We start from the raw sequence: 54,226 nt of genomic DNA, 5'->3' as shown, positions 1-54,226 counted from the left end.
CCAGGGCGGCCGCGACGGTCGCCGCGACCTCGCCGGCCAGAGAGGTACGCACCACGCCGAGCAGGCTCAGCGAGAGCACCGTGGCTGCTCCGAGAACGACCGCGACGACGGCGTGGAACAGCTCCAGCCGTCTCGTCTCCGGGAGGTGGCCCAGTTCGGCGGTGACGCCCAGCCCGAACGAGGACACGTCCCAGACGACCATCGCGACCACGGCCGTCGCGACGACGAGCGGCGTCGGCACCCCGGTGAGGGCCGCCCCGATCGTAGCGAGGACCATCCCGCCGGCCGCGAGCGCCGGGCCGCCGGCCCGTTCGGGGACGATCGAGAGGTACTGCGCGGCGACGACCGTCCAGCCGAGCAGGTAGAGCGCGATCGGCCCCAGCACCAGGAACGCCACGAGGACGATGGGCGGTGCGCTGCCGGGCACCGGGATCAGCGACAGGGCGAAGGGGAGGAACCCGATCACGAGCACCAGTCCCGCCGCGACGGGCGCGAGCAGGCGGTTCGCCGTCGTGTCGACCGGGCGGGTCAGCCGGCGCAGCGTGAGCGCGACCAGTCCGATCGCGAGCGTCACCACGCCGACGCCGAGGACGGCGACGACCGGGATCGGCGTCGCGAGCACGGGAAAGAGCACGCGAGCGGGCGGGAAGAGCGCGTACACCGCGTCGAACCACCCCAGGAACCAGGCGGGGAGGACACAGAGCACGGCGACGAGAGTCCCGATCAGGACCACGGTGGTCGCGAGCCTGAGCTGTCCGAGTCGTCTGTCGACGGCCTCACGGCGATTTCGGGGGGTGAGCTGTCGGATCGGCAGCCAGCGCAGCCCCAGTCGGAAAGAGAGCACGCCGACGAAGACGACGACGAGGAACGTCGAGAGCGCCGCGGTCGGACCGGGGCCGCTCCCGGCCGGGCCGACCACGGTGCGAACGAGCAGGGCGGCTCCGCCGAGCACGACCACGACGATCCCCCAGCCGACCATCGAGAGGTAGGTCAGCCCCTCCTGGAACAGCGCCGGACGGACGGCCGACCCGCTGGTCGTGTCCGTCCACGTGCTCCCGAGCGCGACCAGTGCCACGGCGAAGCCGCCGAAGAAGATGCCGTAGGCCGGGTTGGTGACCACCAGCCCCGTGAGACCGGCCACCAGCGCCGCACCGGCCGGCAGGAAGCAGATCTGTCCGACGAACAGCGACACGAACCGCTCGCGGGTCAGCAGCGCGAGCCCGGCGGTCAGTAGCCCCGTGACGGTGCCGAAAGCGAGTGTTAGCCGACCCAGCCGGGCGCAGGTGGGGACGATCAGCGACGGCACCAGCCCGTCGCCGAACCGGAGACTGTAATTCCACGGACAGGTCGTCGCGACGACGAACAGCCCGAAGACCAGCAGGGACGCGATAGTCAGGCTCGTCGCCCGCGGCCGCCCCTCGTCGCCGAGGGCGCTGGGCCGATCGAGACGGGGACCGAACAGCGCCATCTACGGGACCCCCCCAGCGCCGGTCGGGCGCTGACTCGGTAGCCGTGCGTCGGCCGCGAACGCGAAGGCCAGCGCCATCGGGAGCGGCGTCCCCCGTCGCCAGTCCGTCGCTCGCGCGCCGGTGGCCTGGCAGCGAGCCAGTCGCGTGTACCGCTGGACCTGTTCGAACTGCCCGCCGACGGTGTTGTCGGTCACTACGTCCGGCGAGAGGACGACGGCGGGGTACCCCTGCGAGCGCCACGCCTGGACGGCCTCGACGGGCAGATCGTCGAGCAGCGGCGAGAACAGTGCCAGCTGCGCTCCCGGCGGCACCAGGTCGAGCAACTCGGCCAGCTGGCGGTCGGTGTCGGGCGCGCCGCCGGTCACCTCCGTCGCCGTCCGGAAGTAGTCGATCGCTCGGGACCGCTGCCCGTCGCCGCTCTCTGGAGCCAGCCAGTGGAGCCCGGCCGGCCCCGGACCGTCGGCCCCGATCACCGCGACGCCGATGTCGTGACCGCTGGCGACGAAGTCGGTGACCGCGTGGGTCGCCGCGTAGGCGGACAGTTCGACGGCAGTGGGTCGCCCGGGACCCGCCGAGACGCGACTGATGCGGCGAGCGTCGACGACGAGGACGACCGAGGCCGCCCGGCGACGCTCGTAGTCGACCGTCGTCAGCTCGCCGGTCTTGGCGTACGTCCGCCAGTCGATCCGGCGCGCGTCGTCGCCACGCCGGTACTCTCGGGTCGAGTGGAAGGTGAGCCCCTCGCCCGGTTCGTCGGTGGTCAGGTCGCCGACGAACTGCGCGCCCTGGTCGTCGATCGGTGGCGCGTCCGCGTCGAGGCGACAGACGAGCCGTGTGTCGCCCGACACCGTCGGACGCAACGTCGTGACGCTCGTGCCCCCGAGACTCCGGACCCTCACGCGCGGGGGTTCGAACTCGTGGACGCCGCGGCGAGCGACCAGCACGTACTCGATCGTCGTCGTCGCGCCGGGTTCGAGCGCCACGCCCGTCCGGGGAGTGCCACGCGTCACCGCCAGATCCGCCGGGACGGCGTCGACGACGCGGAGGTCGGACACCGGCCGGTCGCCCTCGTTGGTCACTTCGAGCGTGACGTGGACCGGCGTCCCCGGCGGCGACAGCTCCGGCTCGACGTGGCGGGTAACCGAGAGCGAGACCGAATCGGGACCGCTCGTGACCAGCGAGTACGCGAGATACACCAGCGGAACGATCGCGGCGAGGAGCAACGCACCGCTACGTGCCACGAGCCCGGCCGCAGCGAACAGCGTCGCCGCCGCCACCGTCGCCCGCCAGCGCGTCGACTGACGGCTCATCGCACACCACCGTCCGTGGCGAAGCGATCCCGCTCTCGGGCGTCCCCACTCCTGTCGGATTCTCGGGCCGTCTCGTCGCCGCTTCCCGCCTCGCCAGCGGGATCGGCGCTTTCGTCGCCCGCTGCTTCACTGTTTGCACCGTCGCCGTCCGCGCCGGCCGGTTCGACATCGACCTGGACCTCTCGGGCCTCGCTACCGGGCGGTCGCGGGCCGCGGGCGGTCGCCAGCGGATCGACGGCGCGCTGGACGGTGCCGTCGACGCCGCGCTGGAGGTCTTCGAGTCGCGGCTGGCTGACCGGGACCGAGCGGGGCGCGTTCTGGCCCGGCACCGTCGGCACCGCGTCGTCGGCCGCCTCTGCGACGGCCTGGACGGCGATCTGGAGGTGTCGCCTGACGACGCGCTCCGGGAAGAGCCAGGCCTCGATCCGGGCTCGCAGCGAACGCGGGGGCGGATCGACGCCCGGATCGAGCACGGCGGCCCCGATCTGGTTGTCGGTCCAGCTCCCCGCCGCCAGCGACGCCTCGACGGCGGCGCGATCGCCCTCGCGGATCACGAGCGCGTCGACGAGCGCCCGCCGAAGGACCGGCCGAACGGTGTCGTAGCCCGCTTCGACCGTCCCTTCGGAGCGCGCCGTCTGCCCGGCGTCCGCGAGGACGGCCCCGAAGGACTCGCCCGAGAGGGCGTCCTCGCCGCGGCTTCGCTCCGGCGCGCGGTCGAAGAGCGCGCCGTCGTCGGTCCACGGCGGCGGCAGGGCCGGTCCGTCACCGTCGGGCGACGCGAGCAGCTTCCAGATCGACACGCCGACGCCGAAGATCGCGAGCAGCGCGACGGCGCTGGCGACGATCGTCTCCGCCGTCGCCGGAACGCCGACCGCGAGCGCGACGAGGCCGAGGAGGATCGACACGACGCCGCTCCCGACGACGAGACGGTTCACGCCGACCCCTCCTCGGAGTCGTCGCGGATCTCCTCTAGCGCCGCGCGAGCCCGCGCTACCTGCCCGTCGGTGAGCGACTCGTCGCCGTACTCGACGGCCCGGAACGTGTCGGTCAGTTCGCGGACCGGCTCGGGCGAGAGCCCGCGATCGATCGCCCGACGGGAGACCTCGCCGGCCGTGCGTCGTGGCCACGTCTCGGGGGCGACCCGACCGGCGAACGCACGCCACACGCGGCGGAACTGTGCGCGCCGCGAGAGCGTCGTCTCGTCGTCCGCGTGTCCGGATTCGCCCGCGAGATCGTCGTGGTCGCTCTCCTCGGAATCGAACAGCCGGCTCGGTCCGCGGGCGAGCGCGCGGACGAACGCGACCAGGCGTGCGGGAAGCGACGTGAGCCAGCGGCCGGCGTCCGCGAGCGGCGTCGCGTCTGGACCCGTCAATCGGTCCCGCAGACGCCTGAGACGGCGTTCGAGGCTCCCGACGGCCGCTTCGAGTCGCCCGGACAGCCACAGGCCGTCGGCGGCCAGTCGGCGGCCGAGACGGCGGAACCAGCCGGCGGTCGCTCGGGCCGCCTGGAGTGCGCTGTAGTCGCTCCGGAGGAAGGCGGCGAGTCCGACGACAGCGAGCAGCGCCAGCGACCCCAGCAGCGCGATCGTCCGGCCAAAGCGGAGGAACACGTACGCGAGCGCCAGGACGCTGACGGCGACGCCGGAGCCGATCGCCATACCACGGCGACCGGCGATCGAGTAGCCGGCCGCCGGCACGCCGACGAGGGCGAGGACGGCGAGGAGGGTCAGCAGGATCGTCGGCGCGAACGCCAGCAGGACCGGCGTGGTGGCCACCTGGTCGGCCGTCGCGACGGTGAGCCGTGCCGTCGGGTCGGCCGGGAGCGTCATCTCGACGTGGCCGTCCGCGTCGGTTCGGCCCAGTCGCTCGCCGCCGACTAGCGCGGTAGCGTTGACCGCCGGGCGGTCGCCGAGCCGGGCGGCGACCGTCGCGCTCTGCCCCGGCAGCGGGAGCAGTGCGTCGGTCCGTATCGTCGCGTCGAGGCGGAGCACGACGATCTCGGTCTCGCGTTCGAAGGCTCCCCGCTCGACGTGGACGGTGAGCGTCCGGTCGCCCTCGATCGGCGCGCGAATCTCGATCGTGCCGTCGGCGTCGGTCCGTCCGATCGTCCGTCCGTCGACCGAGACCGTCGCGTCGGCCACGGGGTTGCCCTGGATCGTCGCCCGCAGCGTCGTCGTCTCGCCGGGGTAGGGCTGTTCGTCGACCGAGAGGTCGATCCGGCCACGAACGGGGTACGCGCCCGACCCGTTCTGGGCCTGCTGCTGGGCCACGCCGTCGAGGGCGGCGACACCGAGGCCGGATCGGTCGACGGTCTTCAGCGGTGCGTCCGAGTCCCCGGTGTCGATGCTGGCCGCACAGCTGCCCCCGCCGGGCAGTTCGACCCGGACCTGCAGGGTCTGCTCGTAGGGGACGGTGCCGACGACCTGTCCGTCCTCGTCGGTCCGGCCGACGCGTTCGCCGTTGAACCACACGGGGGAGTCCGACACCGGTTCCTCGTCGTACAGGACCGTCGTTGTGAGTTCGTGTCCGGCGACCGGATCCTCGGAGAAGAGGATCTGACAGTCCGACTCCCCGTTCAGGAACTCTGGGGGTGTCGGCTGTGGTGCCGTAGCTGGCATGGCCGCCGCGGCGACGAGGAGGCCGACGACACACGTCGCCACGATCAGGAGCTGTCGGGTCGGGGCGTTCGTCCGGGAGGCGGTGCGGTGCGTAGGGACCATGATCTCAGTGGGTCGCCGCCGCGCAGGGAGGGCAGCCGGGCGGCCCGGCAAGACGGCGGACGACTGCTCTATTGCACGTCTCGGATTCGGATGCAAAGAAATCCCCGGTCCAGCCGGCGGTCGGGCTGACCGAAGGGTATTTTCAGAACCGCCCCCAAACGGATCTCATGCGCGTTCGTGAGTGGGACGACATCCTCGAAGACGTGGTCGAATCGAACGCCGATCCCGGTGGCTGGCGAGCCGTCGGTGGCGACCGCGCGAGCGGCATCGGCGAAGACCTCTACATCGGCCACCCGGCTGCCGGCGTCTTCCAGCTCAAGACCTACGCCAAGAACCCCTACGACGTGCAGGGCGTGGGATCGCAGGTGGCTCGCCGGATCGACGACGAGCTCGATCCGCTGTTTCCCGAGCAGGGGACCGGTGCCTTCGGCGTCCAACAGCCCGTCGAGGACGAAGGCGAGGCCGAGGAGACGGCGAAGGAACTGGCGGCCGTCCTCGAAACCCACGCCGACGCGCCGACGACGCCCGACGCGCTGTTCGAGGACGTGATGGACACGCTGGACTCGCCGGCCTACGGGCCGATGGACTTCGACCACTACGACCGCCCCGAGGAGATGGACGAACTGACCGACACCTTCGAAGAGGCCGAGGAGTTGCTCGAAGCCGAGTTCGAGGACGTGGTCGACGAAGACGTTGGCAGGGGCTTTCACTGATGGTCCAGCCCTCCGTCACGGACGAGGACCGCCGGTCGTTCCTCCTGAAGTTCCGCGTCGGCTTCGCCCTGTTCGTGGGCGTGTCGATGGCACTCGTCGCACTGAACGTCTCGGCGAGTCTCCCGACGATCGGTGGGGCCGGCGTCGCCGGGACGGTCGCCGGTGCCGTGCTCGGCTGGTGGGTGTTCCCCGACAGCGTGGCGCTTGGCTTCGTGAACCGGCGTCGCTGAGACGACCGACGAGCCGTCCGTTTTCGCTACCCCGAGATGGCGGGCCGCGCCGACGACGTGACAGCAGTCGCGAGGCGAGAGCCTACTCGGTCATTCGCCGTGCTGGAGGCCGTCGAGCATCGCGAAGACGTGTGTCTCCTCGCCGGAGAGTTGCTGTGGGTAGAGCCCCAGCGCCACGACGTAGTCCCCGTCGTGTTTCACCGTCGTCACGTGAATGTACACGTCGATGGACTGCCCGCCCAACTCTGCCGTCCCCTCGTACTTCTCGACGCCCGCCTCGGATCCGAGTACCGTGTGCGTCTGATTCTCGACCTGTTGGCCGACGCTGAGACCGTCGTAGTTGGAGCCAAACTGCGAGAGCAGCTCGCGGTTGGACATGTCACTGATCGGGTTGAACGTCTGGGAGGCGACGCTCACCTCCGGGCTGGAGAACGTCGCGAACACCGCCGCCCGCTGTTCGCCCAGCGGGCCGAGGTCGATCGAGCGCTCGTACTGTGCGAGGTGGTTCGTCACGTTGACCTGCCGACTCTGGCCCGCGACGGTAAACTCCCGAGAGACCGTCTGACTCTCGTTGAGCGTCTGCTCGTAGCCAGTTTCGGAGAGGGCCTCGTCGCTGACACTCGCGGGTGCGGATTCGAACGCGAGCGCTTCGTCGCCGAGGAGAAAGCCACAGCCGGCCGTGGTCGCGACGAGCGCGACCGACAGGAGAATCGCCAGTTTGCGCATACAGATGGGTTCGCGCCAGCGACCATATGCTTGCTGGCTATCGGGGCGTCACGGGTCGACGCGACGGAGCCACGCGGCGGGATCGTCCAGCTCGGCGTCGGTCGGCAGCGAGTCGGGGCTGTCCCAGACTTTCCCGGCCCCCGCGACGCCTCGCTCGTCCGCGACGGCGTCGAAGAAGGCCTTCCCCCGTTCGTACTGGCGGCGCTTCATCCCCAGCCCGAGCAGTCTGCGGACCAGCTTCGCGATCGGTCCCTGGCCGCCTCTGCGCTCGTCGAGCTTGCGCCGGAGGTCGTCGTACTCGTCGTCGAAGGCGCGGTCCATGACGAGTTCGGCGTACCCTTCGACGGCCGTCATCGTCGTGTCGAGTTCGCCCAGCGAGGCCCGGTCGATCGACCCCTCGGTGAGCGCGCCGATGGCGTCTTCCATCGTCGCCTCCAGGTGATCGGAGAGCCACGGGGCCGCGCCGAACTCCGCGGCGTGGGCGACCTCGTGGAAGGCGATCCAGCGACGGAAGCGGTCGGGGTCGACGGCGAGTGTCGACGCGACCTGTTCGATGTTCGGGTGGACGAAGTACAGCGCGTGATCGTCGCCGTCGTCGGCCAGCAAGAGGGGGTCGTACTGGCCGAGGACGTTCCGGCCCAGAAAGGAGAGCGCGAACGCCATCGAGCCGGTGTTGGCGACACGGGCGACGCCGGGCATGAGGTCGGCTTGCTGTTCGATCGGGCGCATCACCCGCTCGAAGGTCTCGACGTTGGCGTCGATCCAGTGGTGGCGGTTCTGGATCTCGACGGTCTCCGGGAGGTCGAAGCCGATGTCGGCGACGGCCCGAACGCGGTCGCGAGCGGCACGCACGTCGTCGGCGTAGGCCGCCTCCTGCCGATCGGTGAGTGCCAGCGAGCCGGGATCGGTCGAACTCTTGGCCGCCGCCGCGACGGCGTTCCAGTCGATCGGTCCGTCACCGGAGGCCCCGGCGACGGCCTGCACGCTGTGGTACAATCCCATACGCGCACAAGGCGACGGGTCGGGATAGGCCTTCTCCCGTGGCTCGTTCCCGTCTTCGCACTCCGGACTAGTCGGCTCCGACGGCGTCGATCGCGCGTCCGACGAGCCAGGCCAGCGCGAGGAGAATCGCCACCACAGCCGCCGTGGCGACCGGGCGAGCCCGCCCCTCGCGGACGAGTGCCGTGGCCAGTCCCGCGGGTCGCAGCGTCGTCGGCGACCCACCGACAGTCGTCCCGATCGGGCCGTCGGCGCTGGGACCGGTGGTGGCGACGACGGCGTCGTGGACCGTCACGTCGACGGACAGGTCGGTCGTCGAGAGGAGCCTGCCGACGCCACCCTCGGGCAGCGAATCACGCAACGCCAGCGCCGCCGAGAGCGTCGGTGCGTCGACGACGAGCCGGTTCCCGCGATCGCGGACGTAGTACTCGTGGCCGTCGACGGTCAGGGTCAGCTCCGCGTCGACCGACAGCGGCGGGAACCGATCAGTCTTGCTCACGGGTCGTGACCCGGAGCGTTCCGTCGACTCGCCAGTGAGCGTGGTCGGCGTCGTCGCCGGTGCCGCTTGGCACGTCGACTTCCATATCCTCGAACTCGTACGTGATCTCGGCGTTGCGGCCGGTCAGGCGGTCGTAGAGGCTGATCGCGAGGTCGGGCCAGGTGGTCGTTTCGTCGATGCGCTCTTCGGGATTGTCTGTTTGACTCACGAGAAACGTGTTCTCACTGAAACTACTTAAACTAATGACCAAACAGTGGGGAGACCGGCCGATCAAGACAGATCGTCGGTGTCGACCAGCCCCCCGTCCCCGGAGAGTGCGCGTCCGGCCAGCGCCGCGACGGCGGCGACGCCGAGCGCGACCGCGAGTAGTCGCACGATCGAACGCCCGCCGTCGTCCTCGTCGTCGGCCCCGTCCGCTCGTTGTGACTCCGGTTGGCCACCGCTGTAGGGGGCGTTGTTCGTGATCGTCGCGTCGTCGAGGTGGAGTTCGAGGAACGTAAACTCGGCCATGGCGGCGTTTCGAACGGGCGACACTTATCGCTTCGCCCGCAGGTCTCTGGCAAGATACATGGCGGATGCCGGCGAAAGCCCGGCCATGGACGAGGACCGACGCAGGTTTCTCGACGAACTGCTCTCGACCGCCACGCCCTCCGGCTACGAGACGGCGGGCCAGCGAGTCTGGATCGACTACGTGGAATCGTACGCCGACGAGGTGAGAGTCGACGACTACGGCAACGCCGTCGCAGTGCTGAAGGGAAGCGGTGACGCCGAGGTCGCGCTGGCGGGCCACGGCGACGAGATCGGCTTCATCGTCCGGGACGTGACCGACGACGGCTTCCTTCGGATCGACCGCATCGGCGGCTCGGACAGCACCGTCTCGCGGGGCCAGCACGTCACCGTCCACACCGACGACGGCCCGATCGACGGCGTCGTCGGACAGACGGCGATCCACCTTCGAAACGGCGAGGACGACGACGTGCCCGGGATCAACGAACAACACGTCGACATCGGGGCCGAGGACGGCGACGAGGCCGAACAGTTGGTCTCGCGTGGCGACCCGATCACCTTCGAACAGACGATCAGCGAACTGCAGAACGGCTACCTCTCGGCACGCGGGATGGACAACCGAATCGGCATCTGGGCGGCCGCGGAGGGACTGCGCCGGGCCGCAGAGACCGGTACCGACGCGACGGTCTACGCCGTCTCGACGGTACAGGAGGAAGTCGGCGTCCAGGGCGCGAAGATGGTCGGCTTCGACCTCGATCCGGACGCCGCGATCGCCGTGGACGTGACCCACGCGACCGACCAGCCGGACTCGCCGGGAAAGCGCTCCAGCGGCGTCGCGCTCGGTGACGGCCCGGTGATCGCCCGCGGGAGCGCGAACCACCCCGTGCTGGTCGACGCGGTCAGAGACACCGCCGAGACCGAGGACATCGACGTGCAGTTGCAGGCGACTGGCAACCGAACCGGTACCGACGCCGACGCCTTCTACACGTCGCGTGGCGGGATCCCGTCGCTCAACGTCGGTCTCCCCAACCGCTACATGCACACCCCCGTCGAGGTGATCGACCCGGCAGACCTCGAAGCCGTGGCAGACCTCCTGGCCGGCTTCGCGGCCCAGGCCCACGCGTTCGCGCCGTTCGGCGTCGACCTGTGAGTTCGCAAGCGGTACGTTTATACACTCGTCGCCAGCCCGTTGGGGTATGAGTGGACGACCGCTCGACGTGCTCGAGGCGTCACTGGGCGAGACAGTCACCGTACATCTCAAGGGCGGCGAGCTGTACGAAGGTGAGCTCTCGGGCTACGATCAGCACATGAATCTCGTCATCGAAGACGAAGACACAACGATTATACGCGGCGACAACGTCGTCTCTATCAAACCATGACTGGTGCAGGAACTCCGAGCCAGGGTAAGAAGAACACCACGACGCACACGAAGTGTCGTCGGTGCGGCGAAAAGTCCTATCATACAAAGAAGAAAGTCTGTTCGGCGTGTGGCTTCGGTAACTCGGCCAAACGCCGCGACTACGAGTGGCAGAGCAAATCCGGCGAATAACCCAACATGCACGAAAAGTGCGGCGTCGTCGGCATCGCACTCCAAGACCGTGACGCCGCCCGCCCGCTTTACTACTCTCTCTACGCGCTCCAGCACCGCGGCCAGGAGTCGGCCGGTATCGTCACCCACGACGGCTTCCAGCAACACAGCCACGTCGAGATGGGGCTGGTCGGCGACGTCTTCGACCCCGACGATCTGGCGTCGCTGAACGGCTCGAACGGGATCGGACACGTTCGCTATCCGACGGCCGGCAGCGTCGACTCCTGCTGTGCGCAGCCGTTCTCGGTCTCGTTCAAGTCCGGCTCGCTGGGACTGTCCCACAACGGGAACCTCGTCAACGCTGACGAGATTCGCGACGAACTCGCGAACCTCGGCCACGCCTTCACGAGCGACGGGGACACGGAGGTCATCGCCCACGATCTGGCCCGGAACCTCCTCGAAGCCGACCTCGTCCGTGCGGTCAAGCGGACGATGTCACGGATCCACGGCTCCTACGCCCTGACGATCTCTCACGACGACACCGTCATGGGCGTTCGTGATCCGGAGGGCAACCGACCGCTGTGTATCGGCAAGCTCGACGACGGCTACGTGCTCACCTCTGAGTCGGCCGCCATCGACACGCTCGACGGCGAGCTCATCAGAGACGTCAGGCCCGGCGAGCTGGTCGTGCTCCACGACGACGGCACCGGCTTCGACAGCTACCAACTCGTCGAACAGGAGAACACGGCCCACTGCTTCTTCGAACACGTCTACTTCGCGCGCCCCGACTCGACCATCGACGACAATCTGGTCTACGAGGTGCGGCGCGAACTGGGCCGGAAACTCTGGGACGAGTCCGGCGTCGACAGCGACGTCGTCCTCCCGGTGCCCGACTCCGGGCGGGCCTTCGCTTCCGGGTACGCCGAGGCGGCCCAGGAGAGCGGCGTCGACATCGAGTTCGCCGAAGGGCTGATGAAAAACCGGTACGTCGGCCGGACGTTCATCATGCCGACCCAGGACGAGCGCGAGCGGGCAGTACGGCTCAAGCTGAACCCGATCAAGTCGACGATCAAGGGCAAGACCGTCACCATCATCGACGACTCGATCGTCCGCGGGACGACGTCGACGCAGCTGATCGAGCTGCTGAAGGACGCGGGCGCGGAGGAAGTCCACGTCCGCATCGGTGCCCCGGCGATCATCTCGCCGTGCTACATGGGCATCGACATGGCCACCCGCGACGAGCTGATCGCGGCCGACCGGTCCATCGAGGAGATCCGCGACGAGATTCAGGCCGACTCGCTGTCGTATCTCTCGGTCGAGGCCATCGCACAGAGCCTCGACAAGGGCCAAGACGAGCTGTGTCTTGGCTGTGTCACCGGCGAGTACCCCTACGACATCGAGGGCGAGGAGACCGACCGCGAGGTCGACCGCCCCGTCATCGGCGACCAGACGATGGAAGCCGACGACTGAGCCCCGCGATCTTCTTCCGACCGTCTCAGAACAGCCAGTACAGCATCGCGTAGACGACAATTCCGAGGGCGAACGAAATCAGCCACAGGCCAGCCGCTGCTTTGCCGACGCGCGGGTGTGGCGTGTCCGGTAGCTCGGCGATGGGATGGCCGTACGCCAGCAAGAGCGCGTAGTACACCAGCGGGATGCAGACGATCGCGAGCAGGATGTGGACGGCCAGCACGGGGAAGTAGACGTACGTCTCGATCCAGGCCGGCGCGCTCTCGGGGAAGCCGGTCGGGCCGAGCAGCGAGACGCGGTACAGATAGAGGACGAGGAAGGCGACGAACAGCGCGAACGTCGTCGCCATCAGTCGCTTGTGGCGGCGAACGTCGCCACGCTTGATCGCACGGACGCCGACGACGATCGTCCCGATCGCGGTCGCGCTGATCGCCGCGTTGGCGTGGGGAATCGCCGCCAGGACGGAGTCGGGCGCTGCGGGCAGCGCCGTCGCGGGACCGACCCGCAAGACGGCACCGAAGACGAGCGCGAGCGAGACGATCGTCAGGAGGGTCGTCAGGATCCCGGTACGCTCTCGGACCAGTCGTTCCATGGGCGGCAGTTGGTCCGCGCGGACAAGGCGGTTGCGTTCGTGGAACGCCACGGCTTTGGGACGCCCCCACGGAGAGAGCGACATGCTCGAAGCCGGAGCCACCGCCCCGACGTTCGAACTGCCAGATCAGGACGGCGAGACCGTCGCACTCTCGGAGTACGAGGGCCAGCGCGTCGTCCTCTACTTCTATCCCCGAGCCGACACGCCGGGCTGTACGAAAGAAGCCTGTGGCTTCCGCGACGAGTGGGACGCGTTCGCGGATCGAAACGTCGCCGTCCTGGGAGTCAGCGACGACCCCGTCGACGACCTGGCGGCCTTCGCGGCGGAGTACGACCTCCCCTTTACGCTCCTGTCGGACGAGGACGGCGCTGTCGCCGCCCGGTACGACTCCTACGGAGAGAAGAACATGTTCGGAAACACCTTCGACGGCGTCTTCCGGAACACGTACGTGATCGACCCCGACGGCGTGATCGAACGCGTCTACGAGGGCGTCTCGCCCGAGGGACACGCCGAGGAGATTCTGACTGACCTCGACTGACGCGGCCGATCGCTACCACGCCCCACGACATCATGTCAAAATAACATACAAGTTCGAGGGGAGACCACCGTCGTCCATGTCCGACGCGTTCGGCCGCGCGATCCGCGACCACCACCGGGGAGAGCGGTCGGCTCCCCTGCTCGTGAGAGACGGCGACGACACCGAAGAACACCCCATCGAGACGTTCTACTTCGAACCGTTCGACGGCGAGAGCCACGGCGAGTGGCTCGAATCCTGGCTCGACGGCCCCCTGCTCGATCTCGGGGCGGGCACCGGCCGACACGCGCTGTACTTCCAGGAGCGGTTCGAGACCGTCGCCATCGAGCCCAGCGACGCGCTCGTCGAGACCATGCGAGAGCGAGGCGTCGAGGACGCCAGACGTGGCGACATGTTCGCGCTGCCCGACCGCTTCGAGCGCGACCGCTTCCAGTCGGCGCTGGCCATCGGGACGCAGATGTGTCTCGCGGGCTCGATGGACGGACTCCGGCAGTTTCTCGCCGATCTGGCCCGCGTCACGACGGCAGACGCGACCGCCGTCGTCCACAGTTACGATCCGGCCGCCGACGGCGTCGAAGAGCTCGTCGGCTACCGAGCGGACCCGACGCCGGGACTCGCCCACCGGGTGATGACCTTCGAGTACGAGGGCGGGACGAGCGATATTCTGCAGTTTCGACTGTTCGGTCCGGAGCGACTGCGAGAAGCGACGGTCCCGACTCCCTGGAGCGTCGAAGACGTGATCCGACCCAACTGGGACGGGAGCTACCGTGCGGCCCTCGCGAAGACGGACCAGAGGTCGTGACGGACGGCGATGTCAGAGCCGCCCGGTCCAGCCACACTCGGTGCAACTGCACAGGCCCTGTCCGTTGACCGTCGCCGCCGAGCAGATCGGACACGCCGCAGTCGGCTGGCCCCCGTCGGCGATGGCCCTCCCGGCGCTGGGCGGCGTCTCGGCCGTCGCGGGCAACTCCGGGTGGCAGTCGGGACAGACCCACTCGATACTCCGGTGGGTCATCGATTCGGCGTGTTTGCGGTGTCGCCACACTTCGCGGACGTCGCCGTCGCAGCTGTCACACTGTACCATGTTACCTGTACACATAGAGGGGTCGGTAAAACGCGTTTCCCTAATTGTGGTGTCGTGCATCTAGACACCTTATACGCTAATCTCTCCCGGTAGCTGTCCCAAGAGATAAACGAACGGCGAATATTCGCCCGTCTTCGTGAACAGAGCCGCAAACTTTCTGGCTCTGTAAATCACGTTCACCGTTTAAGTCCCATCCGGGAGTGGATTCGGTCGTGACCCTCCAGATAGGAACTGCGCTCGGCCGCGGAAGCCGACGTGCGCTGTCGACGAGTGGTATCGCCCTGATGGCATTGACCGTCGCGTATCAACTGGTGTTCGTCGGCTCGATCAACACGGCCGTCGCCGGTATGTTGCCGGACTCGGCCCAGCAGGGGCAGATCGGGCTGACGCTACCGATCTCGACGAGCGTCTCCGGGTTGCTAGCAGTGGTCTCGATCCTGTTCGGGACGTACGTCCTCCTCGTCGCGACGCGACTCCTCGTGCGGGAACCCGGCGAGCTGTCGTCGCTCCCGAGCGAGCTGTTCACCCACCGCGTCGGCCGGGCACTGGTCGCCGCCGTGGTCGCGAACGTCGTCGTCTCGATCACCGTCACGCTGGGTCTGATCGCGCTCGTCGTCCCCGGTCTCTTCCTGTCGGTGAGCTTCACGTTCGTCTTCTTCGCGATCGGCGTGGAAGATCAGGGGCCGATCAACGCGCTCCGACGGAGCTGGGAGCTCGCGACGGGCAACCGCTGGCGACTGTTCGGGCTCGTCTTGATCGTCGGGATCGTCGCGGGCGCGGTCGGTGGTCTGAGTTCCCTCTTCGCGATGGCTGGCCCGGCCGTCGGACAGATCGTGATCCTGACGATCATTTCCATCGTCACGATCGTCAACTACGGCATCCTGGCCGACGCGTTCGTCCAGCTCCGGACAGAAGCGGCGTCCGAGCCAAAAATCCAGTAAGTACGCGGTTACTGGAACTACGAGAAACACGTCGTCGCTGGCTTCTGCCACGATCTCGTAGCGGACACAGCCGTGACGGCGGACGATATCGTGCGGAGTGTTTTTAGCGTAGGTTTTTGCGAGCGGAGGTTCCCGCAGGGCCGAAGGCCCGAGGAAACCCGCCGAAGTAAAAAGGTACTACTGGAACGTTCGCGAGACCGTCTCGCCGTCGTCCAGTTCCGCCTCGGCGTGGTCGAACCGTTCTTCGATCTCGTCGTAGCGCTCTCGCACGTCTTCGTCGACGCTCGGTCCGACTTCGTCAAGCGCCTGCTGGAAGTGGTCCATCGTGATGCGGACGTTGCTGACGGAGTCGTCGATGTCGTCGGGATCGACGCTGTTGATGAACTCCCGGGTCGCGGCCATCGAGGCCTCGCGGGCGACCGCTTCGATGTCGGCACCGACGTATCCCTCGGTCTTCCGTGCGAGCTGGTCGAGGTCGACGCCGTCGGCCAGTGGCTTGCCACGGGTGTGGACCTGGAAGATCGCCCGGCGAGCGTCCTCGTCGGGGACCGGGACGTGGACGTGACGGTCCAGTCGACCGGGGCGAATCAGCGCCGAGTCGATGAGGTCGGGCCGGTTGGTCGTGGCGATCACGACCACGTCCTCCATCGCTTCGAGCCCGTCGAGTTCGGTCAGTAGCTGGGAGACGACCCGTTCGCCGACCTGCGAGTCGCCGCCGCCCGAGCCACGCTCGGCCGCGATCGAGTCGATCTCGTCGAAGAAGACGACGGTCGGGGCGTTCTCTCGGGCCTTGCTGAACACTTCGCGCACGCCCTTCTCGGACTCGCCGACGAACTTGTTCAGCAGTTCGGGGCCCTTGATCGAGATGAAGTTCGACTGGGCCTCGTTGGCGACGGCCTTGGCCAGCAGCGTCTTCCCGGTGCCCGGCGGACCGTAGAGCAAGACGCCCTTGGCTGCCTGCAGGTCCATCTGCTCGAAGACCCCGGGGTACTCCAGTGGCCACTGGATCGTCTCGCGCAGGCGCTCTTTGGTGTCTTCGAGGCCGCCGACGGACTCCCAGGAGGTGTCTGGGACTTCGACGAAGACCTCGCGCAGCGCGCTGGGTTCGATCCCCTTGAGCGCCTCTTTGAAGTCCTGCTTCGAGACCTCCAGCGATTCGAGCACCTCGGCGTCGATCTCGTCGGCTTCGAGGTCGATGTCGGGGCGGATGCGCCGCAGCGCGTTCATCGCGCCCTCCTTGGTCAGCTGTGCGAGGTCCGCACCGACGAAGCCGTGCGTGTTCTCGGCGTAGGACTCGAGGTCGATGTCCTCCGAGAGTGGCATGCCGCGGGTGTGGACCTGAAGGATCTCCTTGCGGCCCTCCTTGTCCGGGACGCCGATCTCGATCTCGCGATCGAAGCGACCACCACGGCGCAGTGCGGGATCGATGGCGTCGACGCGGTTGGTCGCGCCGATGACGATCACGTCACCGCGCTCGTCGAGCCCGTCCATCAGCGAGAGGAGCTGTGCGACGACGCGGCGTTCCACGTCGCCCTGGGTCTCGCCGCGCTTTGGCGCGATCGAGTCGATCTCGTCGATGAAGACGATGGCGGGGGCGTTCTCCTCGGCCTCCTCGAAGACCTCGCGGAGCTGCTCTTCGCTCTCGCCGTAGTACTTCGACATGATCTCCGGGCCGCTGATGGTCGTGAAGTGGGCGTCGATCTCGTTGGCGACGGCCTTGGCCATCAGCGTCTTCCCGGTGCCCGGCGGGCCGTGCAGGAGGACGCCTTTCGGCGGCTCGATGCCGAGTTGCTGGAACAGTTCGGGGTGGCGCATCGGCAGCTCGATCATCTCGCGGACCTGTTCGAGCTCGCTGTCGAGGCCGCCGATGTCCTCGTAGGCCACGTCCGGCGTGGCTTCGCCGCCGCTCTCGGTCGGGGCGTCGCCCGCAATCTGTTCGGCGGGCTTCTCGCTGACCTCGATGTCGGTCTGGTCGGTCACCACGACCGTCCCCGAGGGGTCGGTCTCGGCGATCCGCAGCGGGATCTTCTGGCCGCTCATGCTCGATAGCGGGCCGAGCCCGAAGCTCACGGGCACCGTCTGGCCCTGCGTGACCGCCTGGCCGCTGAGGTTGTTGCGGATCATCGGACCGACGTTGCCTCGAACCCGGAGGTTCTGGGGCAGGGCGACGGTGACCTGCTTTGCGACCTGTACGTCGGCCTTCTCGACCTCGATCTGGTCGTCGATGCCGACGCCGGCTTCCTGTCGGAGCTGGCCGTCGATTCGAACGACGTTCTTGCCGCTGTCTTCGGGGTAGCCGGGCCAGACGCGGGCGACCGCGCGACCGCCCTCGCCGTCGATGACGATGTAGTCGCCGTTCTCCAGGTCCATCTCGTCCATCGCTGCACGGTCGACGGCCGCGAGACCGCGTCCAGCGTCTTTCTGCTTGAGTGGTTTGACGGTAAGTTTCATCAGTGGGACACCTCGCTCATCTCGACAGTGAGAACCCCGTTCCGGATAAACGCTCGTGCGTCACCCGCCGGGAGATCGAAGTCGTACTGCTCGTCACCGACGACGACGATCGCGGTGTCGTCGACGACGTCGACCGTCGCATCGCCGGTGATACCGATGTCCGCCGCGAGAACGACCGCGTCGTCGTACTCGTAGCGTCGTAACGGGGCATCGCCGACAAGCTGCTGTTGGTCAGTCATGCTAACTACGAGTTAGTGAGACAAGTATATAAATGTTTCGCCAAAAATCGCAGTAAGGCGCTCGACCAGAGAAAGAACCCACTGATTGCGGTTCACACCGACGCCGGCCCCACCACTATACGGGACCCCGACGAAAGCGGTGGCATGGAGACGGTCGAACACCACGGACGGACGACGGCGTACCGGTCCGTCCCGGGCGAAGGCGAGAGCACCACAGTCCTGTACGTCCACGGCAGCGCCGGCACACACACGCTCTGGAGCCAGCAGTACGCGCCGAGTGGGCCGGCGTCGTCGGCCGTTGCGCTCGATCTGAGCGGCCACGGCGCGAGCGAGGACGTCGACACCCCACCGGGTGAAGCGACGCTGACGAGCTACGTCGACGACGTGGTGGCCGTCGCCGAAGCGACGGACGCGGCGGTCCTCGTCGGCAACTCGCTCGGCGGTGCGGTCGCACTGGCGACGGTCCTGCGACGCGCCGTCCCGCTCGACGGGCTCGTCCTTGCCGGCAGCGGCGCGAAGCTCCCGGTCGTCCAGACGCTACGAGACGATCTGGCGGCCGACTTCGAGGCGGCCGTCTCGTTCCTGCACGGCGAGGATATGCTCTTCCACGACCCGCCCGAACGTGCGCGCGAGCACTCGATCGAGACGATGCGCGCCGTCGGACAGGGAGTGACGCGCCGGGACTTCGAGACCTGCCACCGATTCGACGTGCAGGACCGACTCGGTGAGGTCGACGTGCCGACGCTGGCACTCTGTGGCGAGCACGACCGCCTCACACCGCCGTCGTACCACGAGACCCTCGCCGAGGAGATCCCGGCGGGGGAGTTCGAGACTATTCCCGGCGCTGCACACCTTGCGATGATCGAGCGGCCGGAAGCGTTCGACGACGCCGTCGCCTCGTTTCTCCACAGTATCGAGCAGTCACGGACGACGTGAGGCCGCTTCGGTCGTCGAAGCGGCTGTGAACGCTGAGTAGTGGGTGTGCGAAGTGACGGGCTCTCTCGGCGTCATTACGTCGGAACCACATTCGGAAGTACACCGGCCATCGTCAAGACCCAGTAGAGATTGTTCAAGTGGTGAGCGACGATCGCTCCGGTGAGGTTTTCGAACTTGACGCGCATCCCCGCGTACAGGAACCCCGAAAGCGTCGCCGAAACAAGCACCGAGACGCCCCCGGTCAAAAAATGGATTCCGCCGAAGAGTACACTCGACCCGACGATGGCCGTTGCCACGCCGTACCTCGAGCGAAGTGCGTCGAGGGCGACACCACGGAACAGATACTCCTCGACGATCGGTGCGATGGCCACGGAACTGACGACGAAAATAGCTGCCCCGAGTGACGAATCGAACGCGTCGGCGGTTCCACCACCGCTGCCGAAGACATCCGCAATGAACGTACCGATAGGATCGAATAGCAGCACCGTCACCAGCGTTGCTGCGATCACGGCACCGACCTCTGTCCGCTTCGGAATCTGTGTCGGAAACACCTCCGCCCGGACCGTCGGCGATAGCCGTAGAAGGAGCAATACGACGACGAGGGCACTGAGAAGTGAGTAAACACCGGTCGATAGGCGCGGAATCGGTGACTCACCGCCGGTCACGGTGAACACAGCAGTGAGCACGATAACCGTGAGAACGAACGGAGCAAACACCACACTGAGCCACCGCCATAGATTCGTCCGAAGGAGGATATCTTCTGTGGGGGACCGATCAGGGACCATAGAGAGGTGACTTATTGGATTGTAAATCAACATTTTGGTATCATATCTTCTATACCCCCGTCAAACGAACGAATTCGCCGCCGTCACGACGACCGAACGGCCTGCGCTCGATCAGTACAGGTCGTCCAGTTCCTCCTCGACGTAGCTGTGTTCTTCGGCCGGGAAGGTGCCGTCTTCGACGGCGTCGACGTACCCCTCGATCGCTGACGCCATCTCCTCGCGGACGTTGCCAAAGCGCTTGGAGAAGGGAGCCACGTCCTCGGAGAGGCCGATCACCTCGTCGACGGTCAGGACCTGGCCGTCGCAGTCGGGGCCGGCACCGATGCCGATCGTCGGAATGTCGATCGCGTCCGTGACCGCCGCGCCGAGGTTGGCGGGGACGTGTTCGAGGACGAGCGAGAACGCGCCGGCCTCCTCGTGGGCCCGTGCGAGTTCGACGATCTCCGTGGCCGACTCCTCGTCGGTGCCCTGGCGGAACAGTCCAGTCTCGTTCTCGCGCTGGGGAGTCAGTCCGAGGTGTGCCTGGACCGGGATGCCTAGTTGCGTCAGCCGACGGGTGAGGTCGACGGTGTGGGGGCCGGATTCGAGTTTGACCCCGTCCGCACCCGCCTCCTTGACCATGCGACCGCAGTTGTGGATCGCCTCGGCCTCGTCGGCACCGTACGAGAGGAAGGGCATGTCCGCGAGCACGAACACGTCCTCTGTGGCCCGCGCCACCGCAGCGGTGCGGCTGGCGATCTCCTCGACGGTGACCGGCAGCGTCGAGTCGTACCCCAGACGGAGGTTCCCGACCGAGTCGCCGACCAGCGCGATGTCGACGCCGGCCTCGTCGACGACCGCCGCGGTCGGTGCGTCGTAGGCCGTCAGCATCGTCACCGGCTCCTCACCTGCCTTCGCGCGAATGTCCTTGGCCCGCATGGCTTGGGCTGGGACGCCCCGGCGCATAAGCCCTGCCATGCACTCACAGGCACGCGCGTTCGACGGTTCCGTAACTGATTAGCGCCGGACACCACGAGTGTGTGCCATGCCACACGTCGAGGAGACGGACCCGGATGGCGTCGACTTCGGCTGGGTCATGCAGATGACCTTCGTGACGACCATCCTGGTCGGCGCACCGGTCGTCGCCACCCTCTCGCTGTTCGTCCAGTTGACGGGCTGGGCGGAGTGGGCCGAGTTCGCGATCCGGGTTGGTGCCGTCGTCTGGTTCTGTACCGCCGCCGGTGTGTACGCCTACGCACGCTACAGGGAGTGACGCTCGCGGACCCACTGGAAGTCCATCGACGCGCGTCGCGCGGCGGTCGCGTCGCTCTCCGAGTCGCCGACGAACAGAGCCGCCGACGGCGACACGTCGAACTCCGCAAGCAGCGCCCGGAGCGGGGCCGGATCGGGTTTGTACGCCGACAGAGAGTCTCGGCCGACGACGGCATCGACGTGGCCCTCGACCCCGTGGGTCTCCAGGGCGATCCGGCAGGCGGCCTCGCAGTTGAGCGAGCACACGCCGACGGGAACGTCCAGGGGCAGTTCGTCCAGCGCCGGGAGTCGTTCCGAGTCGCGCGCTCCCGGGCGTTCGTGATCGGCGATAGCCGACTCGACCGCGTCGCGGTGGCCCCGTTGCTCTGAGAGTTCGAGCATGTCCCACAGCGAGTGGCCCGCCGTGTCGACGCCGCGTGCTTGCAACACGTCGTCGACGTCACTCGCGACCGCGTCCCAGTCGACCGCCAGGCGCACGAGCGTGCCATCGAGGTCGTAGACGACGGCGTCGTAATCGGTACGCATACACGTGGGCAGGGTCCCGACAGAAAAGAGCGTTCGGTCGCTTCGCCGTCCCTAGCGGAGCGGAGAGACCGGCTGGTGGCACTACCGACGCGCACGGAGCGCCGTCGTGTCGGAAATCAGGAGAGGAGCGAGCGAGCGATGACGTTCTTCTGGATCTGACTCGTCCCCTCGTAGATCGTCGTCACCTTGGCGTCCCGATAGAACCGTTCGACGTCGAACTCTGTCGTGTAGCCGTAGCCGCCGTGGAGCTGGACGGCCTGCTGGGTCACGTCGACGGCTCCTTCGGTGGCGAAGTACTTCGCGACGCTGGCGCTCGCACGGGCGTCCTCGTCGCGGTCCATGGCTCGTGCCGCCGCGTGCGTCAGTTCGCGGCCAGCCCGGACGGTCGTCTCCATCTCCGCGATCGTGTGCCGGACGCTCTGGATGTCGCCGATCGGGCCGTCGAACTGCTCGCGTTCCGTGACGTAGTCGACGGTCTCGTCGAGGGCCGCCTGCGAGAGGCCGACCGCCTGCGCGGCGATCCCGACCCGTCCGCCGGTCAGGATCGACAGGGCCGCAGCGAGCCCGCGGCCCTCCTCGGTGAGTCGGTACCGGTCCGGGACGCGGACGCCATCGAGGGTCAGCGTCGTCGTGTCGCTGGCTCGCAGCCCCAGCTTCTCCTCTTTCGAGCCGACGGTCAGTCCGTCGCTGTCTTTCGGGACGAGAAACTGGGTGACCGAGTCCGGATCGTCCGGGTCGGTCTTCGCGAAGACGATCACGACTCCGGAGCGCTGTCCGTTCGTGATCCAGGCCTTCTCACCGTCGATCACGTACTCGTCGCCCTCGCGGCGCGCGACGGTCTGCATCTGGCGAGGGTTCGACCCCGCCTCGGGCTCGGAGAGGGCGAAGGCCCCGACCGGACGGCCCGCGACCATATCGGGGAGCCACGCCTCTCGGAGCTGTTCGTCACCGAACGTCGCGACACAGGAGGTCGCGAGACAGTGGACCGACAGCGCGGTCGCCACCGCCAGCGAGCCGTGGGCGACGGCCTCGTTGACGACGGCGTACGTCTGGCGGTCCACGTCGAGACCGCCGTAGGCTTCGGGCACCGTCAGGCCGGTCACGTCGATCTCGGCTAGCGTGTCCCAGGCGTCCTCGGGAAACGTCTGCTCGCGGTCACACTCGCGTGCGACCGGCCTGATCTCTTCGTCGGCGACTTCGCGGACGGTGTCACGGATCGCGCGCTGCTCGGACGAGAGCTCCATACGCTACGTACAGCCCCATTGCCAATAGGTGCCACGGCGTGACCGTCACTCGGTCAGCTCGACGTCGAGAAAGTCTTCGAGCTTGGCGACGACCGACCCGCCGACGCCGGCCTGCGTCGCGCGGCCCTGTTCGACGGCGAGAACGTCGGATTCGTCGACATCCAGCTCCTCGGCCAGCTCCTGGGTCTGGAGCCCCGCGTCCTGGCGCGCCTCGGTGACCACGGAGCCGTACTCGGAGACGAGATACGGGAGCTGGTCGTCCTCGTAGTTCGTGCCGTCCTCCCAGTGGGAGGCGTCGGACTGCTGTGCGTCGGCCATCTTGGCCGCGTTCTGGGCCGCACGGCGCTTTCGATCGGTGTCTCGGTCGCCACGAGAACCGTCCGACGACTCGGTTTTCGAGGTCTCGCCGTGCTGAGAGCAGTCCGCACACACCTGCAGCGTCGCCCCCGCCACGTTCGCCGTTTCGAGGTCGGCGTCGGACGCGCCACAGAGTTCACAGCTCTCGCCGGCGCTGCCACTGCCACTGCCGGTCGAGTATTTTGCCATGCGGGCCGTAGCGGACCGAACGTATTTGAAATGCCCGCTTTGTCGCGAGTGTGAGAGGTTCGCGCGGAGAGTCGCAAACGAAAGCGCTTTTACCCAACCACGGAATAGGACTGAATGCGCACGACGCAACGAGCGTGGGTAGCCAAGCCAGGCCAACGGCGCAGCGTTGAGGGCGCTGTCCCGTAGGGGTCCGCCGGTTCGAATCCGGTCCCACGCATTTTTGCCACGAACAAGCTCGTGAGTGGCAAGATCGTCCCGAGGATTCGAGCCCCAGAAGACGAGCGTGAGCGAGTCTTCTTCCGGTTCGAATCCGGTCCCACGCAGTTTCCGACTCGACTACGTCGGGAGGGTCGTCACGGAGTCGATATCGGTCGTCGGTACTGGGAAGACCACTCGAACGGTGCTATCAGAGACGAGAGAACGGCGGTCGCCCGCCCTGATTATAGCCATTGATAACTGGCCGACGCATTTATTACCATTCGCCGTCAATGCGTAAGTACGGCACCATCCCGGTGCCAGCACCCACCACCACCCACCACCCCTTTCCTACGCTTTTCACGATCGATAGCCGAAGCGCTCGTACGAGACACTGTCCTGTCGGTCGCCAGTCTCCCGTCGGCATAAATCCACGCGTACACCGTCGGCTCCTCACTGTCGTTCGGAGCACGATGGAAGGGGCGGGATTCGAACCACGCGAAGCCCTGAAGGGGACGACCGTCGACCGGTGCTGGAGTCGGTCCACGGCGCTCTACCACTGAGCCACCCTTCCGCGGCCTGTCATTGGGACGAGACGGCCATTAATCCTTGGACGAGATCTCAGCGTAGATCGAGTCTGCGTGCCGTCGAGCGTCCGCACGGACGGCGTCGCCGTCCACGTGTGCGAACGAGCCGTCGTCGTAGACGACCTCGCCGTCGACCATCGTGAACCGAACGTCGTCGCCGTGGGCGGCGAAGACGAGGTGCGAGAGCGGGTCGTGAACCGGCGTCGAGCGGGCGGTGTCCGTCGCGAGGCCGATCACGTCGGCGGGCCGCCCCGGCGCGAGAGCGCCCACGTCGAAGCCAGTCGCCTGTCCCCCGTGTTCGGTCGCCATCCGGAAGACGGTCGCGGCCGGCAGCGCCGTCGCGTCGAGTCCGTCGACCTTCGCCAGCAGAGCCGCCTGGCGCATCTCGGTGAACGGGTCGAGCGTGTTGTTGCAGGGAGGGCCGTCGTTGCCCAGCGCGACGGTGATCCCCCGCTGCAAGTAGCCCTCGACGGGTGCGATCCCGCTGGCGAGTTTCATGTTCGAGCTGGGACAGTGGACGACGGTGGTGTCGGTCTCGGCGAGGATCGCCCGCTCGGTCTCGTCCGTCCAGACGCAGTGGGCCAGCGTCACGTCTGGCCCAGTCAGCCCGACCTCGTCGAGCCACTCGACGTTGCGCATGCCCGTCCGGTCTTCGACCGTCTGGATCTCGTCGTGGTTCTCGCTGGCGTGCGTGTGGATGCGCACGTCGTCGTAGGCGTCGGCGAGGTCGCGGGCACCCCTGAGACAGCGCTCGGTACAGGAGACGGCAAAGCGCGGCGTGACGGCGTAGCGGATCCGGTCGTCGAAGGCCCCGTGATACCGCTCGATGAGGCGCTCGGACTCGGCCAGTGCCGCGTCGGTGTCCTCTTGGAGCGCCCCGGCGTCGTGGTCCATCAACACTTTCCCGAGCAGGCCACGGATCCCGATCTCGCCGGCTGCCTCGAAGGCCTGGTCGGCGTGGGCGACCGAGAGGTGGTCGACGACGGTCGTGACGCCGCTGGCCAGACACTCCATGTAGCCAAGCGTCGCCGCGGTCCGCATCTGTTCGGCGTCCATGGCGGCCTCCATCGGGAGGACGTGGTCGAAGAGCCAGTCCAGCAGCGCTTCGTCGTCGGCGATCCCCCGACCGAGGCTCTGTACCGAGTGGACGTGCGAGCCGACCAGCCCCGGCGCGACGATGTCGAACGACCGACTGTCGTGGTCCGGATACTGCTGGGCCAGGCGCTTGCGGTCCCCGACGGCGACGATTTCGTCGCCGCTCGTGACGACCGCGCCGTCCTCGTAGACGGTGTCGCTGTCGGCGACGACGGTCCCGGTGAGTCGCATCACCACGAGGGAAGTGTGCCACTGCCTAAGCGGTTGGGGTCGAGAAAACGCGTCGACGAGTCGGCTCTACGGACGACCGGCGATCAGGTCGTGGGTCGCGTCGACATCGGCGAGTGCAGTCGACGCAGTGGCGACGAAGTGGTCAGTACGACCGCTCTTTGGGTTCGTACTCTTTCCACTGGCTCTCGAGCAGGACCGGCTTGTAGTACAGCTCCGGCGTCCCGTCGTCCCAGGCCAGCATCGTGTGCTTGATCCACTCCTCGTCGCGTCGTTCCTGGTACTCCGCGCGCCAGTGAGCGCCGCGGAACTCTTCGCGGGCCAGCGCGCCGAGCGTGATCGCTTCGGCGACGTCCAGAATGTTTCGCGTCTCGATGGTGTGGATCAGGTCCGTGTTGTAGGTGCGCGACGGGTCGGCGACGGCGACGTCCTCGTAGCGCTCGCGTGCGCGCCGGAGGTCACGCAGCGCGTCGTTGAGACTCTCTTCTTCGCGGAAGACGTTGACGTTCTCGGTCATCGTCTCCTGGACGTTCGAGCGGACCTCGGCGTGGTTGATGCCGTCTGCTTCCAGCAGCGTCTCGATTCGCTCTCGCTCCTGCTGGACCGTGTGCTCCAGGGTCTCCTTGGGCTCGACCATCGCGCCGTCAGCCCGGAGGTCTGACGAGGATCGCGATCCGTCGGATCGCTCACCGCCGTCTGCGGCCACGTCCCCGTCTCCAGTCTGGATCGCACCCGGCTGGACTGGCGGCGACACGTCGCCGTCCTCGCTCTTGGCAGAGCGACCGGTCTCGATCTCGGCGGTCTTCATGTCCTTGCCGGCGGCGTGGTGTCCGGCGCGTGCGCCGAACACGAGCAGTTCCGGCAGCGCGTTGCCGCCGAGACGGTTGGCACCGTGCAGCGAGACACAGGCCGTCTCACCGGCGGCGTAGAGCCCGCTGATACAGGTCTCGCCGTTCTCGTCGGTCTCGATGCCACCCATGGCGTAGTGCTGGCCGGGCTTGACCGGCATCGGTTCGTCGAGGCCGTCGACGCCCTCGAAGTCCTCCGCGAGGTGGAGGATGTTCTCCAGGCGATCGAGGATGCGCTCCTCGCCCAGATGACGCATGTCGAGGTCGACGTACTCGTCCTCGATGCCACGACCCGCGTTGACCTCGGTGAGTTCGGCCCGCGAGACCACGTCACGAGAGGCGAGTTCCCCGTCGTTGTTCGCGTAGCCGTGTTCGAACATGAACCGCTCTTCGTCGTCGTTGTAGAGGATCCCGCCTTCGCCACGGACCCCCTCGGAGATGAGCACGCCCGTCGACGGCAGCGTCGTCGGGTGGAACTGGATCATCTCCATGTCTTCGAGCGGGACGCCCGCGCGGTAGGCCATCGCACAGCCGTCGCCGGTGTTGGCGACGGCGTTCGTCGTGTGATCGAAGGCCTGTCCGAGACCGCCGGTCGCGAGGATGACGCCGTCGCGGGCCCAGAATCCCTCAACGTTGCCGGTCGCGATCTCGTAGGCGACGGCCCCGTGACAGTGGCGATCCTCCGGGTCGTCGTGGTCGGTGACGGCGAGGTTGGTGACGTACCACTCGTCGTACACCTCGATGCCTCGTTTGACGACCTGTTCGTACATCGTGTGCAGCAGGTGGTGGCCCGTCTCCGCACCGGCGTAGGTCGTCCGCGGGAACGACATCCCGCCGAACGGGCGCTGCGAGACGCGGCCGTCGTCCTCGCGGGAGAACGGCATTCCCCAGTGCTCGATCTGGACGACCTCTTCGGGAGCGTCCTGGGCGAAGGTGTCGATCGCGGGGGCGTCCCCGAGATAGTCCGACCCCTTCATCGTGTCGTAGGCGTGGAGTTCCCAGTCGTCGCCCTCCCGCAGTGCTGCGTTGATGCCACCCTCGGCCGCGCCCGTGTGGCTCCGGACGGGGTGGAGCTTCGTGACGAGTGCCACGTCGGCACCCTCTTCGTCGGCTGCGATCGCCGCTCGGAGGCCGGCACCGCCGGCACCGACCACGATCACGTCGTGTTCGTGCATTGTTAGTCTCCCTTAGGATTACCAGAACTTGAGGTTGTTCTTGACTGCTTCCCGTTTGAGCTCCTGGATGTGCTCGGTCAGTGGGATGTCCTTCGGGCACACCTCGGTACAGGAGAACTGCGTCTGGCACCGCCAGACGCCGTGTTCTTGCTCGATGATGCGGAGCCGTTCCTGCTTGCGCTGCTCGCCCTCGCGTTCGTCCATCGCGAAGCGGTAGGCCTTGTTGATCGCCGCCGGCCCGAGATACTCGTTGTCGCCGGCCGCGATGTTACACGAGGACATACACGCGCCACACCAGATACAGCGCGTGGACATCTTGATCTTCTCGCGGTTCTCGCGGTCCTGGCGCTGCTCTTCGAGTTCGTCGTCGGGCAACTCGTCGGCGTCGAAGTACGGCTCGACGGCCTCCATCTGGTCGTAGAAGTGCTCCATGTCGACGACCAGGTCCTTGACGACTTCCTGGTGGGGCAGCGGCTCGATCCGGATCGTCCCGGCGTCGAGGTCGGCGATCTGGGTCTTGCAGGCCAGCCGCTGGCGACCGTTGATGAAGAGGGCGTCGGAACCACAGACGGCCTGCCGACACGAGTGTCGGAAGGTCAGCGACGAGTCGTAGTGGTCTCGCGAGTAGATGAGCGCGTCGAGGACGGTCATCCCCTTGTGGAAGGGGACGGTGAAGTCGTCGAAGCGCGGCTCTTCTTTCCCCTCGACTTCGGGGTCGTAGCGGAAGACTTTGAGCGTGACCGTCTCCTCCGAGGAGTCGATCTCCTCGTCGACGCGCTGGTCCTCTCGGGACTGGGTCCGCTCGCGTTTCTCTGCCCGGCGGCGCTCGCCCGGTGATTCGACGGTCGGCTCGGCCGACTCGTCGGTCGTCTCCTCTGTCTCTGTCTCCTGTTCGATCGTACTCATGGTTAGATCAGGTTGGTCATGGCGACGGCGACGCGGGTTCCCTGTGCGATCAGCAGGACACCGGCGACGATCAGCACCCACTTGACCGCCCGCTTGCGGGTCCCGGTCAGCCCCTGGTTGATGAGGGCGTTGTAGACGCCGTTGACGCCGTGGAAAGTCGCGGTCACGAGGAACAGCCACATCGTCGTGAAGTAGCCGATGGAACTCATCCGCGTGGTCGTGCCGGCCAGCGTCACCTCGGCCGCGTGGTTGACGAAGTGCAGCAGCATGAAGTGGAAGGCCAGCACGCCCACGAGGAACACGGCCGTGACCCGCTGTAGCAGCCACCGCGATCCTTTGCGTTCGAAAGAGGAGTAGTGTTCGGCCATTAGACGAGTTTCCCCCCAAGGAACGTCGGGATGCTGGCGACGACGATCGCGCCCGTCAGCACCATCGACGCGTAGAAGCTCTTGTCCTGTGCTTCGAGTCCGATCCCCAGATCGACGAACAGCAGTCGGAGCCCGTTGAGGATGTGAAAGACGGCGACGGCGAGCAGGCCAACCTCGAGGAAGCGAACGACGAGCAGGGCTTCGAGTCCCTGCAGGGTGCCGTTGTACAGTGCCTCCCCCTGGATCGCCGTGCTCAGCACGGCGATGTGGGTAAAGAGGTAGCCGACGAGTACCCAGCCGGTGAACTTGTGGAAGATCCACGCCCACATCCCGGCCGAGAAGTCCCGCCACCGTCCGAAGTCCTCGACGGTGCCGCGATTGTAAGACTGACTCATACACCCAGCACTTGGAGCGGGGACAAATAGAAGTTACTACAACGTACGCGCGCTCCCGGCAAACATGATCGGTAGTTCACGTTCTGCGTGACACGTCGCTCACGGGCGATCGTCGATCCCGCCGTTGCGCTCCAGGGCGCGCTGGGTCCGGTCGTCGAGTTTCACGAGGTGACAGAGTGGGTTGCCGGGGTAGACGAGCGGGTTCTCCAGCACCCCGACCAGCAGCCCGGTGAACGGCGCTTCGACGACCGTCCGGTCAGTCTTGAAGGGGTTGGCGATCGTACAGATCGGCTCGCCCGCCTCGACGAAGGCACCGCGGTCGAAGTGCATGTCGACGAGGCCACCAGCGTCGGCCCGGATCCACGTCTTCTCGTCGCTCCCGTCGATGATCGTCCGCCAGCCCGGCCAGTGGACGGACGCGCTGGGCAGGAGGCCGAACTCCGCCAGGACAGAGCGGACGCCGACGAGCGCCCGGTCGATCAGTGGTCGCTGGAAGCGGTGGGCTTCCCCCATCTCGACGGTGACGGTCGGGACGCCCGCGTCGGTCGCCTCGCGGCGCAGCGTTCCCTCTGGACCCTCCGAAGCGATGACGACGTTCGTCGCGAACGACTTCGCCAGTCGCGCGACCCGCTCGTCCGCCATGTCGGCCCGCACGTGGAGCATGTTGGTCCGGCCGCGCGTGGAGGTGTGGAAGTCGAGCCCGTAGTCACACGGTGCGACGAAGTTCCGGAAGATCTCGTTGGCGATCCGCTTTGCACCCGTCGAGTCGTCTCGGCCCGGAAACGAGCGGTTCAGGTCCCGGTCGTAGACGGGGAGATATCGCTGCTGGGCGATGAAACCCGGGACGTTCAGGACGGGACAGCAGACCAGCGTCCCACAGAGATCGGCGAGGTCCCACTCGTGGGCGACCTCGCGGACGACCTCGACGCCGTTGAGTTCGTCGCCGTGGGCCGCCGCCGCGAGAAACAGCCTCGGGCCCGCACCCTCGCCGTTGACGATCGTGACCGGCATCCGGACGGGATCGCCGAGGTACGTCTCGCTGACCGTGTATCGAATGTTCTCGGTCTCGCCGGGGTCCACCCGTCCGCCGTCGTAGGTGAACGGCCGCGCTTCGTCCATAGCACTCAATCGACGCCGAAGGGTAAAACCGGTCCGACCGTCGATCCCGCCGCGGTCGCGCCCTCGATACGAAGCGATGGGGCACACACTGTCGGCGAACCCCAATCGGCGGCCGCCTCTCGCCTCCTGACGACCGTCAGGGCTTTGGCGTCTGTGGGAGTCCCCAGTGTATGAACGACGCTGCGGCTCCGACGGTCGGCGTTCTGAGCCTCCACAACAGCAAGGAGACGAAGGCGATTCTGAACGCCGTCGACGCGCTGGGCTACGACACCGAGTGGCTCCGCGCGGAGAACACGGCCGTCGACGTGCGAGACGGAGACGTGACGCTGGAACCGGACGTTGACGTCGTCGTCAATCGACTCCTCCTGTCCAGCGACGAACAGCCCGTCGAGGGGATCGGCCTCGCACACACGCTGGCTCGGCTGGTCCCGATGCTGAACCCGCCCGAAGCCATCACGACGGCCCTGCACAAGTTCGCGACGACGATGGCGCTGGCGGAGGCCGGCGTCCCGGTGCCAGACGCCCTGCTGGCGCTGTCCAGCGAGCGACTCAACGAGGGGCGGGCTCGCTTCGGCGACCGCGCAGTGTACAAGACCGCGATCGGGACCCACGGCGGCGGCACCTGGCTCGTCGATCTGGACGATCCCGTCAACCCCCAGGTCGGGCTGCGACAGGCGTTCCTCCAGGAGTACCTCGACATCGACGACCAGCGCAACCACGACCTGCGCGTCTACGTCGTCGACGGCGTCGTCGTCGGCGCGATGAACCGCTACGCACCCGACGGCGACTGGCGGACCAACGTCGCACTCGGCGGCGACGTCGAGGACGTGACCGACGATCTCCCGCCGGAAGTGGCCGACATGGCGACGACAGCCGCGGACGTGCTCGGACTCGACTACGCCGGTGTCGACATCATCGAGGGAGCCGACGGCTACTTCGTCCTGGAAGTCAACCCGACGGCCGGGTTCCGGGGGCTGTTCAAGGCCACGGGGACGAGTCCGGCACCCCACATCGCACGGCTGGCGATCGAAGCGGCCGGCGGGACCGTGGCCGACGACGACGTCGAACGGCTGGCAGAGCGGCTGGACGACTCCAGCCCGGTATGCATGCCCACGCCCGTCGAGACTGAACCCAGGGAGCCGGCCGTCGTCGGCTACATCGAGGAGGTGATGGTCGCCGGGACTCGGGGCACCGAGACGGTCCTCGCGAAGTCAGACACCGGCGCGACACGGACCAGCATCGACTCACAGCTGGCCACTCGTCTGGGCACCGGCCCGATCAAGGACATCGTGACCGTCCGCTCTGGCAGCCTCAAGCAGGGCAAGTCCCGACCCGTGGTCGACCTCGTCGTCGGTGTCGGCGGCACCCAGCACACGGTCACCGCCAGCATCGAGGACCGCGGGCACATGGACTACCCGCTCTTGCTCGGGCGGGACATCCTCCAGCACTACCGGGTCGACGTGACCCGGCGAGCCGACGCCGACAGCGAACTGGAGGCGGAGGAAGAAGAAGCCGGAGAGGAGTAGCGAGACGCCGAGCGAAGCGAGGGATCTCGATTCCGCGAGCGGGGAGGAACGACAGCGCCTACGACTGGACTTCCCGCCAACGGGGTTCGACGCCGGGGGCGCAGTCCGGGTGGACCCCGTCCTCGTCCGAGACAGGCTCCTCGTCTTCGAGGGCGTCGATCGGGCGGGCGGGGTTGCCGACGACGGTCGTGTCTGGCGGCACGTCGTCGACGACGACGGACCCGGCACCGACGGTCGCGTCCTCGCCGATCGTGATGTCGCCGATCAGCGTCGCGTCGGCACCGATCAGCGCGCGGTCCTCGATCGTCGGGTGGCGCTTGACCGGTTCGCTGGACTTCCCGCCCAGCGTCACGCCGTGGTACATCACGACCTCGTCGCCGATCTCGGCGGTCTCGCCGACGACGGTCCCCATGCCGTGATCGATGAACAGCCGCTCGCCGACGGTCGCGCCGGGGTGGATCTCGATGCCGGTGAGAAATCGACCGACGTACGCCAGCAGGGCGGCAGCGAGGTCGAGACCGCGGCGGTGACAGGCGTGTGCGAGGCGGTGCCACCAGACGGCGTGCAGTCCCGGATAGGTCAACAGCACCACGAGGGTGCTCGTTGCGGCCGGATCGTTGGCCTTGGCGAATCGGATGTCGTCTGCGATGCGGTCGAACATTGTTGGAGTGTCAGGCGTGGTGAGAGAGCGGTGCGCGGTGACGAGAAGAGCGGGGCGCTCACCGACAACAGCCAGCGAGAGCGTACGTTCGTGGGACGACCGATCGGTCGCGAGCGTGCCCGCGAAGCATACTCTACGTTCGCAGAGCCAGCCTCTTAAACCCCGTCGCTACTGCCCGGCGAGACCGCCAGGAGGACCCGGCCTTTCTTTGTGGGGCACGCCAGAGTGGCGGTATGGCAGACCCCGATTTCGAGGACTTCGATCACGAGCGACACGTACAGTCGGCCATCGACCTCGCCCGTGGGGCCGCCGACCGCGGCGACCGACCGTTCGGTTCCGTCCTCGTCCGGGACGACGAGCAGATCGCGGCGGCGTCGAACCGCGTCGTCACGGAGGGCGACCTGCGACGCCATCCGGAGCTCGACCTCGCGCTGGAAGCCAAACGGTCGTACACGCCGGACGAACGCGCCCGAACGGTGATGTACACGAGCACGGAACCGTGCCCGATGTGTGCCGGCGGCCTCCGCTCGGTCGGACTGGGGCGGATCGTCTACAGCGTGGGCGGCGACGAGATCCACGAGTTCACCGGCGGCGAGCCGACGGTTCGCTCGGGAGCGATTCTCGACGGCGTCACCGACGTGACCGGCCCGGTGTGTCACGAGGCGGGACTGGCCGTCCACGAGGCGTTCGACTGGTAGCGACGGACCACAGTGCTCAACCCCGTCGAACCCCTTCGATGGGTATGACCGAGCGTACGTATCGGTGCTCGAACTGCCGTGAGCACACCGTGACACGCGACTTCGACGTTTCGCACCTCTCCGTGACCTGCCCGAACTGCGAGGAGTTCTCGCGATTCGTCAACGGTCGCGTGATCGAGCAGTTCGAGTCCCTGGAGTCGTCGCCCCCGGACCACCTCGACTGGGAGGCACTCGACCGGACGGAGAAGCTGTTGATCAGCGAGCGGATCGTCCGGCAGGGCCACTCGATCGAGGACTTCGAGATGGACGGAGAGTGAGCGCCGCAGCCGCCCCGCACACGGGTTTCTTTCGACAGGTTCTTGTCAGTCGTATTGTGATACTCGCACGGGAGATGGCGAGTGGCGGCGACGTGATTCGATCCTGATGCACCGGGTCCCGGACGACAGTTCGGCCCTCCTGGCCGCCTTTCGGCCACCGACGGTGGGACACGCGCCGGTCACAGCAATTCGACCTCGTCGACACTCTCTTCGATGTCCTCTTCGACGCGCCAGAGGTAGAGGGTGGCGTAGCTCCGATAGGGAGCCCACCGCTCGGCGTACGCGGACATCTCGGCGCGGGTCAGCTCCGGATCGACGAGCGACGCCATGCCCTTCCGGACGCCGAGGTCGCCGACGGGGAACACGTCCTCGCGGCCCAGCGAGAAGATGAGTTGCATGTTCGCCGTCCACTCGCCGACGCCGGTGATAGACGTGAGTTCGTCGACGACCGCTTCGTCGTCCACGTCCTCGAAGTACGCCCGTGAGAGTCCGCGTTCCTCGAAGGCTCTCGCGACGTTGTTGACGTAACGCGTCTTCTGTCGAGAGAGGCCGGCGTCACGCAGTGTCTCGTCGTCGGCCGCCAGAACGCCCGACGGCGTCACCGCGACGGCGTCGAACAGTCGCTCGCGGGTAGCAGCCGCCGACGCCATCGACACCTGCTGGCGAACGATCGATGTCAGGATTCGCGCGAAGAAGTCCTCGGCCGGTGAGATCGTCAGTTCGCCGTGAGTCTCGACGAGCGGTCCCAGGTCGGGATCCTCGCGGAGTCGGTCGTGTGGATCGCTCACGGAGGGACGATGGGACGAGAGCGTCGAGAACGTTGCGGTCGAGCGTCGGACCAGGGAGAGCGGGGGACGAATATCTCTGGTGATAATCACGGGAACGTAGTTATGTTCTGCGGGGACAGAGCAGTGAGCGTGACGACAGACGACTGGAGCCTGTACGTAGAGGAGAACGCGCTGATCGCCGAGTTCGGTGCGGACATCGAGACGAAAGAGGAAGTCTTTGCGGCCGTCAACGAGCGGTTCGAAGAGCTGGCGACCGACCCCGCCATCGACACCCACGTCTCGGTCCTGAAAATGGAGTCGGCGCTCAACGGGGAGGTCTTCGAGAAGGCACAGGAGGCCGCAGAGGCCGGCACCGAGTACGGAATCACGAACTGGATTATCGTGTCGGACGACATCAAGAAGATGGCACTCAAGAGCAAGATCGGCGAGATCCCCGGCGTCGACATCGAGACGGTCGATAGCCTCGACGAAGCGTTGCGCGTCGCGGCTTAGGTCATCCCTTTGCCGAGCAGCTCGCGCGCGATGATGTTCTTCTGGATCTCCGAGGTCCCCTCGTAGATCTGGGTGATCTTGGCGTCGCGGTAGAACCGCTCGACGTCGAAGTCGTTGACGTAGCCGGCCCCACCGTGGATCTGGACGGCCTCGTCGGCGACTTCGACGGCGACCCGTGAGGCGAACTCTTTGGCCATCGAGGCCAGCATCGTCAGCTGGTCGTCCTCGTTGTCGACACTCCAGGCGGACTTGTAGGTGAGCATCCGGGCGGCCTCGACCTGCGTGTGCATCTCGGAGAGCTTGTGCTGGATCGCCTGGAACTCGCTGATGGGTTTGGAGAACTGCTCGCGGTCCTCGGCGTAATCGAGCGCGCGCTCGGCGGCTCCCTTCGCGATTCCGACGGCCTGTGCGGCGACGCCCGTCCGGGTCTCGTCGAAGAACTGCATGAGCTGGAGGAAGCCCGCGCCGCGGGTCCCGACGAGGTTCTCCTCGGGGACGCGCACGTCGTCGAGGATCAGCTCGGCGGTGTCGGACGCGCGGATGCCGAGTTTGCCGGTGATCTTGTCGGCTTCGAACCCGTCGCGATCGGCCTCGACGACGATCTGGGAGAAGCCGTTGTACCGGCCCTCCGCCTCCGGGTCCGTTTTACAGAGTACGACGAAGTAGTCTCCGATCGAACCGTTGGTAATCCACATCTTGTTGCCGTTGATCACCCACTCGTCGCCGTCTTTCTCCGCCCGTGTCGACACCGAAGACACGTCCGAACCCACGTCGGGCTCGGAGATCGCCGCCCCCATGATGGCGTCGCCGGTCGCGACCGGTTCGAGGAACGCCTCTTTCTGTTCCTCGGTGCCAAAGCCGACGAGCGCGTCCGCCCCGAAGGCGGTCGACTGGATGCAGAGTCCGATGCCGGGATCGGCCGCGAACAGCTCTTCGGCGATGATCGCGTTGGTCAGCGTGTCGTAGCCGACCCCGCCGTACTCGATGGGAATGTTCGCGCCCGTGAGTCCGATCTCGGCCGCCTGCTCGACGATCTCGCGAGGATACTTCTCCTCGGTGTCGTACTCGGTCGCGTTGGGTTTGATCTCGTTTTCCGCGAACCGTCGCACCTCGTCTCGGACCTGCCGTTGCTCGTCTGTGAGGTCGAAGTCCATGTTACCAGTGTTAACTGGTATCACGGATAATGATTTCGTACAGAAATAAACGGCAACGTGGTTGTTGTGCGAGAGAAACGTTGAAACCCTGGGCGAGAGTGGATACGCCTGTCATGGATTTTGAGGACATTGAGACTGTGGCGGTACTTGGCGCAGGGAACATGGGTCACGGAATCGCCGAGGTCGCCGCCATCGCGGGCTACGACGTGCAGATGCGCGACATCAAAGAGGAGTTCGTCCAGGACGGGTACGACAACATCGAGTGGTCCCTCGACAAGCTCGCGGAAAAAGAACAGCTCAGCCAGGACGAAGCCGACGCGGCGCTGGAACGCGTGACACCGCTGGTCGACATGGAGGCAGCCGTCGGCGACGCCGACGTGGTCATCGAGGCCGTCCCGGAGAAAATGGAGATCAAGAAAGACGTCTACAGCGACGTGGAAGCCTACGCACCCGAGGACGCGATCTTCGCGACGAACACTTCGAGCCTCTCGATCACCGAACTGTCCGAAGTCACGGAGCGCCCAGAGCAGTTCTGCGGGATGCACTTTTTCAACCCTCCGGTCCGGATGCCCCTCGTCGAAGTCATCTCGGGAGAACACACCGACGACGAGACGCTCGACGCGATCGAAGCACTCGCCGACGCCTTCGACAAGACCCCCGTTCGCGTCCGCAAGGACTCGCCCGGATTCATCGTCAACCGCATCCTCGTCCCGCTGATGAACGAGGCCTGCTGGCTCGTCCACGACGACGTGGCGACGATCGCCGAGGTCGACTCGACGACGAAGTTCGACATGGGGCTGCCGATGGGTTCGTTCGAACTCTCGGATCAGGTCGGCAACGACGTCGGCCTCCACGTCCTCGAATACATGCACGAGGTGCTCGGTGAGCAGTACGCACCGTGTCCACTCCTCGAAGAGACGGTCGAAGACGAGCGGCTGGGCAAGAAGTCCGGCGAAGGGTTCTACGACTACGAGGACGGCGGCGTCGACATCCCGACGGACGCTGGCCGCGAGGACGTCGAGCATCGCCTGCTGGCCGTGATGGCCAACGAGGTCGGGAAGCTGGTCGAAAACGACGTCGCGCCCGTCAGCGACATCGACGAGGCCGTGATGCTCGGCGGCGGCTTCCCGGACGGACCGGCGAAGCTCGCAGACGAGGCGGGGCTGGAGGCGCTCGTCGACGCGCTCGAAACGGCCCACGAGGAGACCGGTGCGGCCCGCTACGAACTCTCGGCGGGCCTCGAAGCGGCCGCCGAGGAGGGTGGATTCTACGACGACGAGGAGGAAGCGTCGGCCGACTACGACTCGATCTCGCTTTCCTACCCCGCGGAGTACGTCGCCCAGATCGAACTCGATCGTCCACACCGCATGAACACGGTCAGTCCGGACATGATGGACGAGATCGCCGACGCCGTCGACCACCTCGAAGAGGACGACGAGGTGCGTGCGATCCTGCTGACCGGCGCGGGCGACCGGGCCTTCTCCGCGGGTGCGGACGTACAGTCGATGGCGAGCAACGCGACGCCGCTGGAAGCGATCGAGCTCTCCCGAAAGGGCCAGCAGACGTTCGGCAAACTCGAATCCTGTCCGATGCCGGTCGTCGCCGGCATCGACGGCTACGCGCTGGGCGGTGGGATGGAACTGGCCACCTGTGCGGACATGCGCGTCGCCAGCGAGCGCTCCGAACTCGGCCAGCCCGAGCACGACCTCGGCCTGCTGCCGGGCTGGGGCGGCACCCAGCGCCTGAGCAACATCGTCGGCGAGGGCCGCGCCAAGGAGATCATCTTCACGGCCGAGCGCTACGACGCCGCGGAGATGGCCGACTACGGCTTCGTCAACGAGGTCGTCCCCAACGACGAGATCGACGAGCGGGCGCTCGAACTGGCCACCGATCTGGCCGCCGGACCGCCCGTCGCCCAGGAGCTGACCAAGAAGGCGATGCTGGCCGGGCGCGACGACACCGACGCCGGACTGGAGGTCGAGGCCCAGGCCTTCGGCCACCTCATCGGCACCGACGACGTGATGGAGGGCATCACGGCGTTCATGGGCGACGGCGACCCGGACTTCCAGGGCAAGTAGGGCCGTCGACCGTCGTTCGCGATCGATCCCCACCCTGCCGGTCGGGTGTCGGAACCACCTGAACGGCAACGATCGATTCGCCCTCCTGTGGTGGATGTGTCGTGCTACCACGGGAGGGGTTTTTGATGCTGGGCTCGAAAGAGGGAGTATCAGCGTCAGGTACGCGCTGTGGGTGCGAACATGACGGGGGAACACAGCAGACACGGCGACCGGGACGGTGCACAGAGCGAGCCTGCCAGCGACGGCCGGCGACGAGGTGTCGCGGACCAGCGATCGCGGGCGGACGGACGGGCCGACGGCGGCTTCGAGCCGGGATTTTTCAACGCCGTCGTGGAGCGTGTCGGCGTCGCCGTCGGCGTCTACGGGGCTGACGGACGATTCGCTTACGTGAACCAGGCGTACGCCGATCTGCTGGGGACCGATCGCGAGTCGCTACACGGGACGGGGTTGTGGGAGGTGAACCCGGCGATCGACAGAGCGCGATTCGAGGAGTACTGGGAGTCGTTCGAGGTCGGAGAGACGCGACAGCGCGAGGCGAGACACAGCCGCTTCGACGGCACCGAGGTCCCCGTCGAGACCCACACCACGGCCATCGAGGTCGACGGGACCCGCTACAACGTCGGGACGATCGCAGACATCAGCGAACGCGTCGAGGGCTGGGAGAAGCTCCGGCGGCAGGACGAGCGACTCGAACAGTTCGCCAGCGTCGTCAGCCACGACCTCCGCAATCCGCTGAACGTCGCCATGGGACGGCTCCAGCTGGCCCGCGAGACGGCCGATACGGCCCACCTCGACCACATCGAGCAGTCACTCGAACGGATCGAGGCGCTCATCGAGGACGTGTTGACGCTGGCTCGGGACGGCAATCGGATCACGGAACCCGAACCCGTCGACGTGGAACGGATCGTCCACCGAGCCTGGACGACTGCCGGACCGGAGGACGGCTCGCTCTCGGCCAGCGACGACCTCGGGACGGTGCTCTCCGACGAGAACCGACTGCTGGAGGTGTTCGAGAACCTCTTCGAGAACGTCGCCAGTCACGCGGGTCCCGGCGTGACTGTCACTGTCGACCGGACCGAAGACGGGCTCTTCGTCGCCGACGACGGCCCCGGAATCGAGCCCAGCGAGCGCGACGACGTACTGGAGTACGGGTACACGACGACCGACCACGGCACCGGCTACGGCCTCACGATCGTCGAGCAGATCGTGACGGCCCACGGCTGGCAGCTCTCGCTGTCCGAGAGCGAGAGCGGGGGCCTCCGGGTCACCGTCTCCGGCGTCGAATTCGAGTGAGTGGTTCGCAAACTGCCTGCAGAAAGACGATTTTAAATACCACGAGCCTATCTCCCTATATGCGTCGCTCGCTTGGTGTAGTCCGGCCAATCATATTGGCCTTTCGAGCCAATGACCAGGGTTCAAATCCCTGAGCGAGCATTTCTCTCGCGAACAGTTTCGTGAACGAGAGCCAGTTCCAGAAGGACACGAAACCGCGTAGCGACGGTCCCGGCGTCGACTCGGGCCGCCGGCCACCCGTCCCGTCGACCGTAGCTTCAAATGGATGCCGTGAGTCTCGGCGCGTATGCAAGTAGTCATCCTCGCGGCAGGTGAGGGGACGCGAATGCGACCGCTCACGGCGGACACGCCGAAACCGATGTTGCCGGTCGCAGACCGGCCCCTGGTGGCACACACCGCCGACGCGGCGGTCGAGGCGGGGGCGAGCGAGCTGATACTGGTCGTCGGCTACGAAGCCGACGCGGTCAGGTCGTACTTCGGCGAGGAGTATCGCGGCGTCCCGGTGGAGTTCGCGGTCCAGGCCGAGCAACGCGGCACCGCGGACGCCGTCAGGGCCGCCCGCGAGCACCTCGACGGTCCCTTCGCCGTCCTCAACGGCGACAACCTCTACGATCAGTCGTCGATCGCCGCGCTGTTCGACGCCGGCCCGGCCATCGCGGCGTCTCGCGTCGACGATCCGACGGCCTACGGCGTCCTCTCGACCGACCGGAGCACCGTGACCGGGATCGTCGAGAAGCCCGACGACCCGCCGACGGAGCTCGCGAACGCCGGCGCGTACGTGTTCCCGGCCGACGCCCGCGAGTGGCTCGACGTCGAGGAAAGCGAGCGCGGCGAGTACGAGATCACCGACGTGGTCGCGCGGGCGATCGAGACCGGAACCGTCTCCGCGGTCGAGGTCGACCGCTGGCTCGACGTGGGACGACCCTGGGAGCTGCTGGCGGCCAACGAGTGGAAGCTGGGCGAACTCGATCGGCGGATCGACGGCGAAGTCCGCGGTGACGCGACGCTTCGCGGAACCGTCGTCGTCGAGGCCGGCGCGACCGTCGAGCCCGGCGTCGTCGTCGAGGGGCCGGCGCTGATCCGTTCCGGCGCGGAAGTCGGACCCAACGCCTACGTCCGCGGAGCGACGCTCCTTGCCGAGGACACCCACGTCGGCCACGGCGTCGAGATCAAAAACAGCGTGATCGGTGCGGGCTCGGCCGTCCCCCACGTCACCTACGTCGGCGACAGCGTCCTCGGCGAGGACGTGAACTTCGGAGCCGGCACGCAGGTGGCGAACCTCCGTCACGACGGGGAGCCGGTCAGACAGACCGTCAAGGGCGACCGCGTCTCGACCGGCCGACGAAAGTACGGCGTCGTCGCCGGAGACGGCGTCAAGACCGCGGTCAACACGAGCATCAATCCCGGCGTCACCCTGTCGAGCGGGGCCAGCACGACGCCGGGCGAGTCGGTCACGCGGGATCGGTAAGCCGGCAGTGTGACTGTCCGTCCGTGACGCCGAGGGCAGCGATTCCGGACAGGCAGTCAAGCGAAGGGGTACACGGCGCGTGAGATATCTTTGGGATTAAATACCGCGACACCGACGGTTCGGCTAATGGTAGATCCCACATCGGACCATCACGAGGACTTAGACGAGTCCGAAGCGCCCGACTGCGAGCACTGTGGTGACGCGATCGTGAACGAACCGACCCACCGCGAAGTGACTTGGATCGAAGACGACACCGTCCAGGAAGCGCACTTCTGTGACGAGTCCTGTCTGAACGCGTGGGACGAGCGCTGAGCGACCCGATCGCTCAAAGCGACGTTGAGCGTTCACAAAGACTTAACCGCAGTCGGTCGATTCTCCGCCCGTTCAACGGATGAGAGCGCGCACACGATCGGCGCTGCGAGTCCTCTTTCTGACGGTCATGATCCTCTCGGCCGCGGCGGTCGGACAGTCGTTTCTCCAGTCGACTGCCGGTGCCGAGACCGAGACCGGTGGGACCGTCACCGAGACGGCGACTGCGACGCCGGAATCGAGCGGCGCGAACGAGACGGCGGACGACGGATCGGCCGGCGGTGACGCGACGCCCACGGCGACACCGCCGTCGACTGGTCTGACGGGGATCGACGTAGAATCACGGTTCGACCGGGCGAAGTCCGAGACACTGCCCGGCGAGAACTGGTCGACCCGGCAGGTCCGGGCGGCCAGCGGCGATCGGGGCCTGACCGTCGTCGCGACACAGGGGTTCTACGTGAGCGGCCAGACGGCAGAGTTGGCCGCGCTGACGCCCGACGGTAGCGTCGTCTACTTCAACGACACCTACCGGGTCTACTTCGACGTGGATCCCGTCGAGGGCGAGCGCTACACCGTCGAGTACGTCGCCGCGAAACACTTCGAGGGGACAGAGTGCGAACAGTTCCACGGCGACCAGTGTACGCGAAACGTCGTCAACCGCGTCAACCTCACCACGGGCGACCACGAGACCGTGTACGCCGAGATGACGCCACAGGTCGCGTCCGGCCGCTGGCACGACGTGGATCGGCTCAACGACACCCACCTGATCGTCGCCGACATCGTCGAAGACTCGGTGTTCGTCGTGGACACGCGCGACGACTCGATCGTCTGGGAGTGGCGCTTCGACGAACACTACAGCCCCGAAGCCGGCGGTCAGGGCGGGGACTGGACGCACGTCAACGACGTGGAAGTGCTGTCCGACGGCCGGATCATGCTCAGTCCGCGCAACATGGACGAGGTGATCTTCCTCGACCGGACCGACGGCGGCGGGTACGCCGTCGACGAAGACTGGACCCTCGGCGAGGACGGCAACCACTCGATCCTCTACGAGCAACACAACGCCGACTACATCCCGCAAGCGTACGGTGGCCCCGCCGTCGTCGTCGCGGACTCCGAGAACGCCCGCGTCGTCGAGTACCAGCGCGTCGACGGCGAGTGGGTCCAGAGCTGGTCCTGGCAGGACGTGCGTCTCAAGTGGCCACGGGACGCCGACCGTCTCCCTAACGGCAACACGCTGCTGGTCGACTCGAACGGCAACCGACTCGTCGAGGTGAACGCCGACGACGAGATCGTCTGGTCGGCCACCGTCGGGATGCCCTACGACGTCGAGCGGATCGGAACCGGCGACGAGAGCGAGGGCGGACCGGCCGCACGGCTCAGGGGACGGGCACCGATCGAACCCCGGACCCAGCCGGAGGGAGCGGCGAACGGGACGGCGACGCCGCCCTCGGTCGGAGCGTCGGTCGAGACCAGCGGCGATCGGACCCCCACCGACCGGTTCTGGCTCACCCTGAAAGACGTGACGCCGTCGCTGGTCACGAACGGGATCCTCTACACCGCACCGCCGTGGGTCCTCTTTACCGACCTGGCTTTCGCCACGCTGTTCGTGCTCGTCGGTCTGTGCTGGGCGGGCAGCGAGTTCTACTGGGCGGGCCACACGCTCCGGGGCGTCGCCGCCGGCATCGGGCGACGCGTCAGAACAGGGGTCGAAAACGTCCGCTGACGGCCTACAGCAGTCCCAGATCTTCGGCGACGCGGTCGGCGAGGACCTCCATGACCTCGGGATCGACCTGCGCGACTGTCTCACCGTCGTGGAGCTGTTCGTTGTGGCGCTCGACCGCCGCCTCGACCTCGTCGAACGCGACCTTGGTCCGGGTGTCACAGTCCGTACAGATCACGGGGATGTCGGGGAGTTCGTCGTCCGTCATGGTCGCCACTCCGTCCAGTGGGGTGAAATATCATCGGTTTTCCTGGCACAACCACGCTGGGACCGACCACAACGTGGCTTGCCCGGTGGCAACTCGACTTTCCTTTAGACGATCGTGAGTGCCCCAGCGCCGGTCCTGTGGGGAGAAAGGGCAAACATACTTGTCCCGGCCGCCCTCAGCATCGACAATGACGGACGGGGCACACGACGGCACCACGGTCCTCCAGAGCAAGCGGTCGGCGACCCAGTACCAGATCCTCATCGAGATCGCCGAGCGCCAGCCGGCAGTCAGTCAACAGGAGATCGCCGACAGCATCGGCATCACCTCGCAGGCGGTCTCGAACTACCTCCAGGATCTCGTCGAGAACGAGTTCGTCCAGAAGCACGGACGAGGGCGCTACGAGGTCACCAAGGAGGGGGTCGACTGGCTCATCACGCAGACGACCGACCTCCGGGAGTTCGTCGACCACGTCTCTGAGGACGTGATCGGCGAAGTCGAGATCGAGACCGCCATCGCGACCACCGCCATCGAGGACGGGCAGGCGGTCTCGCTGACGATGCGAGACGGCGTGTTGCACGCGACACCGGGCGAGGCCGGGACGGCGACCGCGGTCGCCGTCTCGGCGGCCGAGGCGGGCCGGGACGTGGGTATCACTGACTTCGACGGCGTCTTGGAGTACGACCTCGGGACGGTGACGATCGTCTCGATCCCGCCGATCCGCGACGGCGGGAGCGGCGACGTGGATCACGCGGCCGTCGCCCCAGAAGCGCGCGACCACGACTTGCTCGCGGTCTCGGGGACGGAGGCCGTCGCGACGGCCCACGCCGCCGACCTCGACATCGACATCCAGTTCGCGACGGCGGCCGCCGTCGCGGAGGCCGCGACGAAGGGGCTCGACGTGTGTCTGCTGGCGGTGGCGGACGATCTCGCCGGACTGACCGACACCCTGAGAAACGGCGACGCGGCTTTCGAGATCGTCGAGTACGACGACTGAGCCGTCAGGCGTCGGTGGTCTCGGCGTTGGGCGCGTTTCGCTTGACGCTGTCGATGCCGTCGAAGGCCTTCGTCCGCGAGCTGTACCCCTGGCCGCCGTCCGCGAGGATGTTCCCGTTGCGGTGGCGGAGTCGCCAGCGATACTGTCCGGCGTTGTCCTCGAAGACCTCGAAAGCCGCCAGTCCGATGTCCAGCGCCGCGGCGTCGGGCGCGTGTCCCTCGATGCGATCGATGCTCTCGCGTGCGCCCCGCTCCTCGCTGAAGCCCTGCCCGCTGTCGGCGACGATCTCGCCGTTGTCCGCTTCGAGCCGCCAGCGGTACTTGCCGGCCGTGTCCTCGTAGATCTCGAACTCGTAGTCGTCGTCTTCCAGCCCCGACCGGACCCGATCGACGGCGTCGCGAGCCCCGCTGCGGGAGGCGTACCCCTCACCGCTGTCGGCGAGGATCTTGCCGTTCTTGTGAATCAGCCGCCAGCGCCACTCTTCGGCGGCGTCCTGGTACACCTCGAAGGCCGTCGGATCGGCACGGAGGTACTGTGCCGGTCCGGCCCGCTCGCTCACGCGCTCGATGGCCGCCTCGGCCTCGCGGCGCTCGGTGTAGCCCTCGCCGCTGTCGGCGATGATGTTGCCGTTGGCGTGCTGGAGTCGCCAGCGGTATCCGCCCGCGTTGTCCTCGTACAGCTCGAACGTCGCCTTGCTCTCGCCCGGCGGGTAGGCGACGACGCCCGTCTCGGCCTCGTCGGTCGAGTCGTCGATCTCGGTTTCGAGTTCCACGAGCGCGCCGCCCAGTGCGTTGCGGCGAACGCTCTCGATCCCGTTCTGGGCGTCGACGCGGCGGGAGTACCCCTGCGCGCTGTCGGCGATGATGTTGCTGTTGCGGTGGCGGAGCCGCCAGCGGTACTTGCCACCCCTGTCCTCGTACAGCTCGAACGTCGCCGCGCTGTCGTGGAGCACTGCCAGTTCGTCGGTCCGAGCGGCGACCTGCTCGCGAAGGTCGTCGGCCTCCGCTCGGTGTTCGTCGGCCTCCATACGGGCACTGTCGGCGTCCGCCTGTGCCCGTTGGGCCGACGACTCCGCGGCCGAGACGGCGGTCTCGCCGTCGGTCTCGTTCATCATCGGCACGAGGATCGCGCCCAGCGCGATGACGGCCATCCCGATGCCGTAGGTCCCGAAGACGATCGAACGCTGGCCGCGCCCGCCGTCGAACGAGAGGACGAGCCAGACGATCGCGAGGATACTGATGGCCGCTCCGACGTAGGCGACCCTCGTCGCCCGTCGTTCCAGCGGGAGCCGGACGATCGGCCCGATCAGGACGAACAGCAGTCCGAGTCCGCCCAGAGCGATCCCGGCCAGTCGCTGGAACGAGCCGCTGGTCTGTGTGGCAGTCGAGCCGGCGAGTAACACGCCGAACAGACCGATCATAACACCGAAGACGAACAACCAGTATCCGTATACTTCGTCGTCGGTCGTCGGCTCGGCGATGCGGTTGCGATACCACTCGAGCAGGGCCCCGTCCTCCGAACTGGAACTTGCCATATCTATAATGAATATCGACCACGTGATACTTAAAGATGCAGTACGGTTCCGCAATCTCCGGTATAGGGCGGCTACCCGCGGGAGAACTGCCTCTCGAACCGACCGCGACTGATACGTGTCGGTCCGGGGACTCGTCCAGTCGGGACAATCGCAGTCGGGATGGCGTAGGCGACGCCTGCCGGTCGCCACCGAAGCCGGGCGACCGCTAACGGAAGGATACTTAAGTTGAGTGAACGGATGAAATGGTGTATGGATCAGGTCGCCGTGTTCGGGATCGGAAGCACGAACTTTCGGTACGGGGTCGCGGTCCCGAGCGGGGATATCGTCACGGACGTGACCGTCGAACCGACTCGACCGTACGATCTGGAGCGACAGCTCGTCGACGCCGTCACGGATCTGACCGCGGCGGCGACGGAACCGCTCTCCGGGGTCGCCATCTCCTGTACCGGCCTCGTCGACAGAAACAGAGCCCAGATCGACGAGCTGGACACGACCGACGGCGACACCGTCGATCGGATCGAAGCCGGCCGGGCGATCCACGAGGCCCACGGTCTTCCGGTCGTCGTCGAAAACGACTGCAACGCCGCCGTGCTGGGCGAGTGGCACTACGGCTCTCGCGACGACGTCGACACCCTCGTCCACGTCACGTTCGGCACCGGTATCGGCGGCGGCGTCGTCGACGGCGGCCGGCTCGTCCGAGGGGAGTCGGCCCAGGCCGGCGAGTTCGGTCTGCTCCCGGTCGCACCCGACAGCGACGTGGAGAGTACGGGCGTCACGGGCGCGTGGGAGGCGTTCTGCTCGGGACGTGGGATCGCCCGGAACGTGTCCAGACGGATCGGCACAGAGGAACCGGAGACGACCCTCGATGCCGAAGTGACGGCCCAGGACGTGTTCAGGGCCGCAGCGGAGGGGGACGTGTTCGCCCAGTCCTGTCTCGATCGCGTCGCGCGGTACAACGCGGCCGGGATCGGAGCCATCTGTAACGCTCTCAATCCGGGGTTGATCACCGTCGGCGGCGGCGTCGCGATGAACAACGAGCGCGTCGTGTTGGACGGGATCGACCGGTACCTCGACGACTACCTGTTCGTCGAGCGACCCGAGATCCGAATCAGCCGGCTGGGCGACGACATCGGTCTCTACGGCGCGCTCGCAGCATTCGTCGAGCAGCGCTCGGAGGCGAGGGCCTGGGAACCGACCGTGAGCGAACGAGCCGACACGGACGACTGATACGGCAGTCTGTCGCCGTGTCGCGGTCGCCACTGGGGGCGACGGGATCGTTCGCAGGCGGGCGATCGCCAGCCCGAGAAAGCGTCCGGTCGATGCGAGTGCGCAGGAAAGAGAGCGTGTCAGGCCGGGCTCGGCGTCTGGACCGTCGAGACGTACGCGGTGAGATCTGTCGTGGAGATGATCCCGATGACGCCCTCGGTCTCGTCGACGACGGGGACGTGGTGGATGCCCGCTTCGAGCATCAGGTCTGCGACCGCCTGAATCTGCTCCTGTGCGGTCGTCGTCAGCACGTCCGTGCTCATGTAGCGCTCGACGGTCGTCTGAGCCTTCGGATCGCTCTCCTTGACGATCTCCACGAAGTCGGTCGACGTGAGGATCCCTCGGATGTCGTTGTCGTCGTCGGTGACGATCAGCGAACCGATCGATTCGTCGATCATCAGCTGTGCCGCGTCCTCGACGAGCGTGTCTGGTGAGACCGTTACCGGGTCGGATGTCATCAGTCGTCCGACAAAAATGTCGTCCATGTGCAGATGTACCAATGTCGGCCTAATATGCGTTGCCATCACGGCAGAACCGTTCACCAGTTCGGTAGTGTCGTTTACCCTATAGTTCACCAAGCAATCATTGTCGATGAATGTCAAACGAATAGATATGTGCCAGCGAGTCACTCGCCAGACGGCGGGTTCCACAGCCGACCGCGACGGCGGTGAGTGCGATGGGTGAGTTCGTCCACATCCCCGACGAGTCGTTCGTCGAGGAGACAAACGTCGCCCAGTTCATGCGGACCTACGACATCGCCGACTACGAGGAACTGATCGCACGCACCACTGGGCACGTAGACGGAGAGCCCGCCTCCGGGATCGACTGGTTCTGGGACGAGATCGTCGACTACCTCGACATCGAGTTCTACGAACCGTACGACCAGATCCGGGACGACACGGACGGCCCGCAGTTCACCCGGTGGTATCCCGGCGGCACCATCAATCTCGCGCACAACGTCCTGGATCGCCACGCCGCCCTCGACAGCGAGGCGCGCAACCGCGTGGCCTGCATCTGGGAGGGCGAGCCCGGCGACCAGCGCCACGTCACGTACCACGACCTCCACCGACAGGCCAACCGCGTGGCCAACGCGCTCCGCGAGCGGGGCATCGAGCGGGGGGACACGGTCGGCCTGTACATGCCGATGGTTCCCGAAGTCGTCTCGATCCTGTACGGCTGTTTCAAACTGGGAGCGATCGCCGTCCCGATCTTCTCCGGGTTCGGCGTCGACGCGACCGCGACCCGGATCGCGGACAGCGACTGTAGCGTGCTCTTTACCGCCGACGGATTCTACCGGCGCGGCGAGGAGATCCGGCTGAAAGACACCCTCGACGAGGCCATCGACCAGGCCGGCGGCGTCACGGACACCGTCGTCTTCGACCGCCTGGGTGCGGTCGACGAGATCTCCTGGACCGATCGCGACGAGCGGTGGGCCGACGCCGTCGGAACCGCCGACGCGACCTTCGAGACCGAGCGCCTCGACGCGAACGACGAGTCGATGCTGCTGTACTCTTCGGGGACCACCGGCGAACCCAAGGGGATCGTCCACACGCACGCCGGGGTCCAGGTGCAGACGGCGAAGGAACTACACTTCGGGTTCGACTTGCAGCCCGCAGACCGGTTCTTCTGGGTCTCCGACATCGGCTGGATGATGGGGCCCTGGACGCTGATCGGGACCCACACGTTCGGCGGCACCGTCTTCATGTACGAGGGCGCGCCCGACTATCCCGGCCCGGACCGCTTCTGGGACATGATCGAACGCCACGGACTGACCCAGTTCGGCATCAGTCCGACCGCGATCCGTGCGCTTCGCAAACACGGCACCGACCCCGTCGAGGCCCACGACCTCTCGTCGCTACGGCTGCTGGGATCGACGGGCGAACCCTGGGACGACGAGTCCTGGCAGTGGTTCTACGAGCACGTCGGCGGCGGCGAGACTCCGATCATCAACATCTCCGGCGGCACCGAGATCTGCGGGTGCTTCCTCATGCCGATGCCGATTCAGCCCCTCAAGCCCTGTACGCTGGGCGGGCCGGGGCTGGGGATGGACGTCGACATCGTCGACAGCACCGGCGAGTCCGTCGCGGACGACCACGAGCGGGGCTTTCTCGTGGCACGAGACTCCTGTCCCAGCACGACAAAGTCCCTGTGGAGCGGCGACGAGCGCTACCTCGAAGCGTACTGGTCGACGTGGGAGGACTGCTGGGATCACGGCGACTGGGCCCAGAAAGACGAGGACGGACTCTGGTACCTCCACGGTCGAGCCGACGACGCACTCAACGTCGCCGGTCGGAAGGTCGGCCCCGCGGAGGTCGAGGGGGCACTGATCGCACACGACGTCGTCAATCAGGCCGCCGCCGTCGGCGTGCCAGACGACACGACGGGCACCGCCGTCGCCGCGTTCGTCGTCCTCGAAGACGGCGTCGAGGCCGACGCGGACCTCCGGGCGGATCTGCGCTCGCAGGTCGGTCGCGAACTCGGCAAGCCGTTCCGGCCCCGAGACGTGGTCTTCGTCGACGGCTTCCCCAAGACCCAGAGCGGCAAGATCGTCCGCCGGGCCGTCGCGGGTGCCTACACCGGCGAGACGATCGGCGACACCAGCAGCATCGAGAATCCGGCGACGATCGACGCGCTGGCGGCCGCCGCCAGCGAACAACGCGAGAGCTGAGTCCACGTCGCGCCACACGTCGGTCAGACCGGGTATGCTGGCGGTAACCAAGAGCTATTAATGCAGAAGCCACAATGGATGGTCACTGGATGACCGCAACGACACAGTCCGACACCGGTGAGTCACTGCCACGCCACCAGCTCGAAGACGCACCGCCGAGTGCCAAGTTCGTCCACTGGGTGCTCGACAGCGAAGGAGCAATGACGCAGGCACAGCTGGCCGAGGAGACGCTGCTCCCGAAACGAACCGTGCGCGCCGCGCTCGAAACCCTCTCGGAAGCCGATCTCGTCACCGAAGAGGTCTTTCTGCCCGACGCCCGCAAGAAGGTCTACCGAGCGTCGACAGTCTCACCGTAGGTATTCGGGCCGCTGCGGTCTCTCTTCGTCGATCGATCCGCCAGCGGCGCGAGAGCCCCGACCGTCGGAGTTTCCATCCCGAACCCACTTACGACACGTAACTATAACCGTGGGGACCACGTAGCCGTGCGACGATGACAGACGCCAGCGAGCGCCTGGAAGTGTGGTGTGCCGGCGAAGAGTGGTGTCCGATCACGACGACGGCGTCGGTGATCGGCAAGAAGTGGCACCCGGTACTGGTCCACCGCCTGCTCGAACACGGCCCGTCCGGGTTCAACGAACTGAAAGAGAGCGTCGACGGGATCTCCAGCAAAGTCCTCTCGGACAGTCTCGAAGACCTCCAGGAACACGGCCTGGTCGATCGCGAAGTTATCAGCGAACAGCCATTTCGGGTCCAGTACTCCCTGACAGAACGGGGCTCGTCGCTCGAACCGGTGATCGACGCGATGGCCGAGTGGGGGAAAGCTCACCTGACGGAACCGAGCGACGACGCCGCCCAGCAGGCCTGATCCATGTCCGGACACGACGACCCGATCGACCTCCGCTCGGACACGGTGACCAGGCCCTCGACAGCCATGCGGGAGGCCGCCCGCAACGCCCCGGTCGGCGACGACGTGTACGGGGAAGATCCCACCGTCGCCGAACTGGAGGCCCGTGCCGCCGATCTGCTCGGGAAAGCCGACGCGCTCTTCGTTCCCAGCGGCACCATGGGCAACCAGATCGCCGTCCGAGCCCACACTGAACGCGGACAGGAGCTCCTGCTGGACCGTGAGTCACACATCTATCGCTGGGAACTCGGCGGGACCGCCCAGCACGCACAGCTCCAGTGTCGCACCGTCGACGCCAGCGAGCGCTGCGTCCCCACCCCCGAACAGATCAACGAGGGGTTCGTCGCCGAGGACCTGCACCGACCGGGGACCGGTCTGGTGACACTGGAGAACACGCACAACTACCGCGGCGGCGTCGCGGTCCCCGAAGCCCACGTCGACGCTGCGTGTGACGCGGCACACGCTCTCGACGTGCCGGTCCACCTCGACGGCGCGCGGCTGTGGAACGCTGCGGTCGCGCTGGACACCACGCCGGCCGCGCTCGCCCGGGAAGCCGACTCGGTGATGGCCTGTCTCTCCAAGGGACTGGGCGCACCCGTCGGCTCGGTCCTCGCGGGCACCGAGTCGTTCGTCACCGAGGCCCGTCGCCTCCGCAAGCTGTTCGGCGGCGGAATGAGGCAGGCGGGCATGATCGCGGCACCCGGCCTCGAAGCGCTCGACAACGTCGACCGACTCGCCGACGACCACGAGAACGCACGGCGACTGGCGACCGGTCTCGACGCGATAGACGGCCTCCGCGTGCCGACACCGGAGACCAACATCGTCGTCGTCGACAGCGAACCAGCCGGGATCACCAGCGAGGCCTTCGTCGAGGCCTGTGTGGCGCGTGGCGTCCGCTGTGGGAGCGTCTCCGAGTACACGACGCGGCTGTGTACTAACCTCGACGTGGACCGCGCCGACGTCGACGCGGCGATCGACCAGATCGGACGCGTGGTCCGCGAGGCCACCGAGTAGCCGTCCCCGACGCCAGATCGTCGTGCGACCTGCCCCGACCGTCGGAACTCCGAGTGCGTGGATCGAGAAGCAAAGGTTCTTGCCACTCCCCAGCATAGCCGCATCTATCGAACCCCCGTTGCCGTCGTTTTCGCAGCCGCTGACGGCCACTAATCGTTGATTTCAACCCATGAGTTCCGCAGACGAGACACTTGAGAAGATTCGAACAACGGTCGAGCAGGAAACGCCGGACGACATCGAGATCGCCTCGGTGACGTTCGAAGGGCCAGAACTCGTCATCTACACGCCCGACGCACGGAAGGTCGCCAACAGGGACCGGCTCGTACCGAACCTCGCCCAGACCCTCCAGAAGCGCATCAACGTCCGCCCGACGCAGGGCGCACTCGTCGACGAGCAGCGCGCCCGCGAAGAGATCTCGTCGACCATTCCAGAAGCCGCGGGCGTCCAGAACCTCGACTTCGACCACGACACCGGCGAAGTGTTCATCGAAGCCGAAAAGCCCGGCCTCGTCATCGGCCGCCACGGCGAGACCCTCGACGAGATCTCGGCATCGGTCGGCTGGACACCGGAAGTCGTCCGAACGCCACCGATGGAGTCCTCGACCGTCTCGAACGTCCGAAACTTCCTCAAACAGGAACGGACCGAACGGCGCGACATTCTCGAACGCGTCGGTCGCCAGATCAACCGTCCGACGACGGACGACGCCGACTGGGTGCGCCTGACGACGCTCGGGTGCTGTCGCGAGGTCGGGCGCGCCGCGTTCATCCTCTCGACGCCCGAGTCGCGCATCCTCATCGACTGTGGTGACAAGCCCGGCGCGGAGGGAGAGGTACCGTACCTCCAGGCACCGGAGGCCCTCGCCGCCGGGCCACAGTCGATCGACGCGGTCGTACTCACGCACGCCCACCTCGACCACTCCGCGCTCATCCCGATCCTGTTCAAGTACGGCTACGACGGCCCGATCTACACCACTGCACCGACCCGGGACCTGATGGGGCTCCTCCAGCTCGACTATCTCGACGTCGCCGCCAAAGAGGGACGCGCACCGCCCTACGAGAGCCAGCAGGTCCGGGACGCACTCAAGCACACGATCCCCGTCGAGTACGGCAACGTCACCGACATCGCGCCCGACGTGAAGTTGACGATGCACAACGCCGGACACATCCTCGGCTCCGCGGTGTCACACTTCCACATCGGCGACGGCCACTACAACGTCGCCTTCTCCGGAGACATCCACTACCGCGATACCCGTCTCCTCGACGGTGCCGTCAACGACTTCCCGCGGGTCGAGACGCTCGTGCTCGAATCGACCTACGGCGGGAAAAACGACTACCAGACCGATCAGGCCGACTCCGAGCGCGTCCTGAAGAAAGCAATCAACGAAGCCCACGATCGAGGCGGGAAGATCCTCATTCCGGCCTTCGCCGTCGGCCGGTCACAGGAACTCATGCTCGTCCTCGAAGAGGCGATGCGAAGCGGCGACATTCCGACCGTGCCCGTCTATCTCGACGGGATGATCCGCGAAGCGACGGCGATCCACACTGCCTATCCCGAGTACCTCCGCGACGACCTCCGCCAGCGGATTCTCTACGAAGACGAGAACCCCTTCCTGGCCGAGCAGTTCCAGCAGGTCGACGGCGGCCAGGAGATGCGCCAGGACATCGCCGACGACGAACCCTGTATCGTCCTCACGACCTCCGGGATGGTCACCGGCGGTCCCGTGATGTCGTGGCTCCGTCTGCTCGGTAGCGACCCGGACAACACGATGATGTTCGTCGGCTACCAGGCAGAAGGGACTCTCGGCCGACAGATCCAGCGCGGACAGGACGAGATCACACTCTCGGACGTCAGCGGACCCCGCGCCGAACGCGTCTCGCTGAAAATGGAAGTCGAAACCGTCGACGGCTTCTCCGGCCACGCCGACCGACAGGGACTGGAGACCTTCGTCGAGACGATGCACCCCCGTCCCGAGAAGGTCATCTGCGTCCACGGCGACGAACAGTCGACGAATCAGCTGTCGTCGGCGCTCTACCAGAAGTTCAACATGCGGACCTACAACCCGAAGAACCTCGAAACGTTCCGGTTCGTCTAGGCCTGCAGCGTCGCCTCGAGTTCGCCCCGCTCGGCGTACTGCTCCAAGATATCGCTGCCGCCGACGAACTCCCCGTCGACGAACGTCTGTGGAATCGTCTCACGACCGCTGTGTTCTTCCAGTGCCGCCCGGTACTCGTCGAGTGATTCGAGTACGTCGACCGTCTCGAAGTCGTCGCGACACTGTCCGATCAGCGTGAGTGCCTTGTCCGAATACCCACACTGAGGCATCATCTCTGTTCCCTTCATGAACAGGACGACCTCGTTGCTCTCGATCGCCTCGTCGACGCGCTCCGTGACCTCGTCCTGTGGCAGTCCCTCGTTCGGATTGAACGTCATACAGGTGTCCTCGCTCTCCGTGCGCAAATGGCTTGTGCTAGTCCGTCTCGCCAGGCGTGTACGTCTCGATTTCGATCGCGTGAATGTCCGTCGTCATATGCCCGTCGAGGGCGTCGTACACCCGCTGGTGACGGTCAACGAGGGACTCGCCTTCGAAGGCCGGCGCGACGACCCGCGCCGCGTAGTGGTCGTCTTCCGCAGTCCCGTGCGATATCGTCACTGTCGCGTCCGCGTCGTCGATTCCAGCCTCGATGAGTCGCTCGATCTCGTCCGTGTCCATACGGTCAGCACGCGAGCGAGGGGAAAAACGCTTGCTACAGCGGTCGCTCGGCACGGAGAGACCGGGCACCGCTGCTCCCCGATCGATATGAAAAAAGCCCGCAGCCACCACGGCTGCGGGCTCTGTAGTATGAATAGCAGGCGGCGAACCGGCTTTCCCAGGGGTTCGCACACCCCAGTACTCACCGGAACGCTGGCAGGCTTAACCGC

General features: G+C 66.8%; 59 protein-coding genes and 3 tRNA genes (1 of these 62 cut by a window edge). 29 read left to right on the top strand and 33 right to left on the bottom strand.

Translation table 11 applies throughout. The features are described 5' to 3' along the window. The 4 genes in view from IL252_RS09855 to IL252_RS09840 are tightly spaced (each overlapping or abutting the next) and all read right to left on the bottom strand, a layout consistent with a single transcriptional unit that may run on beyond the window. Positions 1–1,468, bottom strand: partial view of a glycosyl transferase gene (locus IL252_RS09855; RefSeq protein WP_208627863.1) — the 5' portion only. The gene continues 68 nt to the left of window position 1, outside the view; only the first 1,468 of its 1,536 coding nucleotides appear in the window; its start codon is at positions 1,466–1,468; its stop codon lies off the left edge, out of view. Further along, positions 1,469–2,779, bottom strand: a complete 1,311-nt coding sequence (locus tag IL252_RS09850; RefSeq protein WP_208627862.1) for a DUF58 domain-containing protein — start codon at positions 2,777–2,779, stop codon at positions 1,469–1,471. Then, complete coding sequence (locus tag IL252_RS09845) at positions 2,776–3,714, bottom strand: hypothetical protein (RefSeq protein WP_208627861.1); 939 nt, start codon at positions 3,712–3,714, stop codon at positions 2,776–2,778. The genes IL252_RS09850 and IL252_RS09845 overlap by 4 nt, the downstream gene beginning before the upstream one ends. Next, positions 3,711–5,498, bottom strand: a complete 1,788-nt coding sequence (locus IL252_RS09840) for a DUF4129 domain-containing protein (protein ID WP_208627860.1) — start codon at positions 5,496–5,498, stop codon at positions 3,711–3,713. Before IL252_RS09840 ends, IL252_RS09845 begins: the two co-directional genes overlap by 4 nt. Positions 5,499–5,665: 167 nt before the next feature. Here IL252_RS09840 and IL252_RS09835 point away from each other — a divergent pair, with 167 nt between their 5' ends. After that, the gene (locus IL252_RS09835; RefSeq protein WP_153553231.1) at positions 5,666–6,211 is read left to right on the top strand and encodes a hypothetical protein; all 546 of its coding nucleotides are present in this window, start codon (positions 5,666–5,668) and stop codon (positions 6,209–6,211) included. Then, entirely contained in the window at positions 6,211–6,441 is a 231-nt protein-coding gene (locus tag IL252_RS09830; RefSeq protein WP_015763059.1) for a hypothetical protein, read from the top strand. Before IL252_RS09835 ends, IL252_RS09830 begins: the two co-directional genes overlap by 1 nt. A gap of 90 nt (positions 6,442–6,531) precedes the next feature. Here IL252_RS09830 and IL252_RS09825 read toward each other — a convergent pair whose 3' ends face one another. The 5 genes from IL252_RS09825 to IL252_RS09805 form a co-directional block, all read right to left on the bottom strand. Further along, complete coding sequence (locus IL252_RS09825) at positions 6,532–7,167, bottom strand: DUF6517 family protein (RefSeq protein ID WP_208627859.1); 636 nt, start codon at positions 7,165–7,167, stop codon at positions 6,532–6,534. A 48-nt stretch (positions 7,168–7,215) separates the two neighbouring features. After that, positions 7,216–8,169, bottom strand: coding sequence for a zinc-dependent metalloprotease (locus tag IL252_RS09820; protein WP_208627858.1), 954 nt, complete (start codon positions 8,167–8,169; stop codon positions 7,216–7,218). Between the two features lie 67 nt (positions 8,170–8,236). After that, a complete protein-coding gene (locus tag IL252_RS09815) occupies positions 8,237–8,665 on the bottom strand; it encodes a hypothetical protein (RefSeq protein WP_208627857.1) in 429 nt (142 codons plus the stop codon). Beyond that, complete coding sequence (locus IL252_RS09810) at positions 8,652–8,873, bottom strand: hypothetical protein (RefSeq protein WP_153553227.1); 222 nt, start codon at positions 8,871–8,873, stop codon at positions 8,652–8,654. The genes IL252_RS09815 and IL252_RS09810 overlap by 14 nt, the downstream gene beginning before the upstream one ends. A gap of 62 nt (positions 8,874–8,935) precedes the next feature. Further along, positions 8,936–9,175: a hypothetical protein gene (locus IL252_RS09805; protein ID WP_208627856.1), complete on the bottom strand. Its 240-nt coding sequence runs from the start codon at positions 9,173–9,175 to the stop codon at positions 8,936–8,938. Positions 9,176–9,260: 85 nt separating this feature from the next. Between IL252_RS09805 and IL252_RS09800 the strand changes: the two genes are divergently transcribed. From IL252_RS09800 to purF, 4 genes are read left to right on the top strand one after another with little or no spacing between them, the layout of a single operon-like run. Beyond that, a complete protein-coding gene (locus tag IL252_RS09800; RefSeq protein ID WP_208627855.1) occupies positions 9,261–10,322 on the top strand; it encodes a M20/M25/M40 family metallo-hydrolase in 1,062 nt (353 codons plus the stop codon). Positions 10,323–10,368: 46 nt separating this feature from the next. Continuing rightward, a complete protein-coding gene (locus tag IL252_RS09795; protein WP_015763052.1) occupies positions 10,369–10,551 on the top strand; it encodes an LSM domain-containing protein in 183 nt (60 codons plus the stop codon). Beyond that, positions 10,548–10,721 carry a 50S ribosomal protein L37e gene (locus IL252_RS09790; RefSeq protein ID WP_015763051.1) on the top strand — a complete coding sequence of 58 codons (174 nt, stop codon included), beginning with the start codon at positions 10,548–10,550 and terminating at the stop codon, positions 10,719–10,721. The genes IL252_RS09795 and IL252_RS09790 overlap by 4 nt, the downstream gene beginning before the upstream one ends. Before the next feature lie 6 nt (positions 10,722–10,727). Further along, positions 10,728–12,170, top strand: a complete 1,443-nt coding sequence (gene purF, locus IL252_RS09785; protein WP_208627854.1) for an amidophosphoribosyltransferase — start codon at positions 10,728–10,730, stop codon at positions 12,168–12,170. A gap of 25 nt (positions 12,171–12,195) precedes the next feature. Here the strand turns inward: purF and IL252_RS09780 are convergent, their stop codons facing one another. Next, positions 12,196–12,762, bottom strand: a complete 567-nt coding sequence (locus tag IL252_RS09780; protein ID WP_208627853.1) for a DUF420 domain-containing protein — start codon at positions 12,760–12,762, stop codon at positions 12,196–12,198. Positions 12,763–12,844: 82 nt separating this feature from the next. On the opposite strand from IL252_RS09780, the gene bcp reads away from it, so the two are divergent. Both bcp and IL252_RS09770 read left to right on the top strand, forming a co-directional pair. Beyond that, positions 12,845–13,300 carry a thioredoxin-dependent thiol peroxidase gene (bcp, locus tag IL252_RS09775; protein ID WP_208627852.1) on the top strand — a complete coding sequence of 152 codons (456 nt, stop codon included), beginning with the start codon at positions 12,845–12,847 and terminating at the stop codon, positions 13,298–13,300. A 76-nt stretch (positions 13,301–13,376) separates the two neighbouring features. Further along, positions 13,377–14,099: a class I SAM-dependent methyltransferase gene (locus tag IL252_RS09770; RefSeq protein ID WP_208627851.1), complete on the top strand. Its 723-nt coding sequence runs from the start codon at positions 13,377–13,379 to the stop codon at positions 14,097–14,099. Positions 14,100–14,111: 12 nt separating this feature from the next. Here IL252_RS09770 and IL252_RS09765 read toward each other — a convergent pair whose 3' ends face one another. Then, the gene (locus tag IL252_RS09765) at positions 14,112–14,381 is read right to left on the bottom strand and encodes a hypothetical protein (RefSeq protein WP_208627850.1); all 270 of its coding nucleotides are present in this window, start codon (positions 14,379–14,381) and stop codon (positions 14,112–14,114) included. Between the two features lie 284 nt (positions 14,382–14,665). Here IL252_RS09765 and IL252_RS09760 point away from each other — a divergent pair, with 284 nt between their 5' ends. Beyond that, positions 14,666–15,322, top strand: coding sequence for a hypothetical protein (locus tag IL252_RS09760; protein ID WP_244257007.1), 657 nt, complete (start codon positions 14,666–14,668; stop codon positions 15,320–15,322). A 177-nt stretch (positions 15,323–15,499) separates the two neighbouring features. On the opposite strand, the gene IL252_RS09755 is transcribed toward IL252_RS09760, so the two are convergent. Together IL252_RS09755 and IL252_RS09750 are read right to left on the bottom strand one after the other, a co-directional pair. Then, on the bottom strand, positions 15,500–17,773 hold the full coding sequence (locus tag IL252_RS09755; protein WP_153553218.1) for a CDC48 family AAA ATPase: 2,274 nt from the start codon (positions 17,771–17,773) through the stop codon (positions 15,500–15,502). Next, positions 17,773–18,012, bottom strand: a complete 240-nt coding sequence (locus IL252_RS09750; RefSeq protein WP_153553217.1) for a hypothetical protein — start codon at positions 18,010–18,012, stop codon at positions 17,773–17,775. Before IL252_RS09750 ends, IL252_RS09755 begins: the two co-directional genes overlap by 1 nt. A gap of 144 nt (positions 18,013–18,156) precedes the next feature. Here IL252_RS09750 and IL252_RS09745 point away from each other — a divergent pair, with 144 nt between their 5' ends. Further along, on the top strand, positions 18,157–18,948 hold the full coding sequence (locus IL252_RS09745; RefSeq protein WP_208627848.1) for an alpha/beta fold hydrolase: 792 nt from the start codon (positions 18,157–18,159) through the stop codon (positions 18,946–18,948). 74 nt (positions 18,949–19,022) lie between these two features. On the opposite strand, the gene IL252_RS09740 is transcribed toward IL252_RS09745, so the two are convergent. After that, positions 19,023–19,733, bottom strand: coding sequence for a CPBP family intramembrane glutamic endopeptidase (locus IL252_RS09740; protein WP_208627847.1), 711 nt, complete (start codon positions 19,731–19,733; stop codon positions 19,023–19,025). 111 nt (positions 19,734–19,844) lie between these two features. After that, entirely contained in the window at positions 19,845–20,651 is an 807-nt protein-coding gene (gene panB, locus IL252_RS09735) for a 3-methyl-2-oxobutanoate hydroxymethyltransferase (protein WP_208627846.1), read from the bottom strand. A gap of 106 nt (positions 20,652–20,757) precedes the next feature. Here panB and IL252_RS09730 point away from each other — a divergent pair, with 106 nt between their 5' ends. Continuing rightward, a complete protein-coding gene (locus IL252_RS09730) occupies positions 20,758–20,985 on the top strand; it encodes a DUF5822 domain-containing protein (RefSeq protein ID WP_208627845.1) in 228 nt (75 codons plus the stop codon). Here the strand turns inward: IL252_RS09730 and IL252_RS09725 are convergent. The 3 genes from IL252_RS09725 to IL252_RS09715 all read right to left on the bottom strand — a co-directional run bounded on the left by IL252_RS09725 (position 20,973) and on the right by IL252_RS09715 (position 23,299). Beyond that, a complete protein-coding gene (locus IL252_RS09725) occupies positions 20,973–21,509 on the bottom strand; it encodes an HAD family hydrolase (protein WP_208627844.1) in 537 nt (178 codons plus the stop codon). The two genes, IL252_RS09730 and IL252_RS09725, sit on opposite strands and share 13 nt — an antisense overlap. 116 nt (positions 21,510–21,625) lie before the next feature. After that, positions 21,626–22,753, bottom strand: coding sequence for an acyl-CoA dehydrogenase family protein (locus IL252_RS09720; RefSeq protein WP_153553211.1), 1,128 nt, complete (start codon positions 22,751–22,753; stop codon positions 21,626–21,628). Between the two features lie 45 nt (positions 22,754–22,798). Continuing rightward, positions 22,799–23,299: a multiprotein-bridging factor 1 family protein gene (locus IL252_RS09715; RefSeq protein ID WP_208627843.1), complete on the bottom strand. Its 501-nt coding sequence runs from the start codon at positions 23,297–23,299 to the stop codon at positions 22,799–22,801. Between the two features lie 132 nt (positions 23,300–23,431). On the opposite strand from IL252_RS09715, the gene IL252_RS09710 reads away from it, so the two are divergent. Then, positions 23,432–23,516 (top strand) — tRNA-Leu (locus IL252_RS09710). 452 nt (positions 23,517–23,968) lie between these two features. On the opposite strand, the gene IL252_RS09705 is transcribed toward IL252_RS09710, so the two are convergent. The 7 genes from IL252_RS09705 to IL252_RS09675 all read right to left on the bottom strand — a co-directional run bounded on the left by IL252_RS09705 (position 23,969) and on the right by IL252_RS09675 (position 30,215). Continuing rightward, positions 23,969–24,068 (bottom strand) — tRNA-OTHER (locus tag IL252_RS09705). A gap of 28 nt (positions 24,069–24,096) precedes the next feature. Beyond that, a complete protein-coding gene (locus IL252_RS09700) occupies positions 24,097–25,407 on the bottom strand; it encodes a 5'-deoxyadenosine deaminase (RefSeq protein WP_208627842.1) in 1,311 nt (436 codons plus the stop codon). 142 nt (positions 25,408–25,549) lie between these two features. Continuing rightward, entirely contained in the window at positions 25,550–27,427 is a 1,878-nt protein-coding gene (locus IL252_RS09695) for an FAD-binding protein (RefSeq protein WP_153553208.1), read from the bottom strand. Positions 27,428–27,445: 18 nt separating this feature from the next. Continuing rightward, positions 27,446–28,333: a succinate dehydrogenase/fumarate reductase iron-sulfur subunit gene (locus IL252_RS09690; protein WP_170094079.1), complete on the bottom strand. Its 888-nt coding sequence runs from the start codon at positions 28,331–28,333 to the stop codon at positions 27,446–27,448. A gap of 2 nt (positions 28,334–28,335) precedes the next feature. After that, positions 28,336–28,701, bottom strand: coding sequence for a succinate dehydrogenase hydrophobic membrane anchor subunit (locus IL252_RS09685; protein ID WP_170094078.1), 366 nt, complete (start codon positions 28,699–28,701; stop codon positions 28,336–28,338). Then, a complete protein-coding gene (gene sdhC, locus IL252_RS09680) occupies positions 28,701–29,096 on the bottom strand; it encodes a succinate dehydrogenase, cytochrome b556 subunit (protein WP_015763031.1) in 396 nt (131 codons plus the stop codon). Before sdhC ends, IL252_RS09685 begins: the two co-directional genes overlap by 1 nt. Positions 29,097–29,195: 99 nt before the next feature. Beyond that, the gene (locus IL252_RS09675) at positions 29,196–30,215 is read right to left on the bottom strand and encodes a succinylglutamate desuccinylase/aspartoacylase family protein (RefSeq protein WP_208627841.1); all 1,020 of its coding nucleotides are present in this window, start codon (positions 30,213–30,215) and stop codon (positions 29,196–29,198) included. 170 nt (positions 30,216–30,385) lie between these two features. Here IL252_RS09675 and IL252_RS09670 point away from each other — a divergent pair, with 170 nt between their 5' ends. Next, positions 30,386–31,741 carry a RimK family alpha-L-glutamate ligase gene (locus tag IL252_RS09670; RefSeq protein WP_208627840.1) on the top strand — a complete coding sequence of 452 codons (1,356 nt, stop codon included), beginning with the start codon at positions 30,386–30,388 and terminating at the stop codon, positions 31,739–31,741. A gap of 58 nt (positions 31,742–31,799) precedes the next feature. Here the strand turns inward: IL252_RS09670 and cysE are convergent, their stop codons facing one another. Continuing rightward, entirely contained in the window at positions 31,800–32,402 is a 603-nt protein-coding gene (gene cysE, locus IL252_RS09665) for a serine O-acetyltransferase (RefSeq protein ID WP_208627839.1), read from the bottom strand. A 233-nt stretch (positions 32,403–32,635) separates the two neighbouring features. Here cysE and IL252_RS09660 point away from each other — a divergent pair, with 233 nt between their 5' ends. Both IL252_RS09660 and IL252_RS09655 read left to right on the top strand, forming a co-directional pair. Next, positions 32,636–33,100 (top strand): nucleoside deaminase, encoded by a 465-nt coding sequence (locus tag IL252_RS09660; protein ID WP_208627838.1) that lies wholly within the window; start codon positions 32,636–32,638, stop codon positions 33,098–33,100. Between the two features lie 44 nt (positions 33,101–33,144). After that, positions 33,145–33,417 (top strand): hypothetical protein, encoded by a 273-nt coding sequence (locus IL252_RS09655; protein WP_208627837.1) that lies wholly within the window; start codon positions 33,145–33,147, stop codon positions 33,415–33,417. A gap of 179 nt (positions 33,418–33,596) precedes the next feature. Here the strand turns inward: IL252_RS09655 and IL252_RS09650 are convergent, their stop codons facing one another. Continuing rightward, positions 33,597–34,205, bottom strand: coding sequence for a DNA-3-methyladenine glycosylase (locus IL252_RS09650; RefSeq protein ID WP_208627836.1), 609 nt, complete (start codon positions 34,203–34,205; stop codon positions 33,597–33,599). 102 nt (positions 34,206–34,307) lie between these two features. Between IL252_RS09650 and IL252_RS09645 the strand changes: the two genes are divergently transcribed. After that, complete coding sequence (locus tag IL252_RS09645; protein ID WP_208627835.1) at positions 34,308–34,697, top strand: hypothetical protein; 390 nt, start codon at positions 34,308–34,310, stop codon at positions 34,695–34,697. Here the strand turns inward: IL252_RS09645 and IL252_RS09640 are convergent. Further along, entirely contained in the window at positions 34,694–35,851 is a 1,158-nt protein-coding gene (locus IL252_RS09640) for an acyl-CoA dehydrogenase family protein (RefSeq protein WP_208627834.1), read from the bottom strand. The two genes, IL252_RS09645 and IL252_RS09640, sit on opposite strands and share 4 nt — an antisense overlap. Before the next feature lie 113 nt (positions 35,852–35,964). On the opposite strand from IL252_RS09640, the gene IL252_RS09635 reads away from it, so the two are divergent. From IL252_RS09635 to IL252_RS09610, 6 genes are all read left to right on the top strand, one after another. Beyond that, entirely contained in the window at positions 35,965–37,929 is a 1,965-nt protein-coding gene (locus IL252_RS09635) for a 3-hydroxyacyl-CoA dehydrogenase/enoyl-CoA hydratase family protein (protein WP_208627833.1), read from the top strand. 180 nt (positions 37,930–38,109) lie between these two features. Next, complete coding sequence (locus tag IL252_RS09630) at positions 38,110–39,222, top strand: PAS domain S-box protein (protein ID WP_208627832.1); 1,113 nt, start codon at positions 38,110–38,112, stop codon at positions 39,220–39,222. A gap of 66 nt (positions 39,223–39,288) precedes the next feature. Then, positions 39,289–39,363: transfer RNA gene (locus IL252_RS09625), tRNA-Glu, on the top strand. A gap of 145 nt (positions 39,364–39,508) precedes the next feature. Then, entirely contained in the window at positions 39,509–40,690 is a 1,182-nt protein-coding gene (glmU, locus tag IL252_RS09620; protein WP_208627831.1) for a bifunctional sugar-1-phosphate nucleotidylyltransferase/acetyltransferase, read from the top strand. Between the two features lie 126 nt (positions 40,691–40,816). Continuing rightward, positions 40,817–41,002, top strand: a complete 186-nt coding sequence (locus tag IL252_RS09615; protein WP_153553194.1) for a hypothetical protein — start codon at positions 40,817–40,819, stop codon at positions 41,000–41,002. Between the two features lie 79 nt (positions 41,003–41,081). Continuing rightward, positions 41,082–42,722: an aryl-sulfate sulfotransferase gene (locus IL252_RS09610; protein ID WP_208627830.1), complete on the top strand. Its 1,641-nt coding sequence runs from the start codon at positions 41,082–41,084 to the stop codon at positions 42,720–42,722. A 4-nt stretch (positions 42,723–42,726) separates the two neighbouring features. Here IL252_RS09610 and IL252_RS09605 read toward each other — a convergent pair whose 3' ends face one another. Continuing rightward, a complete protein-coding gene (locus IL252_RS09605) occupies positions 42,727–42,927 on the bottom strand; it encodes a hypothetical protein (protein ID WP_153553192.1) in 201 nt (66 codons plus the stop codon). A 187-nt stretch (positions 42,928–43,114) separates the two neighbouring features. On the opposite strand from IL252_RS09605, the gene IL252_RS09600 reads away from it, so the two are divergent. Continuing rightward, on the top strand, positions 43,115–43,921 hold the full coding sequence (locus IL252_RS09600; RefSeq protein ID WP_208627829.1) for a MarR family transcriptional regulator: 807 nt from the start codon (positions 43,115–43,117) through the stop codon (positions 43,919–43,921). A 4-nt stretch (positions 43,922–43,925) separates the two neighbouring features. On the opposite strand, the gene IL252_RS09595 is transcribed toward IL252_RS09600, so the two are convergent. Beyond that, on the bottom strand, positions 43,926–45,455 hold the full coding sequence (locus IL252_RS09595) for a YegP family protein (RefSeq protein WP_208627828.1): 1,530 nt from the start codon (positions 45,453–45,455) through the stop codon (positions 43,926–43,928). A gap of 249 nt (positions 45,456–45,704) precedes the next feature. Between IL252_RS09595 and IL252_RS09590 the strand changes: the two genes are divergently transcribed. Then, positions 45,705–46,682 carry an ROK family protein gene (locus IL252_RS09590; RefSeq protein WP_208627827.1) on the top strand — a complete coding sequence of 326 codons (978 nt, stop codon included), beginning with the start codon at positions 45,705–45,707 and terminating at the stop codon, positions 46,680–46,682. 119 nt (positions 46,683–46,801) lie between these two features. Here IL252_RS09590 and IL252_RS09585 read toward each other — a convergent pair whose 3' ends face one another. Then, positions 46,802–47,206, bottom strand: a complete 405-nt coding sequence (locus IL252_RS09585; protein WP_015763012.1) for a CBS domain-containing protein — start codon at positions 47,204–47,206, stop codon at positions 46,802–46,804. Between the two features lie 191 nt (positions 47,207–47,397). Here IL252_RS09585 and IL252_RS09580 point away from each other — a divergent pair, with 191 nt between their 5' ends. The 5 genes from IL252_RS09580 (at position 47,398) to IL252_RS09560 (ending at position 53,399) form a co-directional block, all read left to right on the top strand. Next, complete coding sequence (locus IL252_RS09580; RefSeq protein ID WP_208627826.1) at positions 47,398–49,389, top strand: AMP-binding protein; 1,992 nt, start codon at positions 47,398–47,400, stop codon at positions 49,387–49,389. Positions 49,390–49,478: 89 nt separating this feature from the next. Beyond that, positions 49,479–49,745, top strand: coding sequence for a MarR family transcriptional regulator (locus tag IL252_RS09575; RefSeq protein ID WP_018259440.1), 267 nt, complete (start codon positions 49,479–49,481; stop codon positions 49,743–49,745). Positions 49,746–49,879: 134 nt separating this feature from the next. Then, positions 49,880–50,254 (top strand): helix-turn-helix domain-containing protein, encoded by a 375-nt coding sequence (locus IL252_RS09570; RefSeq protein WP_208627825.1) that lies wholly within the window; start codon positions 49,880–49,882, stop codon positions 50,252–50,254. A gap of 3 nt (positions 50,255–50,257) precedes the next feature. After that, positions 50,258–51,307: a low specificity L-threonine aldolase gene (locus IL252_RS09565; RefSeq protein ID WP_208627824.1), complete on the top strand. Its 1,050-nt coding sequence runs from the start codon at positions 50,258–50,260 to the stop codon at positions 51,305–51,307. Between the two features lie 169 nt (positions 51,308–51,476). Continuing rightward, positions 51,477–53,399, top strand: coding sequence for a beta-CASP ribonuclease aCPSF1 (locus IL252_RS09560; protein ID WP_208627823.1), 1,923 nt, complete (start codon positions 51,477–51,479; stop codon positions 53,397–53,399). Here the strand turns inward: IL252_RS09560 and IL252_RS09555 are convergent. Continuing rightward, entirely contained in the window at positions 53,396–53,737 is a 342-nt protein-coding gene (locus IL252_RS09555) for a glutaredoxin (RefSeq protein WP_208627822.1), read from the bottom strand. The two genes, IL252_RS09560 and IL252_RS09555, sit on opposite strands and share 4 nt — an antisense overlap. A gap of 37 nt (positions 53,738–53,774) precedes the next feature. Continuing rightward, positions 53,775–54,017 carry a BolA family protein gene (locus IL252_RS09550; protein ID WP_170094056.1) on the bottom strand — a complete coding sequence of 81 codons (243 nt, stop codon included), beginning with the start codon at positions 54,015–54,017 and terminating at the stop codon, positions 53,775–53,777. Positions 54,018–54,226 lie beyond the last annotated feature (209 nt).

Source organism: Halomicrobium sp. IBSBa, from assembly GCF_017612575.1.
Taxonomy (GTDB): domain Archaea; phylum Halobacteriota; class Halobacteria; order Halobacteriales; family Haloarculaceae; genus Halomicrobium.
Note: the sequence above shows the minus strand (reverse complement) of the source record. Positions and strands in the feature narration are given on the sequence as shown.

Coding starts and splice junctions, on each gene's coding strand:
- IL252_RS09850 (WP_208627862.1), bottom strand. CDS start 2,779: ATGAGCCGTCAGTCGACGCGCTGGCGGGCGACGGTGGCGGCGGCGACG.
- IL252_RS09840 (WP_208627860.1), bottom strand. CDS start 5,498: ATGGTCCCTACGCACCGCACCGCCTCCCGGACGAACGCCCCGACCCGA.
- IL252_RS09835 (WP_153553231.1), top strand. CDS start 5,666: ATGCGCGTTCGTGAGTGGGACGACATCCTCGAAGACGTGGTCGAATCG.
- IL252_RS09830 (WP_015763059.1), top strand. CDS start 6,211: ATGGTCCAGCCCTCCGTCACGGACGAGGACCGCCGGTCGTTCCTCCTG.
- IL252_RS09825 (WP_208627859.1), bottom strand. CDS start 7,167: ATGCGCAAACTGGCGATTCTCCTGTCGGTCGCGCTCGTCGCGACCACG.
- IL252_RS09820 (WP_208627858.1), bottom strand. CDS start 8,169: ATGGGATTGTACCACAGCGTGCAGGCCGTCGCCGGGGCCTCCGGTGAC.
- IL252_RS09805 (WP_208627856.1), bottom strand. CDS start 9,175: ATGGCCGAGTTTACGTTCCTCGAACTCCACCTCGACGACGCGACGATC.
- IL252_RS09800 (WP_208627855.1), top strand. CDS start 9,261: ATGGACGAGGACCGACGCAGGTTTCTCGACGAACTGCTCTCGACCGCC.
- IL252_RS09795 (WP_015763052.1), top strand. CDS start 10,369: ATGAGTGGACGACCGCTCGACGTGCTCGAGGCGTCACTGGGCGAGACA.
- IL252_RS09790 (WP_015763051.1), top strand. CDS start 10,548: ATGACTGGTGCAGGAACTCCGAGCCAGGGTAAGAAGAACACCACGACG.
- purF (WP_208627854.1), top strand. CDS start 10,728: ATGCACGAAAAGTGCGGCGTCGTCGGCATCGCACTCCAAGACCGTGAC.
- IL252_RS09780 (WP_208627853.1), bottom strand. CDS start 12,762: ATGGAACGACTGGTCCGAGAGCGTACCGGGATCCTGACGACCCTCCTG.
- bcp (WP_208627852.1), top strand. CDS start 12,845: ATGCTCGAAGCCGGAGCCACCGCCCCGACGTTCGAACTGCCAGATCAG.
- IL252_RS09770 (WP_208627851.1), top strand. CDS start 13,377: ATGTCCGACGCGTTCGGCCGCGCGATCCGCGACCACCACCGGGGAGAG.
- IL252_RS09765 (WP_208627850.1), bottom strand. CDS start 14,381: ATGGTACAGTGTGACAGCTGCGACGGCGACGTCCGCGAAGTGTGGCGA.
- IL252_RS09760 (WP_244257007.1), top strand. CDS start 14,666: ATGGCATTGACCGTCGCGTATCAACTGGTGTTCGTCGGCTCGATCAAC.
- IL252_RS09755 (WP_153553218.1), bottom strand. CDS start 17,773: ATGAAACTTACCGTCAAACCACTCAAGCAGAAAGACGCTGGACGCGGT.
- IL252_RS09750 (WP_153553217.1), bottom strand. CDS start 18,012: ATGACTGACCAACAGCAGCTTGTCGGCGATGCCCCGTTACGACGCTAC.
- IL252_RS09745 (WP_208627848.1), top strand. CDS start 18,157: ATGGAGACGGTCGAACACCACGGACGGACGACGGCGTACCGGTCCGTC.
- IL252_RS09740 (WP_208627847.1), bottom strand. CDS start 19,733: ATGGTCCCTGATCGGTCCCCCACAGAAGATATCCTCCTTCGGACGAAT.
- panB (WP_208627846.1), bottom strand. CDS start 20,651: ATGCGGGCCAAGGACATTCGCGCGAAGGCAGGTGAGGAGCCGGTGACG.
- IL252_RS09730 (WP_208627845.1), top strand. CDS start 20,758: ATGCCACACGTCGAGGAGACGGACCCGGATGGCGTCGACTTCGGCTGG.
- IL252_RS09725 (WP_208627844.1), bottom strand. CDS start 21,509: ATGCGTACCGATTACGACGCCGTCGTCTACGACCTCGATGGCACGCTC.
- IL252_RS09720 (WP_153553211.1), bottom strand. CDS start 22,753: ATGGAGCTCTCGTCCGAGCAGCGCGCGATCCGTGACACCGTCCGCGAA.
- IL252_RS09715 (WP_208627843.1), bottom strand. CDS start 23,299: ATGGCAAAATACTCGACCGGCAGTGGCAGTGGCAGCGCCGGCGAGAGC.
- IL252_RS09700 (WP_208627842.1), bottom strand. CDS start 25,407: ATGCGACTCACCGGGACCGTCGTCGCCGACAGCGACACCGTCTACGAG.
- IL252_RS09695 (WP_153553208.1), bottom strand. CDS start 27,427: ATGCACGAACACGACGTGATCGTGGTCGGTGCCGGCGGTGCCGGCCTC.
- IL252_RS09690 (WP_170094079.1), bottom strand. CDS start 28,333: ATGAGTACGATCGAACAGGAGACAGAGACAGAGGAGACGACCGACGAG.
- IL252_RS09685 (WP_170094078.1), bottom strand. CDS start 28,701: ATGGCCGAACACTACTCCTCTTTCGAACGCAAAGGATCGCGGTGGCTG.
- sdhC (WP_015763031.1), bottom strand. CDS start 29,096: ATGAGTCAGTCTTACAATCGCGGCACCGTCGAGGACTTCGGACGGTGG.
- IL252_RS09675 (WP_208627841.1), bottom strand. CDS start 30,215: ATGGACGAAGCGCGGCCGTTCACCTACGACGGCGGACGGGTGGACCCC.
- IL252_RS09670 (WP_208627840.1), top strand. CDS start 30,386: ATGAACGACGCTGCGGCTCCGACGGTCGGCGTTCTGAGCCTCCACAAC.
- cysE (WP_208627839.1), bottom strand. CDS start 32,402: ATGTTCGACCGCATCGCAGACGACATCCGATTCGCCAAGGCCAACGAT.
- IL252_RS09660 (WP_208627838.1), top strand. CDS start 32,636: ATGGCAGACCCCGATTTCGAGGACTTCGATCACGAGCGACACGTACAG.
- IL252_RS09655 (WP_208627837.1), top strand. CDS start 33,145: ATGACCGAGCGTACGTATCGGTGCTCGAACTGCCGTGAGCACACCGTG.
- IL252_RS09645 (WP_208627835.1), top strand. CDS start 34,308: ATGTTCTGCGGGGACAGAGCAGTGAGCGTGACGACAGACGACTGGAGC.
- IL252_RS09640 (WP_208627834.1), bottom strand. CDS start 35,851: ATGGACTTCGACCTCACAGACGAGCAACGGCAGGTCCGAGACGAGGTG.
- IL252_RS09635 (WP_208627833.1), top strand. CDS start 35,965: ATGGATTTTGAGGACATTGAGACTGTGGCGGTACTTGGCGCAGGGAAC.
- IL252_RS09630 (WP_208627832.1), top strand. CDS start 38,110: ATGACGGGGGAACACAGCAGACACGGCGACCGGGACGGTGCACAGAGC.
- glmU (WP_208627831.1), top strand. CDS start 39,509: ATGCAAGTAGTCATCCTCGCGGCAGGTGAGGGGACGCGAATGCGACCG.
- IL252_RS09615 (WP_153553194.1), top strand. CDS start 40,817: ATGGTAGATCCCACATCGGACCATCACGAGGACTTAGACGAGTCCGAA.
- IL252_RS09610 (WP_208627830.1), top strand. CDS start 41,082: ATGAGAGCGCGCACACGATCGGCGCTGCGAGTCCTCTTTCTGACGGTC.
- IL252_RS09605 (WP_153553192.1), bottom strand. CDS start 42,927: ATGACGGACGACGAACTCCCCGACATCCCCGTGATCTGTACGGACTGT.
- IL252_RS09600 (WP_208627829.1), top strand. CDS start 43,115: ATGACGGACGGGGCACACGACGGCACCACGGTCCTCCAGAGCAAGCGG.
- IL252_RS09595 (WP_208627828.1), bottom strand. CDS start 45,455: ATGGCAAGTTCCAGTTCGGAGGACGGGGCCCTGCTCGAGTGGTATCGC.
- IL252_RS09590 (WP_208627827.1), top strand. CDS start 45,705: ATGGATCAGGTCGCCGTGTTCGGGATCGGAAGCACGAACTTTCGGTAC.
- IL252_RS09585 (WP_015763012.1), bottom strand. CDS start 47,206: ATGGACGACATTTTTGTCGGACGACTGATGACATCCGACCCGGTAACG.
- IL252_RS09580 (WP_208627826.1), top strand. CDS start 47,398: ATGGGTGAGTTCGTCCACATCCCCGACGAGTCGTTCGTCGAGGAGACA.
- IL252_RS09575 (WP_018259440.1), top strand. CDS start 49,479: ATGACCGCAACGACACAGTCCGACACCGGTGAGTCACTGCCACGCCAC.
- IL252_RS09570 (WP_208627825.1), top strand. CDS start 49,880: ATGACAGACGCCAGCGAGCGCCTGGAAGTGTGGTGTGCCGGCGAAGAG.
- IL252_RS09565 (WP_208627824.1), top strand. CDS start 50,258: ATGTCCGGACACGACGACCCGATCGACCTCCGCTCGGACACGGTGACC.
- IL252_RS09560 (WP_208627823.1), top strand. CDS start 51,477: ATGAGTTCCGCAGACGAGACACTTGAGAAGATTCGAACAACGGTCGAG.
- IL252_RS09555 (WP_208627822.1), bottom strand. CDS start 53,737: ATGACGTTCAATCCGAACGAGGGACTGCCACAGGACGAGGTCACGGAG.
- IL252_RS09550 (WP_170094056.1), bottom strand. CDS start 54,017: ATGGACACGGACGAGATCGAGCGACTCATCGAGGCTGGAATCGACGAC.